Here is a 51,844-nt window from a genome sequence, read left to right as displayed (position 1 = left end):
CAGCCAGGCTGTTGAGCGTCTGCTGCGGATCGCTCACGCTCCAGACCTGGCGGGCGCAGTGGGCGCTCGAGGTGCAAGGACTGAGTTGCCCCTGGTGAACACCAAGGTCGGCGGGAACCGGCCCGATCAGGTGCAGGAGCCCCAGGATCATCGGCAGGGTGAGACGGAGCAGAGAGTCCATGGTTAGGTCCAGCGCACGGGATCCTGCGACTGCAGGTGAAGCACATGATCGGTCTCGGAGCCGAGCAGGTCGCGGCTGATGGTGAGACAGATGCTGTTGAGAGGTAACGAGAAGCTGCTGCCATCGGCATCAAAGGGGCCCTCCACGTAGGCGCCGATCCGCTCGGCCATCAGGAAGCAGAGCATGATCATGAAGCCGTTGAAGCTGCTGAAGCGCCCTGCGTCCTGGTAGTGGAAGCTGAGCATCAACTGGATCCCGAAGACCCAGTTGATGACCCGCACGAACACGTCGTAGGACGCCGGCAGGGGAGTGTTGCGGATGCGCTCCAGGCCTCCGATCGCATCGGTGCAGGCATTGCCCAACTCCATCAGCTGCTGTCGCCCCCAGCCATCGATCAAGCCTTCGTCGTGAAGGCGCTGCAACCAGAGCCCCCGCTGCATCCCGAGTTGACGCAGGTTGGTTGTGCTTGGCAGCCGCAGGCCTTCGAGCAGTCCGTTCTGAAGGCTGCGCAGATCTCGATGCCAATAGTTGCGGAGCTGGAAGTTCAGTTGCCAAACGATCGCCACCTGCAGGCGAACCAGCGATCTGGACCAGCGCCGGCCGGTGGGGGAAGCGGGAAGGTGGGCGGCGAGGGTGTCAGCCCAACTTCGGCTGTGGTTGACCATGGATCCCCAGAGCTTGCGCGCTTCCCACCAGCGACTGATCGCCTGGGTGTTGCGAAAACCGATGAAGATCGACACGGCGATGCCAAGGATGCGCACGATCTCATCGCTTTCCACCCATCCCCTTGGGATGACATCACGCATCACCAGGCCGGTCACGGCCAACAGCACAAGCAGGTCGTAGCGCATGCGGCTCAGCAGCTGCAGGAGGACATGCGAATAGTCCTGACGCCGTGTGCGCGGCGGATTGCCGTAGGTGCCGGATTCGATCATCGGCTTGAGGTCACGGTGTTGCTGCCCATGGGGCGATCATGACGCCACCTGTGTCCTGACGATGCCCCCCAGCTGGAGCGATCAGTGGTGGCCCGTGGCCTACCTGCGCGATCTCGACCCTTTGAGGCCCGCTCGCTTCACCCTGCTCGAGAGGGATCTGGTGATTTGGTGGGATCGGGAGTCTGGGCTTTGGCGTGCCTTTGAAGACGTCTGTCCGCATCGATTCGTGCCCCTGAGTGAGGGACGCATCAATGGGGCTGGGCAGTTGGAGTGCCCTTATCACGGTTGGAGCTTCGATGGCTCTGGCACCTGCCGCAGTATCCCCCAGATGGGGGATGGGGCCGCGCCGGAGGCTCGTCGATCCAGCTGCCAGGCGCTTCCGACGGCGACTGGGCAGGGACTTCTGTTTGTGTGGAGCGGCGATCCGGCCTCGGCCAATCCGCAGACCCTTCCGTTGGTGCCCCTGTTGCGGGAGGAGGGTGCCGGCTGGGCCGATGGCTGGATTGTGCAGGACACCTTCCGGGATCTGCCGATGGATGCGCTCACCCTGCTGGAGAACGTGCTGGATGTGAGTCATGTGCCCTTCACCCACCACCGCACGGTGGGGCGGCGGGAGAATGCCGCTCCCGTTGAGCTGGAGATCACGCGAGAGGGCGATGACGGATTTGAGGGGCTGTGGGAGGAGGGGCCGAGACGGGGGCGTCTTGGTTCCCAGCTCACGCGCTTCCGTGCCCCTCAACTGATGTGGCATGACCTGACGGCCAAGGGATTTGGCCGAATTCTCACGGTGGTGTACGCGGTGCCGATCCGTCGTGGTGAGTGCCGCCTCTTCGCCCGCTTCCCATTTCAGTTTGAGGCTGCGGCTCCGAGGCTGCTGCTGGGCTTGAGGCCCCGCTGGCTGCAGCACATCGGCAATCACAAGGTGTTGGAAGACGATCAGGTGTTCCTGCATTGGCAGGAGCGGGTCTTGGCGGCGGCGGGTGGCAGTGCCGCGGTGGAGCGGGCCTTTTACTTGCCGACAGCAGCTGATCGCTACGTGGCGGCTCTGCATCGCTGGGTCAAGGCCCATGGTGGGGAGCCGTTCGCTGGTCAAGTTCTGCCGCCGCGGCAGGGACTGGAGAGCCTGATGGATCGCTACAACAGTCACACTCGACAGTGCCGCAGCTGTGCGCAGGCTCTCAAGCGCTTGCGGGCCTTGAAGCCCTGGCTTTGGGGTGGGCTCTGGTTGTCGGCGGTGCTGATTGGACTTGGTCAGTTGGGCGCCCTCAGCCTCCTCGGCGTGCTGCTGGCAATCGCGACTGGCCTGGTGATGCGGCAGGTGTCACGTTGGGAGCGGGGACTGCTGGCAGGAGATGGCCTGGCGCCGCGTAATCATGGTTGATCAGGACTGCTGCTGATGCTGTGGCGATTCGTGTGACCTCTCCCTGCCCCGAAAGCGTGATCATTGCTTTGGGGGCGAGGGACTGGCCGATCTGGGGCTGTGAAGTGAGCCGGTTCCCCTGGCACTACGAGCAGCATGAGACCTGCCTGCTGCTGGAAGGAGCCGTCACTGTGACTCCAGAAATGGGTGAGCCCGTGAGCTTTGGCGCAGGAGATTTGGTCGAATTTCCCAAAGGGTTGCAATGCACCTGGGACGTGCACCAACCCGTGCGCAAGCATTACCGCTTCAGCTGAATCGCTCAAATATCTGCATCGCTGCCCCACTGGGGCTCGCAGGTGCGCCAGCCCACGCGAAGCAGTTCGCGCCAAAGCAATTCAGCGGTTTCCCGGCGAAGGTGCACTCTGTTTTTCAGCAAAGGGGGCTGACCTGGAAGAGGTCGCCCTGAATCCACGAACACGCGTGGATCGCGATGCCAGCTTTTTTCATCGGCGTGGAAACGCTTCGTGTCGCTGGTGTGGGGGTCTTGGATCCAACCGTGCCTTGGCATCGCTTGCGGGGCGTGATGACGGAGGCGCGCATCCAGTCCTCGGCCTTAAACGGTGCGTAGGGGGAGCTGGGAGCCATTGGTCCGTCGCTGATACACATGTTCTAGGTGGCTAGTACAAATGTGTCAACGGTGATCGGTGTTTGTTGTGTGTCCTTGGGCAGGCTTTGCTGCGCTGGGTGACTAGAACGTGGGTCTTCTGCTGCGTCGTCCGATGGGCGTCACTGTCTGGCAGGCCCGCGAGGCCGGTGCTCCCCTTGAGCGGGCTGAGCGGCCGATGCTCGAGCCTGCCCGTGATGAGCTGCTGCTGCAGGTGTTGCATTGCGGCCTCTGTCACAGCGACCTGTCGATGCTCGACAACCACTGGGGGATGAGTGCCTATCCGCTGGTGCCGGGGCATGAGGTGGTGGGTCGTGTGGTGCGTGTTGGTGATGGGGTGGATCCCGGTTTGGTCGGACAGCTCAGGGGGCTGGGTTGGATCAGCGGCAGCTGCATGCACTGCCCGCAGTGTCTGGGCGGCACGGGCAATCTGTGCGGGTCGCTGGAGGCCACCATCGTCGGGCGGCAGGGGGGATTCGCCAGCCACGTCACGGCTCGTCAGGACTGGACGATTCCACTGCCCGAGGGGATGGATCCTGCTATCGCTGGCCCTCTGTTCTGCGGAGGGATCACTGTGTTCGCTCCTTTGGTCGACGAGGCGGTGTCGCCCACCTCTCGTGTGGCTGTGATCGGCGTTGGGGGACTCGGGCATATGGCCCTGCAGTTCGCCCGCGCTTGGGGTTGTGAGGTCACGGCCCTCACGACGAACCTCGGCAAGGCGGAGGAGGCGAGGCGCTTCGGCGCCCATCACGTGGAGCTGTTGGAGGCGTTGCCCGATTGCGCCGGTCGCTTCGATCTCGTGATCAATACGGTGAACCAATCCCTCGACTGGTCGGCAGTGATGGCCTCACTTGCCCCCCTCGGTCGCTTGCATCAGCTTGGCGCTGTGCTGGAGCCGATCAGCGTGGCGGCCTTTGATCTGATTGCGTCGCGGCGATCGATCACCGGTAGTCCCACCTCGTCGCCCGCGAGCTTGCTGAAGATGGTGGAGTTCTGCCGGCGTCATGACATTCGCCCTCGGGTGGAACGTCTGCCGATGGATCGCGTCAATGAGGCCATCGAGCGCTTGCGCCTTGGGGATGTGCGTTATCGCTTTGTTCTCGATTCGGTAGCAGATTGAACAGCCGGACGTCTTTACGAGGCGTTAACCATGGGGCTGGGAAATCGGCGCTCGTCTTCCTCACACCAGCGGGCGCTTTTTTTCTGCCATCCTTTAGCCCTAGATCGCTGGAGTGGTTGGAGTTGCGATGGTGACGGCCTCCAGCAATGCGTTGAGCTGGGAGCAACTTCTCGCCCTTGCTCCTGAGCCAGCCGAGCGTGTGCACGGCCCCACCAACGCTCAGGCCGTCCTGCGTCTGTTCGGCGAGCCGGAGTCCGCTGTGCGGGTCACGCTCTACCGCGATCACCATGCCTGGTGTCCCTACTGCCAGAAGGTCTGGCTCTGGCTGGAGTTCCGGCGGATTCCCTACCGGATCCGCAAGGTGACGATGCGCTGTTACGGCCCCAAAGAACCCTGGTTCACCGCCAAGGTGCCTTCAGGAATGCTTCCGGCTCTTGAAATCGACGCTCGTCTGATCACCGAAAGCGATCGAATTCTTGAAGCGCTTGAGCAGACCTTCGGTGCCTTGGGCGCCGGGATGCAAGATCCAGCGGTCCGCCGCTTGCGAGACCTGGAGCGACGTCTCTTCCGCGCCTGGTGTTTGTGGCTCTGCTCTCCGGGGCTCAGTGAACGCCAGGACGCGTTGGCCCGTGATCAGTTTCAGCGCGTGGCGATGCAGATGGAAGCAGCCCTGGCGGATGGAGCAGGTTCCTGGCTGGATCCCGCGGCTCCGGCTGGGGAGATCCCCGGGACGGCCGATCTGGTGTTCATTCCCTACGTGGAACGGATGAACGCCTCACTCGCCTACTTCAAGGGATTTCTGCTTCGCGAGCACCATCCCGGCATCGATCGCTGGCTCACAGCCCTCGAGCAGCTAGAGACCTATCGGGGCACGCAGAGTGATGCTCACACCCATGCCCACGATCTGCCCCCTCAGATGGGGGGCTGCTGGATTCACCCCAATCCTCTTCAGGAGGACCTGGCTCGTCGTATCGATGGCGGTGAGGGAATTGCCGGCTGGGAGACCCGTTGGAGTCAGGACTCCGATGGCTCGAATCCCTCCCCGGAACATCGTGCCCTGGAGCGGGTTCTTCGCCATCGCCACACCCTGGTGCAGCGGAGCTCGCTCGGTTCTGGCTTCGATCAGCCCCTTCGTGCTGCACTCACGCGCATGCTGCACGGGGAACCTGTTCAGCCGGAACCCGGTTCCGCCCTGGCCTTGCGCAACCTGCGCGATCGGATCTCCGTTCCCCGCGACATGCCTCTTCTGAGTGCTCGCTGCCTTCGACAGGCCCTTGAAGCCACCGCGGCTCTGGATGGGCCGGCTCAGCCAGAGCCGCTGCCTCTGCAGCATCGCTTTGATCAGGACCCCCGCCCCTTTCTGGCTTGAGCCCGATGGTCTTGATCTGACCTTTCCTGATCTGAGCTGCCCCGATCTGAGCGACTGCCTGTTCGCTGCGTCACCGGAGCCTGGGCCGACGATCAAGCAAGGTGGTGTGAATTCAAAACGACGCAATGGCTGGCAACGGCTTCGGATCGACCGGTTCCGCTGAAGGTCCTGGCAGACGTCGAAGGGACAGCAAACGCAAACCGGGTCAGTCCAACCATCAGCGTGAGCGCCAGCCCCTAGGGCGCGACCCTGAGTTCGAGGCGATCTGTGCCCGCCAGACCCTTGGGCTGGCTCTGTCCGGTCGCTTAACGGAGCAGGCGGTGAAACGTGCCCACAAAGCGCTCGCTGTGCAACACCATCCCGATAAGGGAGGTGACCCGGAGATGATGACGCGTCTGAACAATGCCCGCGACGTGCTGCTTCAGCCCGAAATGGAGGCCATCGCTGCTTGACGACAACGGTTGCCTTGCTGGGCACAGGCTTGCTTGGTGCAGCGATTGCTCAGCGTCTCTTATCTCAGGGCATCAGCCTGCGTGTTTGGAATCGCAACCCTGACCGCTGCCGATTGCTGGCGGAAGCCGGTGCGCAGGTCGTTGGCGATCCTGCGGAGGCTGCTCAGGGGGTCGCCACTGTGATCACGGTGCTTCGCGATGGTCCAGTCACAGCTGAGGTGGTGACTCGGATTGGAGCGCTTGGGGGAGCCTGCCTGATGCCGATGGGCACCATGGGGATCAGTGAAAGCGTGGCGCTGGCCGCTCAGGCTCGCGTGCAAGGGGGCCTCTATCTCGAAGCGCCCGTGCTCGGTAGCCGCCCGGAGGCCCTGGCGGGCACTCTTTTGGTGATGGCAGGGGGAGACCAGGAGACCTTCGCGCGCCAGAGCTCTCTGCTTGCTCACCTGTCCGCCCAGCCCCGTCTGATGGGAGCTGTGGGCACCGGTGCCGCTGCCAAGCTCGCGCTCAACCAGTTGATTGCAAGCCTCACCCACGGTTATTCCCTAGCCCTGCGACTGGTTCAGGCTTCCGGGCTGGATGTGGAGCGTTTCATGGAGGTATTGCGGCCATCGGCGCTCTACGCCCCCACCGTCGATAAAAAGCTTGAACGGATGCAGTCGCACCACTACGACGACCCCAACTTCAGCACCGCCCTTCTGCGTAAGGATCTTCAGCTCTTCTTGAGGGAGGCGGCCCTCGCCGGGGTGAATGCCCACGGTCTTGATGGTCTGGCGGCTCTGCTTGCAGGCGCCGAGGGAACACCTCTTGATTCCGGCGATTATTCAGCTCTGCATGAGCTGACCCAGGCATCGGACTGATGCTGATGTCTCGTTGGATCGACGGTCTCCATAGGCTGAGCCCCCTTCCCCACCCCTTCGGGGCCTGACTGATGCACCGTCCCGACGCTGATCGCCTGCGCGCTCTGTTCACCAAGCCTTACGGCAAGCCCGCTCCCTCCGAGGCCCAGTGGCGGGAGCTTTACGACGATGCTGTGCATTTTCAGGATCCCACCCAGGAGAAGCACGGGATCGCTGCCTATATCGCAGCTCAGGACGGGCTCATTCAGCGCTGTGACGATGTGTTCCTGGCGCCTGCTGCGATTGCGATCGAGGGGGACACCGCCTTTGTGGAATGGGAGATGGGGCTGAAGATCAAAGGGATTGAGTTCCTCTACCCGGGCACCAGCCGCCTCCAGTTCAATGCTGAGGGCAAGGTCGTGGACCATCGTGATTACTTCGATTTTGTTGGACCGACCTTTGCCCCGGTGCCTGTGATCGGCGGTTTTGTGCGCTGGCTATACCGTCGCTTCGTTGCCTGAGATTTGATTTCTGAAAAAAATCTGAAAACGCCCTGGTTTTGTGTTGGTTCCGACAACTCTGCTCGACAGGTCCCCCCCACTGTGGTGAGAGCTTCTGATCGATCCATGCAGGACTGCCTTTACAGCAACACCACTCCGAAAATGGTGGTGTTGAAGTGTATCGGTGACAACCGATTTTATCTGGAGAAGGTGGTCATGCCCGCGGAAACGTATTGGTTCAACGCTCCTAAGGATTCCAGGGTGGAGATCTGGCAGATGGCGATGAATGGTCAGCTGCTCAGCATGCGATCGGATGTCAGTGAGTACGCCGTGACCGAAGCCGCACAGGAAGCTGCAAGCGAAGCGGTGCAAGCCAGCTACATCGCTGGCCAACCCGCTGCCGCCTGACGTTCTCCTCAGTTGGTGGGCAGCGTGAACCCGCTTTGCATGTGTTTCACGTCAAGCATCACGTAGGTGAGCCAAAGCAGCACGGCGGCGATCCCAGATCCCGCCGCTACCTTGGCGACGTTGCGCATCACCAGTTCCAGCAGACTCATTTCGCGCATCGTTCAGCCATCGGTGGACGCCCATCCTGCTCGATTTAGGCTGGGGTATGGCTGATTCCGCCCAGAGACAACAGATCGAACAGGAGCTGGATCATGCCCGCGAGCTGGGGCGCTGGCCCAGTGACGATGAGCTTGTCGCCCGCGCGCAGGAACAGGATCAGTTGCGTGTGAAGGAGCAAACGGAGCTGCACCACAGGGGAAAGCTTCTAGCGCTCACCGTGGTCTGTCTCCTGATTCCGCCCCTTTGGCCTCTGGCATTTGGCCTCAGTCTCTATCTGCTGTTTCCCCGCAGCACCCGCCGCATCGCCATGGCAGCAGGCTTGGGGCTTTCCCTGCTGCTGATTCTGTTGATCGGCCTCAGTGCAGGGCTTGTGATCTGGTTGTGCCTTCTTCTCTTTTGATGCTGCTGCTGGTGGTGGCATCCCGCGCTGGAGCCACTGTGATTCACAGGCCGCTCTGTGATGGCCCTCTTTTGGTGGGCCACTACTTCTCCGGTTCCAATGTGTTCTGTCTCTCCACCGAGTTGATCCACACCGAGGACCAGGTGGTGGAAACCATCAGCCATGAATTAGTGCATGTAGCTCAGGATTGCGCAGGCGGTGGCATTGCCTCTGACCGCTACGCCCTGCTGCTTTCCAAGGAGAAGCCCAGTGTGGAGGCAGCAGAACGGGAGGCCTATGCGTTGGAATCCGATCCTGAGCAGGTGATGGCGCTGGTGCGCCGTCATTGTTATGGCTCGTCGGCTGAGTAGCGGTTTGCCTCCGACTCGTTTCTGTTCAAGTTGCGGGCCATCGCCAGGGCATTGGATGAACTCTGCAACTGCTGGTTGAGGATCCAGTTGGTGGCAGCTTTTTGGGTTTGCCAGGCCTGGAGTAATTGTTTGGCGAGATCGCGCAGTTGCCCTGGGTCGGTGGTGGCATCGAGGGCGCGGTTGAACTGCTCCACATGAAAGAGCTGCTCGGTGGTGAACTGAATTCCCGACGACATGATCAGCCTCCTGAGGATGGCGTGAATGTATCGAGCGGGCACTGTGGAGCTGTAGCAATGGCCACCCAGACGGGTGAATGTCAGTGTTTCGGGTTGTTAATGAGCTCGCGCTTGTGCTGATTGACGGTCAGATTGAAAAGGTTGCTTGCTGTTCATGCGACTGACTTGGTCCCAGCATCTGCAGGCCGCTCGCACCCTGGAAACTTCTGGTCTCACTGAGCTTGGATCCAGTCTTTCCCTCATGGGAATGGCGTTGTTGATGTTGGTCGAAGACCTTCTTGACCAGGAGATGTGTCAGCAGAACGCTGGTCGTCCATGCCGCTGACTCCCGAGCTGCAGCAGCGTGTGGTCAGCTTCGTGCTCCGAGGTTTGCGAATCGGAGCCAGCACCGTTGCGATTCTCGAGCTTCTCCGCTCCGACTGGCGTGGGGGACTGGCGGCAAGTTTGGCCTGGCTTGTGTTTGTGCAGGTGGAGCGTCGCCGCCGACCGCTTGCGCAGGACGTCGATCAGATTCAGTCACAGATCGAGGGGCCGAATCGCTGAAGCAGCGCTTGTAGAGCCTCAGAGCTGCGGCAGAATCATTTCAGCAGAAGCTCGCTTCTGCTTGGTGAACCGGATGGCGGGCGTGAGACACCCGCCTTTTTTGTGCCTGATCTCGTTCCATCAAAAAGGGCCCCGAAACGGAGCCCTGGATGATTGGCAGTGACTGGTTGAATCAGACGCTGTAACGAACGCCGCGGTAGCGAAGCTCCGAGGGTTTCTGGGGCTTCTGGGCCGTGTGATGGGCGTCGATGTACTCAACGCCCCTGTAGGCCTTGGCCATCAGTCGCTGGGCTTCTTTCAGCGCCTCCGCTTTGCGGATGCGGTTGCGGGTGAGATCGAGGGTGTTCATGGTTGAACTCCACAGTGCCCACGCCCCCGTTGCCTGGCGCGGAACGAACTGCAGCCCGAAGTAGGGCTCAACGTGGTTCAAGCATAGCGACTGTCTGTAGCAATGGCTACTGATTTTTGTTTTGGTTCAGCCCGTTACACAGTGCTTGTTCAGCTGTGTTTGCTTTCAGCGACGGCCAGGGCAGCAGCAGGATCGCCGCTGAGATCGGCCTTGAGGAATGCTGGCGTTTCAGGGAGAGCTAGATGCAGGGCCTCTTCCCGATGCAGATCCACCTCGATCTGATCGCATTGCAGGTCCAGGACGTGGCCGGCGTGTTGCCGGTCATCGGTCAGTAGATGCAGATGGAATCCAGGCACGTTGATCGTGCGGGCATAGCTGGGGGTCCAAAACCCAACCAGGGTGCCGTTCACCCCTTCCTGCTGGAATTCGGCCTGATGGGAGGTGGCGCTGACAAGGTCTGTGCCTGCTTCAGCGCGACAGGCCACCCGGTAACGGATGGAGTTGAAGTGCCCACGCAGACGCAAACCGACGAACAGGTTGTCGTTGTCGCGCAGTGCATCGAGGCGCTGAGTCAGGTCCTCCCATCCCTTGATGTTGCTCAACTGCGCTGTCTTGTCTGCGTGGAAGCGGGTGGTCACCCAGAACGGGGCTTCAGCATCGGCAGGTGCTTCGCGCACACTGCCGTCGCTGCGGGCTTGCCAGCAGACTCCATCAAGCATGATGCCCTCGCCATCGAGGCCGTCGTAGGTCCCGAGGCCGAAGTCGCCATGTTTCAGGATTTCGGCAACGGTGACGCAGCCCTGGTAGACGCCCTGGACGAGAGCGCCCGAGGTGGAGACCTGATAAAGGGTGTGATGTTCCAGGTCGAGGGATTCGCTCAGCAGGCTTCGCACGAGGTGGGATGGAGATTCGCCACGTTGCCTACTCTCTTCGCACAGGGCCTGCCAGAGGCCTGCACCAAGGCGCAGGCTCAGGGTGTGCCCGAGGTCGGGATGGGTTGTCATGGTGTGGGATAGGCGGTCGTGTTCAGTGAATGAAGTCCTGGTAGACGTCCTGCATCAAACGCTGGTTCTTTGAGTAGTCGACCGGGATGTCGATCAGCACGGGCACGTCCTGTTGCAGCCCCTCACGGATCAGGGGAAGCAGTTGGTCGGGGTCATCGATTCGGTGGCCGCGGCAGCCGAAGCACTCAGCGAATTTCACAACGTCGTAGTCGCCGAGCTTCACGCCGGAAACTCGCCCGTAATGGGCTTCTTCCTGGAATTCCACCATGTTGTAGGAGTGGCTGTTCCAGATCAGATGCACGAATCGGCTGCCGATCCTTTTGGCCGTTTCCAGTTCGGTGGCTGTGAACAGGAAACCGCCATCCCCTGATACGGAGAGGATTGGAGCATCGGGATAGAGCAACCGCGCCGCCATCGCCCAGGGCAGGGCAACCCCGAGGGTCTGCTGGCCGTTGCTCACCAGCACCTGACGGGCATGCTGGGCAGGTACATAGCGATTCATCCAGATGTAATGGGAGCCAACATCCAGGGCCAGAATCGTTTCAGGAGTAATCACCTGTTGGATGTCGTGCACCACCCTCAGGGGAGGGACCGGGCATCCGCCCATCTGGGCCCCCTCGGCCACGGTGCTGTGCAGTTCCGCCATGCGCTCAGCGGCTGATCGGCGGAAGTCCTCCTCCACCGTCAGCTTCAACATCCCCTGTAAAGCCTCGAGGCTGGCGCCAATGTCACCGATCAGCTCCACTTCGGGGATGAAGGCCTGGTCCTGATCTGGTGCCACCACATCAGCGGCAATCAAGGGGCGGGGGTTGCCGGTGTTCCAGAGGCTCGGATCAAATTCCACGGCATCAAAGCCGATCGTGATCACGGCATCTGCTTCGTCGAGTAATTTGTCGGCCGGTTGGTTGCGAAACAGACCCACCCGACCGGCGAAGTGCTCGGGGACAACCCAGCGGCCAGGCCCCTGAAACGTGGAGCAATACGGAATCGCGGCGGCCTGCAAAAAGCGCTGGAGGGGCTCGGCTAGCTGGGGTGAAGACGCTTGCATGCCCAGCAAAGCGATCGGCTTGCGGCTGGTGTTGAGGACCTCTGCAGCCCGCTGCAATGCCGCCACTGGGGCGGGTCCAATCGAGTGGGACTGCCCCCAGGCGCCAGGTGGCAGTGCATCCAATGTCGCCAGCCCTACATCCTTGGGCAGACCGAGATACACCGCTCCGGGGCGCCCACTTTCCGCAGCACGCACCGCATTGCCAAACACCTCCGGCAGGTCATGCACGGTGAGCGCGGATTGAGAAAACTTCGTCACTGGACGCATGACATCCACACCGTCCAGTGCCTGGTGGGTGTGTTTGAAGCGGTCATCGAGGGGCACTTCACCGCCGATGGCCAGCACTGGATCACCCTCCGATGTGGCGGTGGCCAGACCCGTCACCAAGTTGGTGACACCGGGGCCAGAGGTCACCAGGCACACACCGATTGTTCCAGTAAGCCGACCGAAGGCCTGGGCCATGAACGCGGCATTCTGTTCATGACGGCAGAGCACCAGCTCGATCGGTGAATCGAGCAGGGCGATGAACATGCTGTCGACCTTGGCTCCTGGGATGCCGAAGACATGGGTAACACCGTGGTTCTCGAGCAATTTGACGAGGGCCTGGGCTCCATTCATTGATGCGTGTTGGTCGCTGATGATCTCTTAGCTACGACGATTCCTTTTGCCTGTGTCGCGTCCCAGCGAGCGTCCCACCAAGATCTGTGCCGTTTGCGGGCGACCCTTTCAGTGGCGGCGCAAGTGGAAGGATGTTTGGGATGAAGTGCGCTACTGCTCAGAGCGGTGCCGCCGCGATCGCAATCGTCAGGGCAAGCCCAGTTCAGAGCTCAATCCTGGCTAGAGGCACCACAGGTCTGCGGATACTCAGGATCACGGCCTCGAGCTGGGATGGCGAAGCGCTCGCGCACCATCTCGAGAGGATCGGCGAAATGATCCCAGGGGTCGATGTCACGGATCAGATCGGTCTTCACATGACTGCCGTGCTCAAGCCCAGCGAAGACTCGATCAGGGTCTAGTTGGCCGAATTCACCAGGGATGAAAGGCGAGGCGCCGATCCCCAGCTCGAATTCCGCCATGGCGAACATCAGCACGTCGAAGGGATCCAGGCGCTCGAAGCCGGCCTGGAATCCCACCACCCCACCTTCTTCTGCTGCCGTGGTGCCGTATCCGCCCAGCACATGACAGCAATCGTGACGGAACACGGGCACCGGCGGTCCGCCCACATCCCCGGGGAAGCTGAACTGGTTGATACGGATGAAGTCGGCATAGGCCTTGCCAAAGCTTCCGGAGGGGTAGTCGTTCAGGCTTTGGAATCGCTTAAGGGTCGAGTCGTCGCGATGGCCGCTCAGCACCTTCAAGGTTGCCGCGAGCATCGGCAGGCCTCCATCGCGCAATGTGGCCCGTGCGGCATCGCGCACGAAGCTTCGGCGTACCAGGTCCAGGCGCACCAAGGCTTGCCGGTCGTGCATCACATGCCGGTAGCTGATCACTGGAGCGGCATCAACCCGGAAGGCTTTGGCTGTGCGTTCCAGCAGCTCGAGAGCCTCGCGGCTTGGTTCTCCGTCGAACATCGCCACCAGGGTCATGCCGCGCAAAATGCGTTCCCGCCATTCCGGATCTGCATCAATGCTGGTGATGCCTGCCGCCATGGCCTCCGGCTCCAGGCTGGGGAGCGCGCTCAACTCCATGTTGCTGGTCATCAGCAGGTGATCGCGGATGCCCTCAATCGCCCTGAGGGCTCGAGTTGAAGGGGTGCCGTGCAGCCGAGCCACGGTCATCAGGCAGGGCAACCCTGCGGTGGCCAAGCGAGTGCGCAAGTCCTTGGGGAGCGCACGCCCAGGCTGGATGCTCACAACAACAAGGGCCGCAGTTCCCCTGTCGATAGCTAAGGCAACCCTGCGGTGCATAAAAATCCCCCGGTTTCAGCCGGGGGTGACCTCAGTCGGTGATGTGCCCCATCACCCGACCCTGAAGTGGACGCTAGAGCGAATGTCGCGTCTTGCCATCCACCTGATCTACCAATAGACCTGGTGTGTGGCCTCGCGCAAGTACCAGATCTGGTGTGATGAGCGCCTTGTGAGCAGCGATCGCGTCGGTGTTTTTGGACTCGCTCAGGCGAGGGCCGCCCTTGCCCCCAGATCTGGCGTGGACGGTTGCGCCACTGGCTGGGCTGGGCGTCCGCCTCGGCGCCAGGTTCGCTGGATGGCGGCGTGCACTTCCCGGGCGCGAGTGCGTTGGGGCATGCGGCGCTGTTCCAGAAAAAGGCCGTCGTTGCACGCGAGGCGGACGAGGATCAGGAGTTGAATGGAGAGGGCACGCATGCTCGCGCCATGACTTGTTGCATGGAATCGAGCTCTGCGTTGAGCGGGCGTAGCGGATGCGCCCATTTCATAAAAAAGCCCCGCCAAAGGCAGGGCTCCAATGCGCTTCCGTTCCGGACGTCTGACCTTGTTTCGACTCCGGTGCGGTTAAGCACTCCTCACGGTCCGACTGTGACGCCCTGGCTGGCACTGTGCCAGTTGGCTGTGGACGGTTTGGGTGTCGGCTGATTTTGTGATGTTATGTGGGTGCAAATTTTTCTATTTCGTTGACAGCGAGCCTTGGAAGGAATGTGTTCTTGCAGAAGTTTGTAAAGATTCATCCTGAATACCCCGCTCGCCCTTGTGCCGCTTGTCTGACTGGCTTCTAATGAGGGAAAGGGGTATGGAGGTTTGCATGAATCATGTCGATTGGTTGGGTTCACTTTCTCTTGTTTTGCTGATGATTGGAATGACGATGGCTGGCTATCGGATGAATCATCCGCTTCACTAGACTAAGGGCGACTTGTTGTTGAGGTGCGGATCAATCTGTCCAGCCTGAGTTGATGTTGTTGGCTGGTGAGTTGTCGATAGGCAAGTGCAACAATGCTGGTTACACCAAGGGCTGTTGCTGAGGCGATCATGAACAGAATCACGATCTGGTAGCGCACTGCATTGGCCGGGGATGCACCCTCCAGGATCTGGCCGGTCATCATTCCTGGCAGGCTCACTAGGCCCATCACCATCATGGAATTGATGGTGGGAATCATTGCGACGCGAATGGCCTCACGCACGATCGGACGGCAGGCCTCCCATCGGGTTGCCCCCAAGGCGAGCCAGCACTCCAGGCTGTTTCGTTGACTGAGCATGCGTTCCATCAGGGTGTCGAGGCCTAGTGAAATCGCGTTGAGGATGTTGCCGAGCACCATGCCCAGCAGTGGAATCCAGTATTGAGCCGTGCTCCAGGGCCTCACTTGGATGATGCCGTTCATTGCCACTCCGGTAACCAGCGCGGCGGCTGCGGTCGTGCTCAGAAAGCTCTGCCAGTAGACGCCGGAGAAACGATGGCGAGTGCGCTGCACGGCAGAGAGGCTGGCGATCAGGGCCATCAGCAGTGACAGCGCCAGGATCAGACCGGGGTTCTGTTGCTGAAACAGCCACTGCAGTACTTGACCGATCAGGAGCAGTTGCACCACCATCCGGAGCGATGCCAGGAGGAGCGGCCGGCCCAGGCCAAGCTTCAACACCGATGACAGGCCGATGTTGATCAGGATCAGGGCGGCGGCTCCTGCGAGCTGCAGGTTGCTGATCGGCAGGGCTCCAGGGCTCATGGCAGCTCCAGTACCCGATTGCAAAAGCGTTGGATTTGTCCTGAATCGTGACTTGTGAGGACGCAGGCTCTGCTTCCCGCTTGAAGCCACTGCTCGAGCAAAGCCTCCAGGGCGAGCGTCGTGGCATGGTCGAGGGATGCGCTGCATTCATCGAGCAGCAGGATCGCAGGATCCAGTTGCAGGGCTCGGATCAGATTCAGCACTTGCAGTTCGCCGCCTGAAAGCTGTTCTGCATCCCAGTCGAGAAACTCGGCAGGTCGGCCGAGCTGCTCTAGCCAGTCCAGCACCCTGTTTCGATCCCATGGGTGTCGTTGTCGATGTTCTTGCCATTGGAGCGGTGATCGCAGGTTTTGCTCGACCGATCCGGGCATCACGGCACAGCGCTGGGGCACCAGCATCACCGTCGAGCGCCACCGCGGCATGCTGATCTCCTCTGCTCTGCGGCCTTGGCAGCGCAGTTCACCCGTTTGAAGGGGATCGAGCTGGGCCAGTGCGCGCAACAACAACGTCTTGCCGGCGCCGGAGGGGGCAACCAAGCCAAGGCGATCGCCGGGCTTGAGGTTGAGGTCGAGGTGGCTCCACAGCGGGCGAGCTTGATGGGAGCACTGCAACCCAATGGCTGACAACAAGGACGTGCCGTGTTCAGACGTGCTCATGTCTGGCTGCCATCGTTGAGCTCACCTGTGGGCCAATTCTGCACCTGATGAAGCTGTTGTGATTGGCAGCCATTGCTACGTCTCTGATGGCGAAGCTCAGCGATGCTCCTGTTGGTGAATGCGTCTCCTGGAGCTCTGCCGTTGGTGGAGCTTTTTTTTGGCTCGATGCTCGATTTCGATTTGTATGGCTATCACTATCGATGTGTCCTCATGGAACTCGATGGTTGATGAAGCGGCTCGTCAGCGCGCTCTTCAGGCGCTGCGACGAAAGCGCAGTCTCAAACACCAGCTGCGTCTCTATGTGATCGTCAACGCCATCCTTGTGCTCGTTTGGCTGGGCAGCGGTCGTGGATCTTTCTGGCCGATTTATCCCATCGCTTTTTGGGGGATCTCGCTGTTGATCCAGGGATGGAGTGCCAGTCATCCAGATCGGGAGTTCAGCGAAGAGGAGATTGCTCGGGAGATGGAGCGCTCCTGACGGATAGGGCGATGGAGCTTCAGCCCACGCCCACCACCTCTCCGGTGCCGGTGCTGGTGAGGGACAGGATCATCAGCAGAAGCACGATGGAGGCTGACACCATCACCACCGGCCAAATCTGGGATTCGCTGTTCATCGTTGCAAGCAAGTAAGGAACGATTCGCCGGTAGCACCTTCTTTAGCGTTGATTCAATGGATGCGCCCAAGATGGAGGCGGCGGAGGCTTCGGTGACACGCTTGCGTTACAAATTTGCGTTAACAACGTGCCGTTTTGCCTCTTGCTTGGCGGTTGGTCTCCTCGGTGTTGCTTTGTTGTCGGCGTGCTCTCCTGATCGCAGGGCGGACCTGAGGCGGCAGCCGGATGGCCTTGCACGTCGCCCCCGGGTGCTCACCACCTTCACCGTGCTGGCCGATCTGGCTCGACAGGTTGCAGGGGATCGACTGGATGTGCAGTCCATTACTCGGATCGGCGCCGAGATCCATGGCTATGAGCCCACTCCCAGCGACATCGAGCGGGCCTCCAGGGCCGATCTGATCGTGGAGAATGGACTCGGCCTCGAGCGCTGGGCCCAGCGCTACATCGCTGCGGCGGGAGATGTGCCCACCGTGACGCTGTCCAAAGGGATGGAGCCGATCCTCATCGAGGCGGATGCCTACGCGGGCAAGCCCAACCCCCATGCCTGGATGTCACCGAAGCGAGCCCAGGTGTATGTGGATCGCCTGGTGGAGGCTTTCAGCAACCTCGATCCCGCTGGACGCTCCACGTTTCAGCAGAACGGAGCGGCCTACAAGCAACGCCTGCAAGCACTGGATCAAGAGCTCGGTCAGGCCCTGGCCGGGATTCCCGCCCATCAACGGGTTTTGGTCACCTGTGAGGGTGCGTTCAGCTACCTCGCCCGCGACTATGGCCTCGAAGAAGCCTACCTATGGCCCGTCAATGCCGAGAGTCAGATCACCCCCCGTCGCATGGTGCAGTTGATCGAGACCGTGCGTGCGCGGCAGGTGCCGGCAGTGTTCTGTGAAACCACCGTGAGCGATAAGGCTCAACGGGAGGTGGCCCGGGCCAGCGGAGCCCGTTTTGGTGGCAGCTTTTATGTGGATTCACTCTCCGAGCCCGATGGCCCTGCCGGCAGCCTGATCGATCTGCAACGCCACAACGTGAGACTGCTAATCGAAGGACTGAATCCTGCCAAGATGGACCCTTGAGAGGTAGGGGGCCTACCGGTGGGTTCCAATCGCATCGACGCCGACCAGCTCTGCGTGGAATACAACGGCAACGTTGCTCTCTTTGACGCATCGCTGCATTTGCCCCCTGGCTGCATTTGCGGCCTCGTGGGCATGAATGGTGCGGGTAAATCCACCCTGTTCAAGGCGCTGACGGGTTTTCTGCGGCCGAGTCGGGGGCGGATCCGGATCAATGGCCTGAGGGTGAGCGAAGCCCAGCGGGAGCAGGCGGTGGCCTACGTGCCCCAGAGCGAGGGGGTCGACTGTGCCTTCCCCGTGTCGGTGTGGGATGTGGTGATGATGGGCCGTTATGGCGCCATGAACCTGCTGCGCATTCCCAGCCAGGCCGATCGGGTGGCGGTGCGTGAGGCCCTGAGCCGGGTTGACTTGCTCGATCTGCGCCACCGGCCGATCGGTGCCCTCTCTGGTGGTCAGCGCAAGCGTGCGTTTTTGGCCCGGGCCATCGCCCAGGGGGCCTCGGTGCTGTTACTTGATGAGCCCTTCAACGGGGTGGATGTCCGCACCGAGAAGCTGATGGCGGAGCTGTTTCTTCAGTTCCGCCGCGAGGGGCGCACCATCCTGATCTCCACCCATGACCTCAGCCATGTCCGCGACTTCTGTGATCTGGTGGTGCTGATCAACAAGACCGTGCTGGCCTATGGCGAGACCTCGGAGGTGTTCACTCCGGAGAACCTGTCCCTTGCCTTCGGCGGGCTCCCCCCGGATCTGCTGACAGGGAATAGTTCGGAGACGCTTCCTGACGACTGATCACCGGCATGCGTGCTGTTTTTTGCAGCGGTCGGATCGGTTTAGGGTTCTTGCGATCTCATCGAACAGTGAGCTTCCGTCATGCGCCTTCCTCAACTTGGCCTGCCCATTGGCGTAGCACTGACCTTGATCCCGGCGGGGCCCGCTCTGGCTCAAAAAGAAATCCCCAAAGCGCCTGGCCATGACCAGTGCCCCCTTGGTTATGTCAACACCCTTGGCAGCACCTGCGTTTCACCGGTTTACTACGAGGTCACGCCGACCAACGGCCAAGCTTGCCCATCCGGTTGGATGAACATCGGAGCCGGTTATTGCAAGAAGAAGACGCTCGGGATCTTCTGATTGATGGATTGGTTGCTGGAACCCCTTCGTCATGACTTCATGGTGCGGGCTCTGCTGGTGAGTGCCCTCGTCGGTGCCGTCTGCGGTCTGCTCTCCTGTTACATGACCCTGAAGGGTTGGGCACTGATGGGTGATGCCGTCTCCCATGCGGTGCTGCCTGGGGTGGTGCTCGCCTACGCGCTCGGACTTCCCTTCTCCCTAGGGGCGTTCGTGTTTGGCGTGGGCTCCGTGGCCGCGATCGGGTTCGTGAAACAGAAGTCACGCATCAAGGAAGACACGGTGATCGGTCTTGTCTTCACCGGTTTCTTTGCGCTTGGGCTGGTGCTCGTGTCCAAGACCCGCAGCAATATCGACCTCACCCACATTCTTTTCGGCAACGTGCTCGGCATCTCTGCCGCTGACATTCAGCAGACCCTGCTCATCTCGTCCGTGGTCTGCGCGGTCCTGCTGCTCTTGCGACGGGATCTGCTGCTGTTCTGTTTCGATCCCACCCATGCCCGCTCAATCGGGATCAACACGGGCTTGCTGCACTACCTGCTGCTCTCGATCCTGTCGTTGGCAGCTGTGGCCGGCTTACAGACCGTTGGCATCATCCTTGTGGTGGCCATGCTCGTGACCCCTGGAGCGACGGCTTATCTACTCACGGATCGCTTCGACCGCATGACCTGGTTGGCGGTGGGCAGCAGTGTGCTCTCGAGTTTGGCGGGTGTGTTTCTGAGCTACTGGAGCGACAGTTCAACGGCTGGATGCATTGTTCTGGTTCAGACCGGCCTGTTTCTTGTCGCCTTCCTGTTTGCCCCAGCCCATGGAATCCTTCGTCAGCGTGCTGGGGTGTCCGGCAATAGTCCATAGGCGCCACCGGCCTTCAGAATGAGCTCCATCAGCTCTGTCTGCGCGTTCCCATGGTCTCTGTCCTGCGTCGTTCATCTCTGACTTTGCTGCTCGGTGGTGGTCTCCTGCTCAGTTCCCTTGCGGTCCGTGCCCATCACGTGCCTGGCGATGACCACACCGGCACCATGATCAGCGCTGGTGAAGCTCCAGCGGCGAAGCCATCCACCACCCCTAAGCAGCCGCTTAAGGCCCTTTACGACACCAAGGCAGAAGCAGAGGCCGCCGCTCCTCTGTTCAACTGCAAGGGGGCTCACGCCATGGGGAGCAAGTGGATGCCCTGCAGTGGACACAATCATGGCGGTGCTGCCCATTCCGCCCATTGAGCCTTGAGCTAGAACAGGGTGTCTCGGTTCCGGTGGGGATCAGCCACCGGAGGTAACGGGGAAAGATGGTGTCAATCCATCGCTGTCCCGCAGCTGTGAACCATCGGAGCTCCGGCCCTGATGGCAGTCAGAACGCCCGCCGGGGTTTCCATCGACGAGGATCGACTTGAACCTTTCCCGCTTCTCCGGTGCCTCCCGCGGTATCGGTCTGATCGGGGGCAGTGCCCTGTTGCTATTGAGCTTGGCTGCCCCTGCTCTCGCCCATCATCCCTTTGGCATGCCTGAGGGGTCCGATCTCAATGCCTGGCAGGGACTGATGAGCGGTATCGGTCACCCCTTGCTGGGTCCCGACCATCTGCTCTTCCTGCTGGCGATCGGCTTCATCGGACTCCGGCGTCCTGTGGCCTGGGTGCTGCCTCTGCTGGCCATGGGTCTCTTGGGGGCTTCGCTTTCTCTGGCCCTGCCTCTCGCCAGCAATCTGCAGCCGATGGCGGAAGCACTGGTGGCACTCAGCCTTGCCCTCGAAGGACTGATCGCCCTTGGCTGCCTGCCCAGCGTTTTGCTCCTGCCCGTGATGGGTTGTCACGGTTATCTGCTCGGGGGCATGGTCGTGGGTGCTGAGGCCACACCGCTGTTCGCCTATTTCTTCGGCCTGTTTCTGGGGCAGGCTGCGTTGCTGCTCGCCGTTTGCCTCGGCTCGAGGCGCTGGATCGCCGCCATCGGAGAGAACGGTCGACGTCTGGCTGCCGGCATCTGGATTGGCATCGGTGCCGCTTTTGCCTGGACGGCCCTCGTGGCCTGACGTGACCGCGTTGTTTTCGTCTGCTTCTCCCATGGTTCTTCTCAATAAGCGCCGCCTGCTCCTGCCGGTCGGACTGACCGCCGCCCTGGTCTCCCTGGTTGCGTCTCCCTCTGCCCAGGCCCACGGCGAAGCCTCCGGTGGTCTGATCGCCGGTGTCGCTCACCCGCTGCTGGGACTCGATCACCTGGTCATGCTGGTGGCGGTCGGCACCGTTGCTGCTGCCCTCTCCACGCGCCTTGTGCTCTGGGCCCTGGTTGGTGCCCTGCTGGGTGCCGTGGTCGGGTTTGGTGGTTTAGCGGTTCCTGCCGCTGAAATCCTCGCCTCCCTGGCGATCGCTGCGGTGGGGCTGGTGCTTTTGGCGCCCGCCCGTCTTGCGGACGTGGCGGGTCCGTTGGTTTCTGGTGGCATCGCGATCCACGCCATGCTCCATGGCTTGGAAGCCCCCCGTGATCAGGGCAGCCTGCTCTGGTGGGCGGGTGCCCTGCTCGCATCAGCCCTGGTGGTGGGTGTCACCACCGTGTTGATGCAACGCGTTTCCGCTCCTCTTCTGCGTCGCGCCGGTGCGATGTTTGTGGTTCTCGGCGGTGGCTTGCTGCTGTTGCCGGTGGTGATCAGCGCCTGATCGCGTTGAAGAGCAAGGTCAGAGCAGGGCTGGATTGAGTCGACTCGGCCGGTAGCTGAGCAGGAAGGCATCGTCTCCTGCTCGCACCGCCGTGATGCAGTCGGTGCCAGTGTTCCAGACCCACGCCTGTTGTAGTGCCTTCCCTTCCGTGTCCACGGTGGTGCTGACCGGGGCTCCATAGCGGGAGCGCAGGCCAGCCAGCACTTCCGTCATGGCATCCGGCTCCAGCTCATAGGCGAGCTGCTTGAGCCCTTGATCACCTAGCTGGAGACGCAGGCGCTTGACGGGAATCGCTCCGATGGTCAAACCATGGGCCTCAAGCGTGCGATCACTCGCCTCTGTGAGCGCAACTCCCAGTCGCTCTTCCAGGTGGGAGCGTTCCATTCCCCAATCGAGGCCCGGCACGCAGGCGTTGGCTGCGGCCGGCTGCAGCCAGAGCATCAGCGTGCAAACCATCCCGATCAGCAGGTGCAGGCAGCGTCGACCCATGGATCGGTTCGCATGGCAGTTCATCTCTGGACCTTAAGGAGAGCCAACCGCTCTGTCTGCAGGGTGTGATGTCGGCTTGGTGACAAATCGATGCCATCGTTCGACTTTTGCTTGGAGCGGCTCGGCAACAGAGCCAACATTGTCGACATCGTCACTGGGCTGCTCATGCGTCTCCTTCTCTCCTTTGTCCTTGCTCTCTGCATCGGTTTGTTTGCTCCCCTGAGCGCCTCAGCGGCGGATTCCGCCCTGGGGGCCAAGGTGTTTTCCGCCAACTGTGCCGCCTGTCATGCCGGCGGCGGCAACATCGTCAACGGCGAGCGCACCTTGAAACAGGCGGATCTCCAGAGCTACCTGGCCCAATACTCCAATGGTCATGAGAGCGCCATCGTTGCCCAGGTGACCTACGGCCGCAACGCGATGCCCGCCTTCATCGATACGCTCACAGAGAATCAGATCTCCGATGTCGCGGCCTATGTGGAGGAGCAGGCGAGCAACGGCTGGAGCTGAGTTCGATGAGGCGGCCTGATGGTCGCTCTGTCCACCGCCTGGGCGATCTTTCAGGGCTTGTTGCTGGAAGCTTTGCCGTTTTTATTGTTAGGCGTCGCTATTTCTGCTCTAGCCCGCTGGTTGTTGCCTCAGACCGGTTGGATCCGCTTGCTGCCCCGCAACCCCCTGCTGGCGCCAGTGGTGGGAGCCCTGATGGGGTTTGCTCTGCCGGCGTGTGAATGCGGCAATGTTCCTGTCGCCAGGCGGTTGATCGCTAGCGGTGCACCCTTGGGCACCGGCTTCGGTTTTTTGTTTGCTGCCCCGGTGCTGAATCCGATCGTGATCGCCAGCACCTGGGCGGCGTTTCCAGACCAACCATGGCTCCTGATCGCCAGGCCCTGTGGTGCCTTCCTGATCGCGATGGCGCTCACCTTCGTGTTGCGGCCGGTGCCCGAGCACGATCTGCTAGCCGAGGCCCTGCTTGAGGAGAGGCGGATGACGCAGCCTCTTGCGCAGGTCGGCCTGCTAGAGCGCCGCAGTGGCTTGGTTGGTGTTCACGTCCGCGAAGCGCCGCTGCCATCGCCGGCACCGACTCAGCTGGATCCTGGCGAGTTGTTAGCTCACAGCAGCCGTGAGTTCCTTGATCTGCTCACCTTGTTGATTGTGGGTTGCGCGATCGCTGCCAGCGTGCAGACCTTCCTGCCCAGAAGCTGGCTGCTGGCGGTTGGGGAAGCGCCGACGCTCTCGATCTTCGCCCTGATGGTGATGGCGGTCGTGATTTCGGTGTGCTCCAGTGTCGATGCTTTTCTGGCCTTGGGATTCGCGGCCCAGGTCACGCCTGGGGCCCTGCTCGCCTTTCTGCTTCTCGGTCCGGTGGTGGATCTCAAGCTCGCTGGATTGTTCACGGTGGTGCTCAAGCCCCGGGCGATTGCAATGACGGCATTGGCGGCTGCGATGGTCGTGCTTTTGATGGGGCAATGGGTCAATCTGCTGCTTTTGTGAGGGGGGTGGCAGCGATGGCTCCTTCACTGCTTTTGGCGCTCTGGGGGTGGCTGTTGCTTTGGAGCGGTTGGTCCGGTCGTCTCTCTCTACTCCTCAGGGAGGCGTTTCACCCTCTGGTCAACCTTGCCGGCGCTCTGTTGCTCGCCCTTGCCGTTCTCTGGTGGCTGCCCATCGGGCGGCGGCGCCGACCTCAGGCCCTGCGCTCGCGAGCGAGTGGAGTTGTGCCCTGGCACTGGTTGTTGAGCGCTGGGGCGGCAGCTGCGGTGCTGGCCTTTCCACCGGCACCCTCCTTCAGTGACCTGGCGGCCACCCGGCCTACGGCGCTGCCCGAGGGCCCGTCCCTGATGTTCCATCTGCCCCCTGAGCAACGCAGCCTCACCGAGTGGGTGCGCTTGCTGCGCAGTCAGCCTGATCCCGCTCTGCATGATGGGTCACCGGTGCGGATCAGTGGATTCGTTCTGGAGCGTGCCGGGGAGCCGCCCCAGCTGGCGCGTTTGCTGGTGCGCTGTTGTCTTGCTGATGCCACACCAGCCGGCTTGGATGTGGCCTGGCCCGGTGGGGTGGCGCCAGCGGTGAATCAGTGGCTGGAAATTGAAGGCACCATGACGGTGAAGAACGTGGAAGGTCGACAGAGACCGGTGGTGGTGCCGGAGAGGATCAAGCCGATCCCGCGACCGGACCGGCCCCTCGAGCCATGAGGCAGGCGCTGTTCCTGCTGCTGATCGCTTCCGGCGGGTTGGCGATCGTCCAGCAGCAGATCCTGCTGCGTCAACCGCCTCATCTCGAGAGCATCGCACCGGCGCCGGTGCATTCCGCTGCCGCTGCGCTCGACCTGCGGTTCAGTCGTCCGATGCGCATGACGTCTGTTGTGCAGCGCAGTCGGATGCAGCCCGATCGCCCCCATCGCTTTCAGGGAGAGCAACGGTTGTTCCGGTTGCTGCTTGATCTGAAGCAGCCGCTGCGTCAACCCTTGCTGCTCGAGTTGGGCGGTGAAGACAACCGCGGTCTTCCCCTGCGCAAAACGACGTGGTGGTGGGATCCACGCCCCCATCTGCTGGTGGTGGCCCGCACGCCCCAGGGGGAACAACTGCGGTTGCGTCGCCATGACGGCACCTGGGTGCCCCTCAGCGGCTTGCATCCGCGCATCCTGCAGGTGGAGCCCATTGGCCAAGGCGCTGGCGTGGCCTATGTCAGTGCTGATGCTCAGGGCTATCAGCGAGGTTGGTTGCAACGGTTGAAGTCCCGCGCATTGGTGCCGGCCCTGAAGCGTCCGTCGTTTCCGGAGCGGGAGCAGGCATTTCCGCTCACAGCCCCTGCCCAGATGTTTGTGCACCTGAGCGCCGACCGTCAGGGAGATCTACTCATTCAGACCGGTGGTCAAGAGCCTGGCAGTGATCAGATCACTCTGTTGGAACGGAAGGGTCGTCGTCGATTGCTCGATGTCAAACCGTCGGGCACGATGCAGCTCCTGCCGAGTGGTGGGGCCGTGGTCCTCCCGACCGACAACGGTCTTGCCCTGGCTTCGTTGGAGGCGTTGCTGTCGGCGGATGGTGGCACGGAGCGGCGGCAGCAGCTCCTGCCAGGCAGCAGGGATCTGCGCGCCTTCTGCAGTGGGGCCAGACGGGCGGTGTTAGTGCGTCACTGGCCCGACTACCGGCGTTCCCTGGAGTTGGTGATTCCGTCTCAGGCTCCCCGCCAGCTCTGGTTGGGGGAGCAAGCGGTGATGGCGGCCAGTTGTGATGCGATGGGCACACGCATCTGGATGGTGCTGCGAGAAGGGGGCGTGATGAGTTCGGATACCTTGCTGCAGCTCGATCAGCAGGGCCAAGTGACGGGCCGGCGTTCCCTGGCTCCGTGGTCGCTGGAGAGCGGAACATCCCTCGGTTTTGATCCGTTGGGGCAACAGCTGTTGCTCACCCTGCGCAAGGGAGTGGAGGGGGTGGCTCAACCGGCCTTGATCAGCCTTGCGGGGCTCCAGCTCACTGTGCTCGATCAACCGGTGGCGCTTGCCCGCTGGCTGCCCTAAGGCAAGCCGCGATGCCTGACCAGTCGCTGGATCATTGCCCAGGAGCCGAGGGTGACCTTGATGGCCACCAGGGCGTTGAGCAGCGGGATCCAGCCGCCGCTGAGCAGGGCTCCGAAACGCCCCTGGGGCAGCTCGAGCCCAGCCAGAAAGTGACAGGGCCGGGCAACCAATGGCACAGCGACATGAACCAGGCTGTCCTTAGAACAACAAGCTGAGCCCTGTTCCGACATGGTGCTGCCAGCCAACGCCCCAGCCCTGGCCGCCTTCCGTGGTGTAGACGGGTTCCCAGTGGGCAAACAGCACCACATTGTCTGCAATGGGATATTCCAACTCGATCTCTCCACCCCAGTCGGTACGCTGTGACAAGCCGGAATAACTTCCAGGCGTGTAAAAGCGCGGACCACCAGAAAAGGTGATATTGAGCAGATCAATGTTAAAACCAAAGCCAAGCCATGGATCGGTGTAATTGCCAATAAAGGTGCCATCAGATTCCCAGCCACTTCTATTTTCGACTGAAACAAATACACCGTCAATGACAGACTCGAGGCCATCGCCTAGAGCAAAGTTCACATCACCATCGCCGAAGGCATAGACCACTTCAGCGCCAAGTTCATTCTTCAGGCCAATGCCAAAATCTTCTCCTTCAGCACCCGTGACGTAATAAGGCTCCCAGGCCACCGACAACGCCAGGCGATCATTGGGCTGATAACGCGCCTGGACAAATCCCTTGATATCAGTTCGACGAAAAGGTGCGCCTGATCCATGGGCATGAGCGTGATTGTCATGGTCGTCATGTTCGTGTTCTGACGCGTGCTCTTCATGGTCGTCATGTTTGTGTTCTGACGCATGTTCTTCGTGAGCATGGCTTTCGGATTCAACATGCACGCGTCCGTAAAAATGTTCAGCTTCTCCCCAAACAAAGGTCGGTCCAAGTTGTGCCTCAATGGCAAAACTGCCTTTGTTTGCTAGTCCCCACTCAAGAACAACGCCGAACATGCCGTCGATCGCATAGTGCTGCGGCTGTCCTTCTAAATTGTTTTCAAAACCACCATGTCCTTCGATTGTAATTGTTGGAATTGATCGGAATTCGCCAGCGGCCAGTGGCTCATCTCCTCCTGCTCCACCGTGGGCCATGACTGGATGACACAAGCCAGTCCCTCCAAGAAGTGCCACGAGGGCGGAGGCTGCTTTTAGGCTGCATTGTTGTAGGGATCTCATGGTCATAAAACTGGTGATTGAGATGTGGAAAACGCTCAGCGAATGGCAGCCCAGCGTGTTTGCAGTTCTGCTGCAGCCTGCTGATTGCAGCGACCGCCCTGGGCGAGCACAAACGTGCAGACGTTGCTTGTTGCCGTCTGGATGAGACTTTTCCCAGGGGCCTGTCCATCGGCAAACAGTGCTTGTTTGGCGATCGGTAGACCGCTGCTTCGGCTGATGCGACGCAGTGTTTTAGAGGGCGGAAGTGCTTCGGCAAAGATGGCTTTGCTGCCTGATTGCCGAATCGCCTCCGTGATCGCCCGCAGGCTGGCGGGTCGAAGAATGCCGCCGGTGGCATACGAGTCGATCACTGGAAGTTCTCTGACCCCATAGCGGCGGCCAAAGGCGGAGAAGGCACGGTGCTCCGTCACCAGCACCCGCTGGGGTTTGGGAACGCTTTCGATCTGACGACCCGTCCATTGCTGAAGTGCCTGGAGCACGCTGGTCATCGCCACGCGTCGGCGGTTGAGGGCCGCGCGCTCCTGGGGGCTAACGATCGGGGTCAAGGCTTGGGCGCCAGTGGCAACCATGGCACTGGCCTGGTTGGGGTCGTGCCACACGTGGGGATCAGCGGTGCTGGCCTTTGGAACGGCCCGTTCGGCAACGGCAACCACAGGAGCGCTGGTTGCGATCCGCTTCAGTGCTGGTGTGAGGTTGTATCCGTTGATCAGGACCAGGCGGGCCTGTTGGAGCGCTCGCCGATCCGTTGGGCGAAGGGCCAGGGTGTGAGGGTCAGCGCCTGGGGGGATTAAGCACTCCACCTTCGCGGACTTGCCGGCCAGGGTGCGGGTGATGTCGCACAGCACCCCGTCAGCCGCCACCACGATTGGGGTGATTGGCGCCGAGGCGAGCAGCAGGCCCGAAAGAACAGAAAGAGCCACAGCAAGTCAGACTGTCGGTCTGCGAAATGATAATCGTTCTCACTGCATGGCGCTTTGGATGGGCTTGGTGCGGGCGACCGGCGAGCGTTGAACCCGCTCAGCCGCCGTAGTTCCAGCCGGTGCTGCTGAGTTCCAGAGCCTCGCCATCGCGGTGAAGCATGGCTGTTTTGACCTCGCCGACGAAGACGGTGTGGTCGCCATGGGCCACTTGACCCACCAGCTCGCACTCCACCGCGCCAAGGGCATCACTGAGGATCGGCAGACCCAGCTCCCCCAGGCTGAACGCTGCGGCTTCGAAGCGACCACCCACCCCTTGCTGAGGCTTGAAAAACACAGCCGCCAGGTCTTTTTGGTTGGCCGCGAGCACGTTGAGGGAGAACCGTCCCGTGCGTTGAATCATGCCGTTGCTGGTGCTGTCGGCTCGCACTGCCATCACAACGAGCGGCGGCTCGAATGAGCCCTGGGTGACCCAGCTGGCCGTGAAGCCATTGATCGTGTCGCCCTCGGCGACGCCGCAGATGAACAGTCCGTGGGGGATCTTGCGCAGCAGGGTTTTCTTGGCGTCGGCGTCGAGGGGCATCGTGGGAGTGACGATTGATCACACCATCCTGGCTCCCTGCGCAGGGTGGGCCTTAAGGCTGCAGTATTGGCTCGATTTTTGATTGATCATGCGCATTCTTGTTGGTGCTGTTTTCGCCCTGTTGATCGGTCTGCTCTCCCCGATTGCGACCTTCGCAGCTGATGCTGCCCACGGTGCTCAGATCTTCTCCGCCAATTGCGCCGCCTGCCACATCGGTGGTGGCAACGTGGTGAACGGTCAGCGCACTCTTCAACAGGCTGATTTGGATGCCTATCTCGCCAACTACGGCAGTGGCCATGAGAGCGCCATTGCCTATCAGGTGACCAACGGCAAGAACGCCATGCCTGCGTTTGGTGGCAAGCTCAGTGAGACTGATATCGCTGATGTGGCGGCCTACGTCGATCAACAGGCTGGCAACGGCTGGAGCTGACCACTCTCGAGAGCCCTGTGGTTGTTCCACTGGGCTCTCATACCATTGAAGTCGGTTGCATTCCGGCGTGTCTGAAGCAGTACTGGTCGCAAAGGACCTTGTTGTCAGCTACGGATCGCAGGTTGTCCTTCAGGACGTGTCCCTCAAGCTTCAGGCGGGAACCCTGACGGCTTTGGTTGGTGCCAATGGCGCCGGTAAGTCCACCCTCTTGCAGGTGCTGCAGGGAGAGCTCGCCGCTCGGTCCGGATCCGTGCACTGCGAAGGCGTTCCGATCGTGGACTGCCGAGAGCGGGTTGTCCTTATGCCTCAGCGCAGCCGCATCGATTGGTCCTTCCCGATCACGGTGCGCGAGTTTGTCGCTCTCGGCGCCCTGCGCTCGCCAGCTCGGGCCTGTTGTGAGCGTGAGGCCGCCCTGCAGCGGGTTGGATTGTCGGCACTGGCCTCACGGCGTCTGGATGCCCTGTCCGGCGGTCAACAGCAACGTGCCCTCCTGGCCCGTGCCCTGGTACAGCCCTCCACGGTGTTGCTGCTCGATGAACCCTGTTCTGCGATCGATCCACCCTCAAGGGATCAGTTGCTGCGATTGATGCGCCAGCTCGTATCCGCCGGTCACACTCTTTTGGTGAGCAGCCATGACTGGGGGGAAGCGCTCGACCTCTATGACCGGGTGATTGTGCTGCAGGGCAGGGTTCTCGCCGATGGTTCCCCTGCCGCGGTGCGTCGCTCCCTCAGCGGGCTTGTGGATCCCGGTAATCACTGCTGCGGCTGAGATGGAGATTTGGTTCCTGCCCCTGTTGATGACACTGTTGATCGGTGTTCTCTGCCCTGCGGCAGGAACCCTGCTGGTCACACAACGGCGGGAGTTGCAGGCCAACCTGATCTCCCATGCCGTGCTTCCAGGGCTTGCTGTGGCGGTGGCTTTTGGGATTGACCCAGCGATCGGGGGGGTGATCAGTGGCCTGCTTGGTTCGCTGCTGGCGGAGCGCCTGCAACGGGGAAGGATTGCCAATCACGATGCGGTGGTGAACACCGTGCTCGCTGGCTTTTTGGGTCTGGGGGTGCTGCTGATTCCGCTTCTGAATCTGCGTCTTGATCTCGACGCGTTGCTGTTCGGAGATCTGCTGACCGTGACCTGGTGGGATCTGGTCAGGGTTCTGGTCGCAGCCTCTGCTCTGGGTGCGCTGGTGATGGGGCGTTACTCCCAGCTGGTGTATCTGGGGGTCGATTCCGAAGGTGCAGCGGCTTCTGGTTTGCCGGTGCGGGTGCTGCGCCTGGCGATGGCGCTGGTCACGGCCTTAGTGATTGTCAGCGCGATGGCAGCTGTGGGGGTGATTCTCGTGATTGGGCTGCTGTGTGCCCCGGTGCTGCCGGGTCTTCGTCGTGCCTCCAGTTTGAGGGCGGCCATTTGTGCGGCCTCCCTGGTGGGTTTGGCTCTCAGTGCCGGGGGCTTTCTGCTTGCCATTCCCCTCAATCTTCCACCCGGTCCTCTGATCGGTGTGGTCTGTCTCCTGCTGCTCTGCGTGCCGGGCATGCGCGGAGAACGCACTTAAAGAGGTGACGAAAGAACGGCGTCACGGCACGATGGGGCACTCATGCATGATTCCCATGCGTCCCATCGCCCTGCTGTTGGCTGGTGCTCTCGGCGCCATCAGCCCTGTTCAGGCCGGTCTGATGGACATTCTTGAGAGCATGGGTGCTCCAGCGCCGCAGCCTCAGCGCTTGGTGCCGAGGGTTCCGCCGATGCCCGCAGCTGTCGGGCGTGGCAAAAACTGGGTCGGCACGGTGGTTCCCAGCAAGCAAATGCCGATCCTGGTCATGGCCGGCCATGCCGACTCCCAGCGGATGCATGGCTCGGGAACTCCCGGGCGGGCGGTGGATCTTGGTGGAGCGGCGCCGATGCAAGCGGGGATCACCGATGAGCTGTATTGGAATCTGCTCACGGCCAAGGCGGTGGTGGCAGAAGGCCAGCGGCAGGGCCTCAACATCCGCTTCTATGATCCCGGCGTGCGCACGATTCGCAACGAGCAGGATCCCCGCACCAATTGGGCTGTCGGCTACGACCATGCATCGCGTGGTGGCTACGTCTTGGAGATTCACTACGACGCTTACGCGCCCCATGGGGTGGGGCCTGGAGTGATTCCAGCTGTGGCCTTTGGCTTTTCCGTGCTGGATGAGGCGCTGGCGAAGGAATTTGGGGCCTATCCCTACCACTATCGCGGCATCCTCGGTGCACCCCGCCGGGGGATCTCGATGCTCGAGATCGGCCAACTTGAAGGCGTGCTGGAAGCAAGCCTGCGGGATCCGTCTCGCCGGCAGCCCACCCTTGAGCAGATCGCCAGCCGTGTGGTGAAGGCTCTCCGTGAAGGTTTGGCAACCCCAGCACTCAGTCCAACCGCTGACGCAACTGCTGCTGATCCCTCGCGTTCATGATCCGGACGCGAACGGACTGATTGCCGAATGATCCTCGGCAAGACAGCGTTAATGGCCCGTGTCCCGTTCCAACACCGTGCGCAAGCGTTGACGTGCCCGTTGGAGTTGACGGCCCATGGCGGTGGCACTGATGGAGCGTTCTTTGGCCAGCTCTTTCGTGCTGTCTCGTTTCACCACGTGGCGCTCCAGGAGGGCTAGTTCCTCCGGCATCGCCGCTTGCAGGCGATCCAGCATCAGGCGGCGATCGATCTGCTCGAGGGGATCGTCACTCGTACCACCAATCTGTTCGGACAGATTCAGGCCACTCTCCGCGTCTTGGGGATGGTGTGGACCATCGAAACTGCGAGTGCGTGCTTGATTCACCACCATCAGGATCATTTCCATGCTCGCCGGATTGGTTTGCCATTCCTGGCAGAACTGCTCCAGGTTCTGTGTTGGTGGTCGGAAGTTCCAGCGCCGCTCCATGTCCTGCACATGGGCTGGAATTCGAATCGTTGACGCTTGCACTTGAATCAGTCGCTGCACCGATTGTCGGCACCACCAGACGGCGTAGGTGCTGAAACTGCAACCCCGCTCGGGATCGAAGCGGAGCGCTGCTGTATTCAGGCCGATGATTGCCTCTTGGATTAGATCGGCGAATTCCAGGCTGGCACCACTTTTGAGTCGTGGCATCAATCGACGGGCGACCGCCACGGCCAGACGCATGTTGCCGATCACCAACCGCTGGCGTGCGCGTTGTCCGGCCTTGCGTTGCTTCGGGGTGGCATCTGCTGCTTCACCCTGCTGGATCAGCCGGGCGAGATGCAGCTGCTCAGCCCGTGTCGGGATCGGTTGGCGACCAGCACTATTGAGAATCATCGTCACGGCACCGTCGCGCATCGGTCGGCTTTTGTCGGATGCGCAGGTCTTAGGGGGATTCCCTCGATCTGTTCGGACTGCAGCGGATCTGGAGCAGTTGTTGTCTCGTCTTCAGAACTGTCGGCTTGGCCTTCCCACACTGATGGCATCGCGATCAACCGCGTCGTATGGCTCGTATCGCTGCATCTCACCGGCACCAGCGACCTGGCGATAACTCCTGGGGGTGCGGTGTGTGGTGAGATCGGATCTGCTGCTGCCGCTGGAGTCGGTCGATCTGCGCTGTGTTGCCGCCGTGGGCGGAAAATGCGCCTCGCTTGGCGAGATGCTCCAAGCCTTGACCAGCGAGGGGATTCGGGTTCCCGGTGGCTTCACCACCACGACCGAGGCCTTTCGCCTCCTTCTGGATGAGGGCCGGTTGCGTGATCCGCTGAGGCGCTTGCTTGCTGGCTTGGACGTCAGCGATCTCAAGGCGCTGCAGGCGGCCGGCACAGCGGCGCGGGCCCTGGTGCTGCAGACCACGCTTCCGGCGGCCCTGGTCGGGGCCATTCGTGACGCCTACCGCAGCATGGGTTCACCGCCGGTGGCGGTGCGCTCCAGCGCTACCGCCGAGGATCTGCCCGAGGCCTCCTTCGCCGGGCTTCAGGACACGATTCTGAATGTGCAGGGGGAGGCAGCACTGCTGGCGGCATGCCGGCGCTGCTACAGCTCACTGTTCAGCGATCGGGCAATTGCCTATCGGCAGATGCATGGCTTCGACTCACTCGGTGTGGCCCTAGCCATTGGCATTCAACGCATGGTCCGATCCGACCTGGGCTGCTCGGGTGTGATGTTCACACTCGACACCGAATCGGGCTTCCCAGATGTGGTGTTGCTCAATGCCGCCTATGGCCTAGGTGAATCGGTGGTGCAGGGGGATGTGAATCCCGATGAGTATTGGCTGTTCAAGCCAACGCTTGAGCTGGGATACCCGGCGATCCTCAGTCGTCGTTGCGGTTCAAAAGCGCGGCGCTGTGTGCTCACTCCGGAAGGCAGCGTGCGATCTGAATCCGTGCGTCCCGAGGATCAGCATCGCTTTGCGCTATCCCAGGGGGAGGTGCTTCAGCTTGGCCACTGGGCCTGCCGGATCGAAGCCCACTACAGCCAGGTGTCTGGCCACGCCACTCCCATGGACCTCGAGTGGGCGAAGGATGGCGAGAGCGGTGAACTCTTCATCCTGCAGGCCCGCCCCGAAACCGTGCACTCCAGGCATTACGGATCAGTACTGCGCCGTTGGGTCTTGGATGGCGACAGTGGTGAGCCGATCTGCCGCGGGCGAGCCATCGGTTCTGGGGTGAGCACCGGAAAGGCCCGGGTGCTTCGCTCCCCGAGGGAGATCCAGAGCTTTCAAGACGGCGAGTTGCTGATCACCACCCGCACAGACCCCGATTGGGAACCGATCCTCAAACGAGCCTCTGGTGTGATTACGGATCGTGGGGGACGCACCTGCCATGCGGCCATCCTGGCCCGTGAGTTGGGGCTCACCGCCATTGTCGGGACGGGTGATGGCACCGCAAGGATTGAATCAGGGGAGGCGATCACCGCCAGCTGTTGTGAGGGCGAGGAGGGGCGCGTGTATCGCGGGGAGGTGCCCTTTCACGTGGAGGAACGGGATCTGGGCAATCTCCCCGTCACTCGAACCAAGATTCTGATGACTGTGAGCGATCCGGAGGAGGCGTTCAAACTGGCTTCGATTCCCTGTGACGGGGTTGGGCTGGCAAGGCTCGAATTCGTGATCGCTAACCACATTCGGGTTCATCCGATGGCTTTGCTGCATCCGGAACGGATTGGCGACCCCCTGGAACGACAGCGAATTGCGGAGATTGTCGGAGATGCCTCAAGTCCGGTGGCGTACTACGTGGATCAGCTGGCGGAGGGGATGGCGCGCATCGCTGCGGCCTTTTACCCCAGGCCAGTGCTGCTGCGCTTCTCGGATTTCAAGAGCAATGAATACGGCCATCTGATTGGCGGCAGTCCTTTCGAGCCCGTCGAGGCGAATCCAATGTTGGGGTGGCGGGGTGCCATGCGCTACAGCTCCGAGGGGTTTCGGGAGGCTTTCGCCCTGGAATGTCAGGCGCTGCTGCGGGTGCGTGCTCAGCTCGGTCTCACCAATGTCATCCCGATGGTGCCGTTCTGCCGCAGCTTGACGGAGGCTGATCAGGTGCTGGCGGAGATGGCCAGCCATGGCTTGGTGCGTGGGCGGGAGGGGTTGCAGATCTATGTGATGTGTGAGTTGCCAAGCAATGCGATGTGTGCGGATGCGTTAGCGCAACGCTTCGATGGCTTTTCGATTGGCTCCAACGATCTCACCCAGCTGACGCTCGGCCTCGATCGTGATTCAGAACAGATGGCCGCTTGTTTTGATGAGCGCGACCCGTCGGTGCTGGCGATGATGCAGCTTCTGATCCGTGCGGCCAAGCGCAATGGCAAGCCGGTGGGTCTCTGCGGGCAGGCGCCGAGTGATCACCCTTCGATCGCCGAGTTCCTCGTCGGGGAGGGCATTGATTCCCTCAGTCTGAATCCCGACGCCGTGCTGCGGATGCGACTCAAGGTGGCGACGATTGAAGCGGCCCTGGGGTTGGCGTGAAGCAGGCAGCATCACACTGCCCCAGCAATGGGTTGCAGCGGACGCGTTGATCCTGAAAGTGTTCAACCATCAAGCTGGGATTGCGCTCTAATGGCTTAGTGCTCAAGGTGGCGCAACCTCGAGTGGGCTGATGTCTCAGATATGGATGGTCCGCTGGCGTCCTGGGCATGGGCTGGCTGACTGGGCCATGACACTGGCCCTGAGCCTCTCAACGGCTTTGATCATCTTCATCAACCATTGGTCCAGGGGAACCCATGAACACACCTGGCTTGACTGGTGTTTTTTGCCCGTCGTGCTTGGGGCCATGCTGCTCGGCCCCTTGCAAGTGTTGCTTGTGGGGTTGAGTTTCTACGTTTATTCGGGGCTAGCGATTCTTCTGGATGCTGGGGTGCTTGTTCTGTATCCCGGCTTTGATCTGCTGATGCGCCCGCTTGCGCTGACTGGATTGGTATGGATTGCGGAGCTGCGCAAACAAACCATGCGGCAGCAAAACCAGCTCCAGGCTCAACGGAATCAACTTCAGAGCAAGTTAAATCAGAGTTTGCAGATGAGCCTGCTCAGCCATGAGCTGCGCCAGCCGCTCGCTCAGTTGCAGTTGCAAGTTCGTCTGCTGCTCCACAAGCTGGAATCCGAGGCACTCGAAAGTGATCCGGATGCCCTTCGCTCTGGGTTGCAGATCATGTTTCAGGCTGGGGTTGAGATCGAGACGGCGGTGCAGGCGATGGTGCGCTTGTCGCATCGACGCTCGATCAGCCCTGCTCCTTGGGATCTGGTTGCTTGCGTTCGCGATTGCTTGGCTGCGATGAAGACGATCCGAGACTCGGAGTCCATTGGTTTGAGTGTAGATCTGCCGTCTTCGCCTCTGCTGGTGAACTTGGACCGATCTCAAATGGTCATGGTTTTGCGTAATCTTCTAACCAATGCTCGCGAAGCACTGTTGAAGAGTGATCCTGGTCATCGTTATTTGGAAGTGCGCTTGTGCTCGAGACAGGGAAGGGTGCACCTGAGCGTTGCCGATAGCGGTCCTGGACTGAAGACCCGAAACCTTCAGGATCTGGTTTTGATGAGTTCGAAGCCCGATGGGATGGGACTCGGTTTATTAACCGTGCAGGCTTTTACGCGAGCCAATGGTGGCCGAGTCGCTCTCGGTTGTTCTTCAACCATCGGGGGAGCTGAAATTCTGCTCGATTTACCTTGTTTTAGCCTGCATTCAGGCACCAGCTTCGATAGAGAGTTGCCAGGCGAATCAATTGAGGACCGCTAACCCCTAGCTTCAAGGCAACCTGCTTTCGATAGGTCTTGATCGTATCTTCTTTAAGTTGTAAATCCTTGGCTATTTCTTTGTTGAGCATGCCGCGACCGAGCGCCAGAACAAGTTTTCTTTCGCGCGGGGCCAGTGTTTCAATTAAACGCATTTGCTTGATCGTTGGTTGATCGATGGGTTGCTGATGAAGGCGGCGCCATTGTTCGACCGCATCCAATAACGACGTCCAGGCGCAGGCTTTGTCAACCACGGCAACGGTGAACGGTTGGAGTTCGACCGGGGGGCGAAACTTGTTGCCGAGAGCTGTTACGAACAAAAGCTGCGCCTTCGGTTGGTGTTGGTGCAGCAGGTCGACAGCATCCCGATAATTTTCTCCTTTCAGCTTCACATCCACCACCAGAAGGTTGGGTTTGTGCTTAGCAATCAGCGAGCTGCATTCCTGCACGCTGCTGCAGGCACCGAGAACCGGCACCCCTGCCACTTCCCTGAGTAGAGCGGCAAGAGCTTGCCCCACCATGCGGTGGTCATCAAGGACAAGTGCCTTCATGGACAGATCCTTCGATCTCTTCGGTCTAGTCACTGGGGGCATTGAAAGCAATGGCCCATGGATGGGCCGACCCTGCTGCTACGATGCAAAAAATGAATTTGTTAGATCGGGGATTTTTGATCCCCTAAGTGTTTATACCGATCCAACTAATGGGATGCCCAGTTTTGGGAGATTGTGATCGGGTTATTCGGAGTTACAAGCTCAGGCCATCAACTGCATGAGGCCCTGTATGGCCACTTCCCTTGACGATCGACGGATGACCGATCGTGCTGCCTTTCGCTCGAGTCAACGGCTCACGGTGACGTTGCCCTTTTCAATCCTCAATGCCCTCATCGAGCGCAGTCAACTTGAAGGTCGATCCCTGAGCAATCTTGCCGCGTATTTGCTGGAATCGTCCCTTGATCAGTCCCGATCGGCTTAGGTCTCGGCCCGCCGGTATCGTTCACTCAGCAAAGCCTCAGTGAAGCTTGTCCCCGCATGGGGCTCTCCCGTTTCGGCGGTCGAAACTCTGCTCCTAGTTTTGATTTGGGGCGATTGGGAGGTGCGACATGGCTTGTGCATCAGTTGTACGAACAGGGCGGGAAACTCGCCGTTTGCGAGAGCTGCGACGGCTCGATCGTGCGGGCTTGGAGCATGATCCAGCCTTGGCGTTGTTGGTCAAACTCGCCAGTAGCTGTATGGCGACTCCGATTGCGATGGTGTCGATGGTGGAGGCCGATCAGCAGAAACCTCTGCTGGGTCACGGCTGTGATTTGGAGGCCATTCCTCGCGAGTTGTCCTTTTGTTCCATGGCGATTGAGGCTGATGCGGATCTTTTCGTGGTGCCCGATGCCGCGATTGATCCCCGCTTTCGGGATAACCCGCTGGTGAGTCATCCCCTGGGGGTGCGTTTCTATGCCGCAGCAGTGCTTCAGGGGCCTTCCGGAGGACGTCTCGGCACTCTCTGTGTCTTAGATCATCGTGCACCCCATCAGCCCAGTGATCGTCAGCTGCAACAGTTGCGCTGGCTTGCTGACCTGGTCACCCTGGCTTTGGAGCGGCATGAACAGCACCTGCTCTGCCCGGTGACAGGTCTTCCCACCCTGGGTCAGCTGCTTCGCGTGGGACGCAAAGAGTGGCAGAGCGCGCTCAACGCAGAGCGTCCTCTTGCCCTGTTACTCCTCGACCTCAACAACTTCCGCGCCATCAATCGATGTTGTGGCCACGAACAGGGAGATCGGTTTTTGCAGGAGGTTGCCGGTGCCATCGCCAGCCATTGCCGACCCGAGGATTTTGTCGCCCACGTCCAAGCCGATCGCTTTGCGCTTTTGTTGCCACTGGCCAATGCGGATGAAGGTCTCGAGCTGGCTCGAACGTTTCAACAGATGTTGGCGACCCTGGACCTCGGAGTTGCGCCCCCCGGCTATCGCATGCTGCCGGTTGCTGGCCTCGCCCTGAATCATGTTGATGATGAGGGGTTTGATGCTCTGGTGCATCGCTCGGAACAAGCGCTGGAACTGGCGCGGCTTCAAGGCAATGGAGCGATCGTTGAATTGCGTGATGGCATTCCTTCAATGGCCGCGGCTCACTCCGCAGGCCATTGGTAAGAAGGCTGTTCCAGGGTCTGGCAAAGCCGATCCAAGGAGGCACGGATGAAGATGCGATCGGCCATGTCTTTCAGCCAGGCTTCCGCTTCCGGGTCTCGGTCATCAAACCAGGCGATCAGCTTGCTGAGCTCATCGTCGTGATGCTGTTGGGCCATGGGTGAATTGGCTGAGCCTCGTGATAATCGGCGTAATTTGTTTTCAGAAATTCATGTGAAGCGATACTGCCTCATCGTTGCTTCATGACAGGACATTCGCTGTGCACCCCTTGGCGTCTTCTTTTTGTGTGCAGAGATGCCTGTAGTCAGGTGGCAAGTAGTTTGAGCTGCTGTTGCACCTGATCTTTTATGCTTGCTTGATAGGAGATGAAATGTTCATTGAGCATCAAGAGCCAGAGATATTCCCCCAGCACCAGAGAATGCTGTGTGCTGATTTGAATCAAGCGTTTCCAGAACAGCCAGCGCGTCTTGCGTCGGAGCCCTTGGCGCCAGCAGAGAATGGTCAGCCCACGCAGTAGCACCGAGCCTTGATTCCAATTCCGGCCTTGACGCTGATCGCTGCTGATGCGTCGTCGGCCTGCATCAAGGGCGCAACAGTAGCGATACACCCGCTCGAGATAGGCGTGAGGGTCATAGAGAGCGGAGAAGGCCTCAAGAAACTCCCCAGCAATCTCCGGCATCGGCCGCTGCGTGCGGAAGTTGAGCAGGTGGGTCTGCACCCCCTGATCAAATCCATCGCTGCTCTCCAGCAGCCGTCCTTCCTTTTGCAGTCGATCCCACAGGGCGGTGTTCGGGAGCGCAATGAGGATTCCCACCATGGCGAGGGGGATCCCGGTGCGTTCAATGAACTGCACGATGCGATCTCCGGCTCCGCTTGTTTCGCCATCAAAGCCCAGGATGAATCCGGCCATCACCTCCAGGCCATGGGCGGTGATGTCAACGACAGCCTGGTCTAGGGGGTGGCGTGTGTTCTGATCTTTGTGTGTGAGTTTGAGACTGTTTTGATCGGGAGTTTCAATCCCGAGAAATACACGCTCGAAGCCTGCCATCGCCATGGCGATCATTAGCTCCTCATCTTGTGCGAGATCCAGGGAGGCTTCGGTGGTGAAGCTGAAGGGCCAGTTGTGGATGCGTTGCCAGTGCTGCAGCACTGGCAGCAGCCGCTTTACATTGCGTTTGTTGCCGATGAAATTGTCATCAACAAGGAAGATTTCGCCGCGCCATCCCAAGCGGTATAAACAGTCGAATTCAGCCAAGAGCTGCGATGGTTCCTTGGTGCGAGGCTTGCGACCGTAGAGAACAATGATGTCGCAGAATTCGCATTGATACGGGCAGCCCCTCGAGAACTGCACAGCCATCAGGCTGTAGTGCTGCTGGTCGAGTAGATCGAAACGTGGGATCGGTGATGTCTGCACATCCGGTCGTTCACCGCCCGCTTTAAATAGTCCTTGTTTCTGACCTCGTTCGAGGGCCTTCAAGAACAGCGGGATCGTGATTTCCCCTTCATCGAGGATCAGATAATCCGCCTCTCTTAACTCCGCTGCATCCGGCGTCGACGTGGCAAAGGGGCCACCCACGGCCACCGGTAGCTGGTGTTCCTTGGCGCTGCGAACGAGCTGCGCCAGGTGATGGCGTTGCACGAGCATGGCGGAGGCGATCACCAGATCCGCCCAGGCCCAGTCCTGGAGGCTCACTGGTCGGATGTTGGTGTCCACCAGTCGCAACTCCCAGCGCTCTGGCAGTAGTGCCGCCACGGTGATCAGACCTAGAGGTGGCAGAAGCACCTTCCTCCCCAGTAACTCCAGCGCTCCATGCAGGCTCCAGAAAGTGATCGGGAACTGCGGATAGAGCAACAACACGCGCATGAATCCCTTGGTTTCTCAGGGAAGGCTGGTCTCTGCATGGGCCGATGGATGGGGGCGCTACTGCTTCGCGTCGCAACCGCGTCGTCGTCGCGTCTGCCTGCGATTCAGCCCCTTTGATGACGACGACGCACTGAACGATTGGAGTAGGAGCAATCCGAGCAGAAACCAGCCCACGTTGGCTGCAGCGGGGTCATGGTTGGATGTCGAGAAGACTGGCTGTCATGACGATTGTTTGACCGTGATGATCCAATCAACGCCTCCTGCGGCTGGGCTTCAGCCTTCCTGAAAAGAAGGGGTGTCCTTTAGGTGCTGCGGCCGTAGAGACCGGTCAGGCTGGCTTCCGCGAGCACATGGGGCTGCATGGCTGTCCGCAGGGCCGACACCGTGCTGCCTGCTGGCAAGGGCAGATGGGAATCGAGGGCAGCGATCTGAAAGACATAACGGTGCAGCTCCCCATTGGGCGGGAACGGACCTTGATAACCAATGCGCTGATAGCGGTTGATTCCCCAGCAGCTGCCATGGCGTGCTCCATTGGACAGTTGCAGCGATTGGGGCTGAGCGGCCGTCAGCGAGCGTTGATCGGCAGGAATGTTGAAGAGAACCCAGTGCACCCAAGGCCCAGCAGGGACATCCGGGTCATCAACGATCAAGGAGAAACTACTCGTCCCCGTGGGAGCGCCTGCCCAGCGCAGGGGGGGAGAGAGATTGAGACTGTCGGCAGCGTGGATGGCGGGGATGAGATCGCCATTGTGAAAGGCCGGTGAATCGAGATGAAACTTACCGTTGCTGCTTGCCATGCGCTGTCGGGTCAATGCACAAGCACTCTGCAAACGGGGTGGCTCGCTTCTAAGCCTTGCAGCAGATCCGCAGACGCCTCACTCCATTGCTGCCTCTCGTGTGGTGCAGGCCAGTTCGCTCACAGGATTGACCGATACGGTTCGGCGGTCGTCATCACCATTCCATGATTGAGCTGATCGAGGATCTGCCCTCAGCAACCGTGGGCTTTCGTTGCAGCGGACAGGTGAGTGAAAGCGAGATGCAAGCGGTCGTTGTGCCCACGATCGAATCGAATCTGTTGGAGAACGATCGGGTGCGAGCGTTGATCGTGTTTGATTCAGATTTCCAGCGCTTCAGTGCGGCTGCGGCCTTTGATGACGCGACTCTCGGCTTGCGGCATTGGGATGGCTTTGAGCGTCTCGCTGTTGTTACGGATCTTCCCTTGCTGCGTCATGCCATGCACGCCATGGGCCTCATCCTCCCCTGTCCGGTGCGTGTATTCCCCCTCCATGCTCTTGAGGAGGCACGTCGCTGGTTGAGTGAATCGCTTGGAACGATTCATCTCGAGCGTGCCGGTGATGTGATTACGGTTACTTTGATTGGCTCACTCGACCGGGGCTCATACCTTCGGATCGAGGATGATCTCTCTCGCCTCTTCAGTGCTGGTGAACGACCGCGTGTGCTGGTGGATCTGCGGCAGTTTGATGGTTGGCTGGCCTTGAGTGGTCTGCGCGATCACCTACGGCTGATTCATTCTTACCGGCAGCAACCAAGCCGACTTGCCGTGGTCACTGCTGAGGCTTGGCAGCAACTGGTGCAGCGTCTCGTCGCTGGGTTCGCCGAACCCAAGGTGCATCTTTTCACGGGGGGACGAATGCTTGAGGCTCAGGAATGGATCTGTCGTGACTGATTCCATGCTGTGCTGCTACTGCAGATCGGTGACGGCGTTCTCCAGACCTCGTGTGTACCCATAACTTGAAAAGGTCTACTGCATCCTCTTTGAGGTGACGTCATGAGCTTGATCAAGTGGGAACCGCTTAATGACATCGAAGCGATCATGGACAAAGCCCTTGCCATGCCGTCGTTTCCCTATACGGCCACCATGCCATGGAATGAATGGGGGCCACGCGTGGACATTTATGAGGCCAATGGAAACTATCAATTCAAGGTTGATCTTCCCGGACTGCGTCGTGATGATGTGTCGGTCATGGTCTCCGGAGACCGCCTCACACTTCAGGGTGAGAGGAAGAAAGAGAAGGAGGAGAAACACCCCCGCTTTCATCGGGTAGAGCGTCAGTACGGCAGCTTTAGTCGTAGCTTTACGCTGCCGGATGATGCCGACCTCCAAGCAGTCAAGGCCCATTGTGTGAATGGTGAACTCACGATCACGATTCCAAGAAAGGCGGGGGCCATCGAGACCGACGCGGTCAGGATTCCCATTGAATAGTCGCCATGAATTGAGGGGGGATTCAGCGTTGCTGGTGGTCTGCTGCGAAAGCGATGCAAGGGCTGAATGAATGCTTTCAAACATGGTTTTCTTATGAAGCTCTTCAGTCCTCTGCATGACACTTCCAGTTCTTCTTCAGCAGGTGTCTTCGCTTGCAGATGTTCGCTTTGATGGTGCAAGATCCCATGACATCCATGTGCATGATCAGGCTTTTTTATCGGATCTGATTCAGCGTGGTGGGCTTGCACTTGGGGAACGCTATGTATCCGGTGATTGGGATTGTGATGATCTGCCCGAGCTGATTTCCAGGTTGTTGCGTGCTCGACGGCAATTGGAAGCTAGTCCGTTGATGGGGGTACGTGAGGCCTGGATCCGTTTTCAGGAATGGTTATTGAACCCCCAGGCGATTCATCGCGCCTTTCGCGTTGGCCAGATTCACTACGATATCGATCCCCGTGTTTACACGGCAATGCTCGATCGTCGCAGGATTTATAGTTGTGCAATCTGGCAAGAGGGTGACAATCTCGATCAGGCCCAGGAGCGCAAGCTTGATCTGATCTGCCGCAAGTTGCAGCTTCAACCGGGACAGCGCTTGTTAGATGTGGGCTGTGGATGGGGTGGATTATTGGCGTTTGCCTGCGAGCATTACGGCGTCATCGGAACTGGAATCACCATTTCATCGCGGCAGTATTGCCATGTCCGTGATCATTATTCCGATCTTCCGATTGAGGTGATTCTCGCTGATTACCGAGCTCTTCCGTCGCTCGGCCTTGATCGCTTCGACCGGATTGTATCGGTTGGAATGTTTGAGCATGTGGGGCCATCTAACCACAGTAATTTTCATCGAGTTCTTAAGCAGATGCTCGACCCAGAAGGCTTGCTTATGCTTCAGACCATCGGACACTTTGTTTTTTCTAATCAAGCGGACCCCTGGATTGACCGTTATATTTTCCCTGGGGGACGACTCCCTTCCCCTTCGCAGCTTGCCAGGGGTCTTGAAGGTATGTTTGATCTTCAAAGTTGGGAGAACTATGGTCCGCATTATGAGCAAACACTGTTGGCTTGGTGGATGAATTTTGAGGAACAATGGCCGCACCTTAGAGGATGGCTGAGTGAGGATTTCTTCAGGATGTGGCGATACTATCTGCTGGCATGTGCTGGTTTTTTTCGCTCCCGTCATGGTCAGCTCTGGCAGCTTGTTCTGCGTCCAACGGTCTAAGTTGTCACGTGCGGCCACAAAAAAGCCCCGACAGATGGAGTCGGGGCTTTTGCCTGTTTAGAAATAACGGGGTTTGTTGCCGGGTGGATGTTTGCCGGCGAGGGTTTGTTGGTGGCCATTGCCCTGGCCATAGCTCATGTTGGCCTGGCCATTGCGTAACGGATCGCGTAGCGCTTCTTCGAGTAGAAATGCGCAGAGGTTTGAAACGGATCGTCCCTCTTCTTCTGAACGGGTGAGCAGGGCATCATGAACGTTGTGGCTGAGCGTGATCGAGATCCTCTTTGGTTGTCTTTGCAGCACGCGAATACGGTTGTTCATGGAACGTTGAAGCTGTTTGCTCGACAACTGAATCTTATTTGCAATTGTGGTTTTAAGTCGCTGCGACGATGCAGCGTTTCGGCTGCTGATCTGATCTTCAGTTTGGTGTGACGTTGATCTGCTGATGTTTAGCTGCGTTTCTGTTGATGGGTGAGTTGCTTGTGGTTGTTTTACCTATGACTGTGTGGGGCGCGCGCCTCTTCTTTGTTCCTTTTTGGATCGTTCTCAATGACTTTTGAACTGATTTCTGATCTCCACGCTGAGACCCTCCAGGGTGGTGAACGTGGTGGCAATGGTCGCGATCGTCGCTGGGGTGGTGCTTCTCGGTCCACCCGTCAGGCTGCATTTGCTGTCAACTATGGCAAGAACTACAGTTCTGACCGCGCTGTTGCACGTAACCGTTCTTCGGCTATGTCCGGTGGTAACTCCCAGGGCAACATTGGCCTGATTCTTCTCGGTCAGGACGCCTGATTTCTGGTTCAACTGGGCGGCCTCGTGCCGCCCTTTTATTCTTTTAAACATGGAAACTCTCACTGATTGCCAGGCCGAAGTGATTGGTGGTGGCGGCTCGTTGATTACCATCTCGCCGCGCATCACAACCAATATTTCGCCTCGTACGACGACTACCATCTCGCCCAGGATCGCTACCACCGTTGCTCCTGCTATTGATCTAGACAACACTGTTGCTCTCAATAATCAGGCGAATTTTGCCAACTCGATCGCATTTGCTGCATTGGGTTCATCGGCGACTTCGTTTAACGGACTCATGCGTAATCGTGCCTCGATTCGTAGTTTTTCCTGAACCTTGCTCAGCTGTGGATTTTTCCGCAGCTGGGTTTTCTATTTTGCTGATGATCTGAATCGTGCGGAGCCCAAAACTCTTGCTTCGGTGGTTTGTCAATCACTGGAACAACTATCCCTGTGTTCGTCAATTCGATGAGGAGGACTGCGGTGCCGCCTGCCTGGCGACGGTGGCCAAAGCCCATGGGATCACGCTTTCTCAGGGATTGATTCGCGATGCCGTTGGTACGACCAGTAACGGCACAACGTTGCTTGGGCTACGACGGGGTGCGGAGCAGCTTGGTTTCACGGCCCGTGCCGCTAGGGCCCCTGAACGATTTCTTGATGCACTACAGGAGGTGCCTCTCCCTTTGATTTGTCATTGGGATGGTCAGCACTGGGTTGTCCTCCATCGCCTTGTGGATGACGAAGTCTTGATCGCCGACCCTGCTGTTGGCCTGCGCCGTCTAAGTCGCGAGCGTTTCCTTCAGCATTGGAATGATGGCGTGGTGTTGCTTCTGGAGCCCGATCCTGCACGCCGACCGGACACTTCTGAGGCTCCGAGCCATGCCCTTGCCGTCCTGCTGCGCTACGTCGTTCCCTTTCGGCGCTTGTTGTTTCAGGCCCTTCTGCTCAATGTCGTGGTGGGCTTGATGTCTCTGGGGTTGCCACTGCTGATGCAATTGCTCACCGATGACGTCTTGGTTCGGGGTGATCAGCGCATGCTCGTGAGTCTTTGCCTTGGCTTGATGCTGCTCTTCGGTTTTCGTTCCTTGATCGGGCAACTCCAGGGGCACTTGGTGGGCTATTTCGGCCAGAAGCTGCAGCTCCAGATGGTGATGCATTACGGCCGTCAGTTGTTGCTGCTTCCGCTCCGCTATTTCGAAACGCACCGTAGCGGTGAGGCGGTGAGCCGAATCGGAGATATCGAGCACGTGAACAGTCTGATCGGTTCCGTTGTGCTGGGGCTACCCAGTCAGTTCTGTATCGCATTGATTTCGCTCCTGTTCATGTGGGCCTATTCCCCGCAACTGACCCTGGCGGCTTTGGTCGGCTATTCAGTGGTGATTGCCTGCAGTCTGGTTTTTCTTCCTGCTTTGAAGGCCGCTTCCCAGGAACTGCTTGTTCGCTCTGCTGATAACCAAGGCTTTTTGGTGGAACTGTTTCGTGGTGCGAGTGTGCTGAAAACCAGTGATGCCTTCGCTCAGGCCTGGCAGGAATACCAGAGCAATTTTGGACGCATGTCTCACCTCGCCTGGCGTGAATTGCGTTTACAACTGACTGAATCCACGCTGACCGGTGCTTTAGGCAGCGTGATCACTGTGGCGTTGCTCTGGTATGGCAGTTCCTTCGTGATTGCGCGGGAGCTCTCGATTGGTCAGTTGCTGGCGTTCAATGGCTTCGGTGCCAATGTGCTCGGGCTTCTGGCTTCCCTCAGTGGCATCACTCAGGAGTTATTACTCGCCGATGTGGTGATCCGGCGCATGAGTGATGTGCTTGAGCGTAAAGCTGAGGCTTTTGGCAGTGGCTCCGGTTGTGATGTTGCCATTCCGGCTGATGCATCCATTCGTTGTGAAGCCATCACCTACAACCACCCTGGTCGTCGCCCGCTCTTGCAGGATCTTTCCCTGATGATTCCCGGTGGCTTGACCTCGGCCCTCGTGGGCGAATCCGGGTGTGGCAAGAGCACCCTTAGCAAGATTCTTGCTGGGATCTATCCCCCAGATCATGGAACCCTTCATTACGGGCCTTTCAACAGTCAGGATCTTTCGCTGGATTGTCTTCGTGCCCAGGTTGTATTGGTTCCCCAGGAGTCGATCATCTTCAATCGTTCAATTTTCGACAATTTCACCTTTGCCCATCCTGGGGTCAGTTTTGAGCGAGTGGTGGAGGCCTGTCAGCTGTCCCTTGCTGATGATTTCATTCGCCAGTTGCCCGATGGTTATCGCACTGTGCTTGGCGAGTTCGGTGCCAATCTCTCCGGCGGTCAGCGTCAGCGCTTGGCGATTGCCCGGGCTCTGATTAGCAATCCGCCTGTGTTGATCCTCGATGAAGCCACCTCCGCCCTCGACCCTGTGCTCGAGAGCCGTTTGATGGAGACGTTGCTGGAGCAGCGCAAGGGGCGCACCACCGTGCTCATTAGTCATCGCCCTTCGGTGATCATTCGGGCCGACTGGATCATCTATCTGGAGCAGGGAAAGGTGCTGGCGCAGAACACACCTCGACTGCTGCGTGATCACGCCCCTGTGTCTCCCTTCCTGCAGGTGGCTTGATGACAACCCCGCTCCATCACGTGCCCCATCAGCTGCCCCCTGCTGCAGCCGATGAGTTTTTGCCACCTCCAGGTGCTTGGGCTCACCAGTTGGGTGTGCGAACAGCCGCCGCTGGAGCGGCGCTGCTGTTGCTGGCTTGCGTCTGGCCCTTTGATGAGTCGGTCAGAGCTCCTGGCAGTGTGCGGCCGCGGGGCGAAAACTCTCCCGTGCAGGCCCTTGGTGGTGGTCGCCTTCAGCGGGTGCTCGTGTCCCCCAATCAACAGGTGCGGGCCGGTCAACTGCTCGCCCAGTTGGATCTCGAGGCGATTAACTCTCAACAGCGCCAACTGCAGCGTGAGCGCGCGCAGCTACAGGAGCAGCTTCACCAGGCTGCTCAACAGTTCACCGATCTGCAGGCCCAATCCCGATCCATCCATCGGTTGATGACAACTCAGATCGCGACGGCCCGCGGTGGGGTCGCCCAGGCGCTTGCTGGTTCCCGTTTCCAGGATCGGGAGCTTCAGCGACTCCGCGGCTTGGCCGCGGAGGGGGCCATCCCCCAGCTGCTTCTTGAGGAGAAGGAGGCCGGCGTCGCAGTCGCTAAAAGCCAACTCGATCAAGCACGCCTTGGGGTCGGTGAGCAGCGGGCCCGACTGCAGGCCGAGCAGGCGCGTTTGCGCCAGTCCCTCAGTGCCACGATCAGTGCCCGTGCTGAGTTGGAGCGTCAACTGGCGGCTGTGGATGGTCGGCTCCGAGAGACCGCCCTGGCTCGACAGCAGTCCCGCCTTCTAGCGCCAGTGGATGGCACGGTTGTGGAGACCAAGCTGCGTTACCCGGGCCAGGTGCTCCAACCCGGGGAGGTGGTGGCCACCCTGGCTCCAAAGGGCCAGCCCCTGGCCATCAAGGTTCAGCTTCCCTCTCGTGATGTGGCGCCGCTCAAGTCTGGCCAGCGGGCTTATTTGCGCGTGGGCAGTTGCCCACACACGGATTTTGGGGTGCTGGACGGGCGCATCCAGGCCATCGCCGCTGATGCCGTTGACGGTCGCTATGCCGTCACGATCAGCCCTGTCGCGGATCATTTGGTGCGCGGGCAGCGTCGCTGTGTTCTGCGCCCCGGCATGGAGCTTGATGCCGATCTCGTGATTCGGAGGGGCACGGTGATGGGGCTGTTGTTGCGCAAGCTGCGGCTGCTGGCCTCCACCTGATCCGCAGCATTCCCGGGCCGCCTCTCCTGCTGTCTTCCTGCCAGACCTAGGTCAGATCCAGACCCCTCAATGGTTTGTCGTCATGGATCATCAAGCTCCCGTTTGGGTCGATCGCCATCAGGCCGGTCTGGCGCTTGCCGAATGCCTGCAGGACTGTGCTGGAGCCCGTGCTGATACCTGTTTGGTAGCCCTTCCCCGTGGTGGTGTCGCCGTGGCGGCTGCAATGGCGCAGCGCTTAGATCTGCCACTGCTCACCTGGTCGGTGCGCAAAATTGTCGAGCCCTCCAGGCCAGAACTTGCCCTTGGTGCTGTGGCTGGAGAGGGCGTGGTGCTCTGGCGCCATGAGCCCGGTGATCCAGCCTGGTCCATGCTTCCCCAGGCCCAGGATTGGCTACTCAACGCCCAGGAGGAGCTGGAGCGTCGCCATTGTTTGTTCGATGGCCCCGACCTCGGTCGCCTGTTCAATCACCATCTGATCGTGGTTGATGACGGGATTGCCACCGGCATGACGGTGCTGGCGGCGCTTCAGTCCTTGCGCCTGGCCCGGCCATCCCTGCTCACCCTGGCCGTTCCGGTGATGGATCGCTCCTTAGAGGAGACCATGCGTCTGCATGTCGACCGTCTGGAGGTCTTGCGTCTGGTGGATCACCTGTCTGCAGTCGGCCTCTGGTATGAGCGCTTTGAACAGCTCAGCGATCGTGACGTTCTCAACCTTCTACGAAGTCAAGGTGCGCCAGGCGACCGGACTGCTCCCTTAGGCAGTGCTTCGCCTGGTTGAGCACCAGGCGCTGACCGGACGGGAGCTTGCGGCCCGCTCGGTTGATGTAGAGGCAGAGCATGGCCATGGCACTGCCATACACACTGCGCTTCCGCGCGCGACTTTGTTGGGCCGAGCGCAGTAGCGAGGCGGCGATCCGCTCCGGCTGCTTCCAGGTAAAGAGGCCTGGTTCGAGATCTAGCACTGGTGGGCGGCGGTTCACCTCCGCGGCCCAGTCGTGTCTTGTGTCGTGTTGCACGCTTGTTTCAGAGCAGCGGGGCGGATTGCATGCGGTGTCGCCTCACCCCTTCTTCCAGGTCGCAGGGCTTGTAGTCACCGCACATCTGGTTGCGACTGGTGTAGGGCCAGATCGCCATCGGAATCTGCAGGTCATCGATGCTGTTGTCGTGATTGAGAAAGGCCTGAAGGTCGGGAGGTGAGCCCGTCAGCGCAATCGTCTCCAGGTGGAAGTGTCTGGGGGCGTGACGGGTGCATGGGGCGATGGCGCCGAGGCTGGTTCGCTCCAGCCCGTGGGCCTGGTCCCAGAAGCTGCAGGTCTGGCAGTGCGGGTGGGTCATGGCGGGATGCATTCACTCGCTCAGCCAAGCCAAAGCTTCTGCAGATTCCAGCCAGTTCTACGGATCTGCCCAGCCTTTGCCGCGCTGCCATGCAGGCCACTGCGCCCTGCTCAACGGTGCCAGTGAAGCTGCAGCATGCTGCCGGGAGGGACGTTGTCGCCGCTAAGGCAACCGCCGTAGGCATCCTGAAGCCGCTGAGCCAGACCCCGGGTGATGTGGTGGCCGCTGAAGGCAATCACGGTGGCTCCGCTGAGGTCATTGCTCTCGATCCACATCAGGCGCTCGAGAGGGTGTTCCGAGCGATAGCGCTGCTCGTTGTGCAGCAGCAGCTGCATCACCTCGTCATGGTGTTCGGCGAGGAACGGGCCGCTGAGCTTGAGTTCCCCGGCCGGTAGGCGTTCGGCAATGCGTCGGCAGGCTGGACAGGTCAGGGCGGCTGCACGCTCCAAGGCCTGATGCCAGCTCCAGCGTCCCTGGTGGACGGTGGCCCCGCAGTGGGGGCAGCAGCTGTGTTCTTTGGGTTTGCGGGTCTCCACAAAGGGGTCCAGCCGCCCTCGTTGCCCCATGCCTGACTGGCGGATGCGATGGCCTGGGCTGCTGGTGTGCACATCAGGGCCGCTGGAAGGCTCTCTCATGGCTGGCTTGGTTCACTCGCCTGATCCTGTGTTGCTGGCCTGGTTGGAATCCCCGCCTGCTGGTGATCTGAGGCATCACCGCTCCGGTGTCGCGAAAGTGCATGGACGTCTCGCTCCCGCAATCAGAACCTGTTGCAGTCCCTGCTGGTGGCTCTGATGGCCGATGCATTCACGGATTACCTGCGCCAGATCGCCGGCTCCCCCTTGCTGACGACTGCGGAGGAGATTCATCTGGGCACATTGATCCAGTCCTGGCGCCGTGACGCTGCCCCTGATGCTCGACGCATTCGCAGTGGGCAGCGGGCTCTCTCCCGGGTGGTCACAGCCAACCTGCGGCTTGTGGTGGCGGTGGTGAAGCGTTCCCATTCCCGACTTCAACAGTTGGGCATCGATCCGATGGATGCCGTTCAGGCGGGCAATCTTGGGCTGATCCGCGCTGCTCAGAAATTTGACCCCGCCCGTGGCTATCGCTTTTCCACCTATGCCTTCTGGTGGGTGAAGGAGGCGTTGAATCGCTTTCTCCATGAGCAGCACAGCTCCATTCATATTCCCGCCAACGTGCTTCAGCTCGCCTTCAAGGTGAATACGTTGCTCTCCGGCCCCGATCGCTCTGGCTCAATCGAGGCGATCGCAGCGGAATTAGAGGAAAAGCCGGAACGGCTCCGCTTCGTGTTGCGTGCACTCCAACTCTCGCGCCTCGCTTCGCTGGATCAACGGCTCGATGCCACTGAGCCCAGTAGTTCGCTGCTTGAGACGGTCTGGGATGGCCGGCTTCAGGAGCCGGATGATGACTATGGGTGGCTGTACCAGGTGATTGGGCGTTTGAGTGCCCGGGAGCAGCAGATCCTGGCGCTGCGTTATGGGGATGGCGACATGGTCAGCCTTAGTCAGGTTGCTGATGGGATGGGCCTGAGTCGCTATCAGGTGCAGCGCCTGGAGCGGCTCGCCCTGCGCAAGCTCAGGACCCACTTGCAGCCGATGCTTGATCCTCAGACTCCCACGGATCGGGAGGAAGGCCCCAGATCTCACGGCAGCCATCGGCCAGGATCGGAAAGGCTCGGGCAATCCGTTGCTTCGCGAGCTGCAGTTCCTGCACTGCAGGCCTCAGGCTGAGGCAATGGCGCAGCACCCCCGCTTCGGTGGCGACCGTCACCTGGCGGGTTTGGTGGCGGATCGCCTCCACGCAGCTGGAGACCTGGGGACCAAAGGGAATCGAGACACCGAAGGCCCCCTGGGGCATCCAGTCCTTGTCGCGCACGTTGTCGTCAAAGACGGCGTAGTACTGATTGTCGTAGGGGTAGATGCCCAGCTGCAGATACACGCTCGATGATTCGCAGCTGATCCCTCCTTTGCCCACGGTCATCACCCCCAGCTTGCCGATGGCTGGGTTGATGTTTTGCTGAATGAGATCACCACCCGTGCTGAAGCTGCTCGATTGGTTGGTTTGATTGTTGTTCGGGGTGGCGATCGCCTGGTTGTTGTTGCTTTGCTCGGCGTCCATGGCGCTCTGTTGGGCGAGGACCCGGCCAGGCTGGATTCCCAGCCCTCCCAGCAGCCCTGCGATTAAGGCACCTGCCGCGATGAGACCCTTTGGTTGGCTCCATCCGCTGTTGTCTCGACTCCACTGCATCAGTCGAATGCGAAGAGGTCACCGCGGCCCGTGCGCTCCGAGCTGAACACGCTGCTACCGGTGAAGCGCTCCAGCGAATGCAAGTGCTGCCGGCCCGATTCCTCCATGGTGTAAGCGCCGTTTTGGCCGCCCCGTTCCATTCGAATGTCGAGGCTGCCGTTGAGGTTGAGTTGCAGGCCATCGTTCAGGCTCTCCAGCGATGAGCTTGATCCGATATCGGAGGACTGCAGGCTGATCGTGTCACCAGAGAGGCTTTGGCGCCCAGCCGCTGTGCTGTCGAT

The 51,844-nt window shown here is 60.2% G+C and carries 68 protein-coding genes, 1 pseudogene and 1 riboswitch (2 of these 70 cut by a window edge); of the genes and pseudogenes, 42 read left to right on the top strand and 27 right to left on the bottom strand.

Annotated elements, in window-relative coordinates; genetic code table 11:
- Both CWE17_RS06595 and CWE17_RS06590 read right to left on the bottom strand, forming a co-directional pair.
- Nucleotides 1-181 carry the 5' end (the start) of a DUF1499 domain-containing protein gene (locus tag CWE17_RS06595; protein ID WP_131455548.1) on the bottom strand. It extends 224 nt beyond the left edge of the window, so only the first 181 of its 405 coding nucleotides appear in the window; it begins with the start codon at nt 179-181; the stop codon falls past the left edge of the window.
- A gap of 2 nt (nt 182-183) precedes the next feature.
- Complete coding sequence (locus tag CWE17_RS06590) at nt 184-1,116, bottom strand: bestrophin family ion channel (RefSeq protein WP_131455547.1); 933 nt, start codon at nt 1,114-1,116, stop codon at nt 184-186.
- Nucleotides 1,117-1,177: 61 nt separating this feature from the next.
- On the opposite strand from CWE17_RS06590, the gene CWE17_RS06585 reads away from it, so the two are divergent.
- Both CWE17_RS06585 and CWE17_RS06580 read left to right on the top strand, forming a co-directional pair.
- Complete coding sequence (locus tag CWE17_RS06585) at nt 1,178-2,497, top strand: Rieske 2Fe-2S domain-containing protein (RefSeq protein WP_131455546.1); 1,320 nt, start codon at nt 1,178-1,180, stop codon at nt 2,495-2,497.
- A gap of 20 nt (nt 2,498-2,517) precedes the next feature.
- The gene (locus CWE17_RS06580) at nt 2,518-2,790 is read left to right on the top strand and encodes a cupin domain-containing protein (protein WP_131455545.1); all 273 of its coding nucleotides are present in this window, start codon (nt 2,518-2,520) and stop codon (nt 2,788-2,790) included.
- Nucleotides 2,791-2,795: 5 nt separating this feature from the next.
- Here CWE17_RS06580 and CWE17_RS06575 read toward each other — a convergent pair whose 3' ends face one another.
- Nucleotides 2,796-3,026: a DUF1651 domain-containing protein gene (locus CWE17_RS06575; protein WP_240789292.1), complete on the bottom strand. Its 231-nt coding sequence runs from the start codon at nt 3,024-3,026 to the stop codon at nt 2,796-2,798.
- On the opposite strand from CWE17_RS06575, the gene CWE17_RS12370 reads away from it, so the two are divergent.
- The 7 genes from CWE17_RS12370 to CWE17_RS06545 all read left to right on the top strand — a co-directional run bounded on the left by CWE17_RS12370 (nt 2,967) and on the right by CWE17_RS06545 (nt 7,825).
- The gene (locus CWE17_RS12370) at nt 2,967-3,104 is read left to right on the top strand and encodes a hypothetical protein (RefSeq protein WP_240789293.1); all 138 of its coding nucleotides are present in this window, start codon (nt 2,967-2,969) and stop codon (nt 3,102-3,104) included. The two genes, CWE17_RS06575 and CWE17_RS12370, sit on opposite strands and share 60 nt — an antisense overlap.
- A 151-nt stretch (nt 3,105-3,255) precedes the next feature.
- Complete coding sequence (locus CWE17_RS06570) at nt 3,256-4,260, top strand: NAD(P)-dependent alcohol dehydrogenase (RefSeq protein WP_131455615.1); 1,005 nt, start codon at nt 3,256-3,258, stop codon at nt 4,258-4,260.
- A gap of 127 nt (nt 4,261-4,387) precedes the next feature.
- Entirely contained in the window at nt 4,388-5,629 is a 1,242-nt protein-coding gene (locus tag CWE17_RS06565; protein WP_131455543.1) for a glutathione S-transferase family protein, read from the top strand.
- A gap of 125 nt (nt 5,630-5,754) precedes the next feature.
- Nucleotides 5,755-6,081: a molecular chaperone DnaJ gene (locus CWE17_RS06560; protein WP_131455542.1), complete on the top strand. Its 327-nt coding sequence runs from the start codon at nt 5,755-5,757 to the stop codon at nt 6,079-6,081.
- On the top strand, nt 6,078-6,938 hold the full coding sequence (locus CWE17_RS06555; protein ID WP_131455541.1) for an NAD(P)-dependent oxidoreductase: 861 nt from the start codon (nt 6,078-6,080) through the stop codon (nt 6,936-6,938). Before CWE17_RS06560 ends, CWE17_RS06555 begins: the two co-directional genes overlap by 4 nt.
- A gap of 71 nt (nt 6,939-7,009) precedes the next feature.
- Nucleotides 7,010-7,438: a nuclear transport factor 2 family protein gene (locus tag CWE17_RS06550; protein ID WP_131455540.1), complete on the top strand. Its 429-nt coding sequence runs from the start codon at nt 7,010-7,012 to the stop codon at nt 7,436-7,438.
- A gap of 105 nt (nt 7,439-7,543) precedes the next feature.
- Nucleotides 7,544-7,825, top strand: a complete 282-nt coding sequence (locus CWE17_RS06545) for a DUF1830 domain-containing protein (RefSeq protein WP_131455539.1) — start codon at nt 7,544-7,546, stop codon at nt 7,823-7,825.
- An 8-nt stretch (nt 7,826-7,833) separates the two neighbouring features.
- Here the strand turns inward: CWE17_RS06545 and CWE17_RS12225 are convergent, their stop codons facing one another.
- Nucleotides 7,834-7,983, bottom strand: a complete 150-nt coding sequence (locus CWE17_RS12225; RefSeq protein WP_164498743.1) for a hypothetical protein — start codon at nt 7,981-7,983, stop codon at nt 7,834-7,836.
- Between the two features lie 47 nt (nt 7,984-8,030).
- On the opposite strand from CWE17_RS12225, the gene CWE17_RS06540 reads away from it, so the two are divergent.
- On the top strand, nt 8,031-8,384 hold the full coding sequence (locus tag CWE17_RS06540) for a hypothetical protein (protein ID WP_131455538.1): 354 nt from the start codon (nt 8,031-8,033) through the stop codon (nt 8,382-8,384).
- Nucleotides 8,366-8,734: a hypothetical protein gene (locus CWE17_RS06535; protein WP_131455537.1), complete on the top strand. Its 369-nt coding sequence runs from the start codon at nt 8,366-8,368 to the stop codon at nt 8,732-8,734. Before CWE17_RS06540 ends, CWE17_RS06535 begins: the two co-directional genes overlap by 19 nt.
- Here the strand turns inward: CWE17_RS06535 and CWE17_RS06530 are convergent.
- A complete protein-coding gene (locus CWE17_RS06530) occupies nt 8,713-8,970 on the bottom strand; it encodes a hypothetical protein (RefSeq protein WP_131455536.1) in 258 nt (85 codons plus the stop codon). The two genes, CWE17_RS06535 and CWE17_RS06530, sit on opposite strands and share 22 nt — an antisense overlap.
- Nucleotides 8,971-9,285: 315 nt before the next feature.
- Between CWE17_RS06530 and CWE17_RS06525 the strand changes: the two genes are divergently transcribed.
- Nucleotides 9,286-9,513 (top strand): hypothetical protein, encoded by a 228-nt coding sequence (locus CWE17_RS06525; RefSeq protein WP_131455535.1) that lies wholly within the window; start codon nt 9,286-9,288, stop codon nt 9,511-9,513.
- Nucleotides 9,514-9,685: 172 nt separating this feature from the next.
- On the opposite strand, the gene CWE17_RS06520 is transcribed toward CWE17_RS06525, so the two are convergent.
- The 3 genes from CWE17_RS06520 to alsS form a co-directional block, all read right to left on the bottom strand.
- Nucleotides 9,686-9,862 carry a DUF4278 domain-containing protein gene (locus tag CWE17_RS06520; protein ID WP_131455534.1) on the bottom strand — a complete coding sequence of 59 codons (177 nt, stop codon included), beginning with the start codon at nt 9,860-9,862 and terminating at the stop codon, nt 9,686-9,688.
- A 149-nt stretch (nt 9,863-10,011) separates the two neighbouring features.
- Nucleotides 10,012-10,866 carry an acetolactate decarboxylase gene (budA, locus tag CWE17_RS06515; RefSeq protein WP_131455533.1) on the bottom strand — a complete coding sequence of 285 codons (855 nt, stop codon included), beginning with the start codon at nt 10,864-10,866 and terminating at the stop codon, nt 10,012-10,014.
- Nucleotides 10,867-10,888: 22 nt separating this feature from the next.
- The gene (alsS, locus tag CWE17_RS06510; RefSeq protein ID WP_131455532.1) at nt 10,889-12,532 is read right to left on the bottom strand and encodes an acetolactate synthase AlsS; all 1,644 of its coding nucleotides are present in this window, start codon (nt 12,530-12,532) and stop codon (nt 10,889-10,891) included.
- A 52-nt stretch (nt 12,533-12,584) separates the two neighbouring features.
- On the opposite strand from alsS, the gene CWE17_RS12425 reads away from it, so the two are divergent.
- Nucleotides 12,585-12,755, top strand: coding sequence for a DUF2256 domain-containing protein (locus tag CWE17_RS12425; protein WP_131455531.1), 171 nt, complete (start codon nt 12,585-12,587; stop codon nt 12,753-12,755).
- Here the strand turns inward: CWE17_RS12425 and CWE17_RS06500 are convergent.
- From CWE17_RS06500 to CWE17_RS06485, 4 genes are all read right to left on the bottom strand, one after another.
- Complete coding sequence (locus tag CWE17_RS06500; protein ID WP_240789281.1) at nt 12,742-13,731, bottom strand: TerB family tellurite resistance protein; 990 nt, start codon at nt 13,729-13,731, stop codon at nt 12,742-12,744. The genes CWE17_RS12425 and CWE17_RS06500 overlap by 14 nt on opposite strands.
- Nucleotides 13,732-14,025: 294 nt before the next feature.
- Nucleotides 14,026-14,235: a hypothetical protein gene (locus CWE17_RS06495; protein ID WP_131455529.1), complete on the bottom strand. Its 210-nt coding sequence runs from the start codon at nt 14,233-14,235 to the stop codon at nt 14,026-14,028.
- Nucleotides 14,236-14,726: 491 nt separating this feature from the next.
- Nucleotides 14,727-15,542 carry an iron export ABC transporter permease subunit FetB gene (gene fetB / locus CWE17_RS06490; protein ID WP_131455528.1) on the bottom strand — a complete coding sequence of 272 codons (816 nt, stop codon included), beginning with the start codon at nt 15,540-15,542 and terminating at the stop codon, nt 14,727-14,729.
- Nucleotides 15,539-16,198: an ATP-binding cassette domain-containing protein gene (locus CWE17_RS06485; RefSeq protein WP_131455527.1), complete on the bottom strand. Its 660-nt coding sequence runs from the start codon at nt 16,196-16,198 to the stop codon at nt 15,539-15,541. Before CWE17_RS06485 ends, fetB begins: the two co-directional genes overlap by 4 nt.
- 184 nt (nt 16,199-16,382) lie before the next feature.
- Here CWE17_RS06485 and CWE17_RS06480 point away from each other — a divergent pair, with 184 nt between their 5' ends.
- From CWE17_RS06480 to CWE17_RS06445, 8 genes are all read left to right on the top strand, one after another.
- Nucleotides 16,383-16,676, top strand: a complete 294-nt coding sequence (locus tag CWE17_RS06480) for a 2TM domain-containing protein (RefSeq protein WP_240789280.1) — start codon at nt 16,383-16,385, stop codon at nt 16,674-16,676.
- A gap of 207 nt (nt 16,677-16,883) precedes the next feature.
- A complete protein-coding gene (locus CWE17_RS06475; RefSeq protein WP_131455614.1) occupies nt 16,884-17,882 on the top strand; it encodes a metal ABC transporter substrate-binding protein in 999 nt (332 codons plus the stop codon).
- 18 nt (nt 17,883-17,900) lie between these two features.
- On the top strand, nt 17,901-18,668 hold the full coding sequence (locus tag CWE17_RS06470) for a metal ABC transporter ATP-binding protein (protein ID WP_131455525.1): 768 nt from the start codon (nt 17,901-17,903) through the stop codon (nt 18,666-18,668).
- 81 nt (nt 18,669-18,749) lie between these two features.
- On the top strand, nt 18,750-19,007 hold the full coding sequence (locus CWE17_RS06465) for a hypothetical protein (protein WP_131455524.1): 258 nt from the start codon (nt 18,750-18,752) through the stop codon (nt 19,005-19,007).
- Nucleotides 19,008-19,010: 3 nt separating this feature from the next.
- Nucleotides 19,011-19,859, top strand: coding sequence for a metal ABC transporter permease (locus tag CWE17_RS06460; protein ID WP_131455523.1), 849 nt, complete (start codon nt 19,011-19,013; stop codon nt 19,857-19,859).
- 50 nt (nt 19,860-19,909) lie between these two features.
- Nucleotides 19,910-20,221 carry a DUF3721 domain-containing protein gene (locus CWE17_RS06455; RefSeq protein WP_131455522.1) on the top strand — a complete coding sequence of 104 codons (312 nt, stop codon included), beginning with the start codon at nt 19,910-19,912 and terminating at the stop codon, nt 20,219-20,221.
- 7 nt (nt 20,222-20,228) lie between these two features.
- Nucleotides 20,229-20,380: riboswitch (cobalamin riboswitch) on the top strand.
- Nucleotides 20,381-20,387: 7 nt separating this feature from the next.
- Nucleotides 20,388-21,023 (top strand): HupE/UreJ family protein, encoded by a 636-nt coding sequence (locus tag CWE17_RS06450; protein WP_370318281.1) that lies wholly within the window; start codon nt 20,388-20,390, stop codon nt 21,021-21,023.
- 31 nt (nt 21,024-21,054) lie between these two features.
- Nucleotides 21,055-21,645 (top strand): HupE/UreJ family protein, encoded by a 591-nt coding sequence (locus CWE17_RS06445; protein ID WP_131455520.1) that lies wholly within the window; start codon nt 21,055-21,057, stop codon nt 21,643-21,645.
- Between the two features lie 18 nt (nt 21,646-21,663).
- Here CWE17_RS06445 and CWE17_RS06440 read toward each other — a convergent pair whose 3' ends face one another.
- A complete protein-coding gene (locus CWE17_RS06440) occupies nt 21,664-22,134 on the bottom strand; it encodes a hypothetical protein (protein WP_131455519.1) in 471 nt (156 codons plus the stop codon).
- A gap of 165 nt (nt 22,135-22,299) precedes the next feature.
- Between CWE17_RS06440 and CWE17_RS06435 the strand changes: the two genes are divergently transcribed.
- The 4 genes from CWE17_RS06435 to CWE17_RS06420 are packed head-to-tail and all read left to right on the top strand — an operon-like array spanning nt 22,300 to nt 25,648.
- A complete protein-coding gene (locus CWE17_RS06435; RefSeq protein WP_131455613.1) occupies nt 22,300-22,641 on the top strand; it encodes a c-type cytochrome in 342 nt (113 codons plus the stop codon).
- A gap of 18 nt (nt 22,642-22,659) precedes the next feature.
- Nucleotides 22,660-23,622 (top strand): permease, encoded by a 963-nt coding sequence (locus tag CWE17_RS06430; RefSeq protein ID WP_131455518.1) that lies wholly within the window; start codon nt 22,660-22,662, stop codon nt 23,620-23,622.
- A gap of 14 nt (nt 23,623-23,636) precedes the next feature.
- Nucleotides 23,637-24,320 (top strand): TIGR03943 family protein, encoded by a 684-nt coding sequence (locus tag CWE17_RS06425; protein ID WP_240789279.1) that lies wholly within the window; start codon nt 23,637-23,639, stop codon nt 24,318-24,320.
- A complete protein-coding gene (locus CWE17_RS06420; protein ID WP_131455516.1) occupies nt 24,317-25,648 on the top strand; it encodes a hypothetical protein in 1,332 nt (443 codons plus the stop codon). The genes CWE17_RS06425 and CWE17_RS06420 overlap by 4 nt, the downstream gene beginning before the upstream one ends.
- On the opposite strand, the pseudogene CWE17_RS06415 reads toward CWE17_RS06420, so the two are convergent.
- The 4 genes and pseudogenes from CWE17_RS06415 to CWE17_RS06400 all read right to left on the bottom strand — a co-directional run.
- A pseudogene (locus CWE17_RS06415) lies at nt 25,645-25,794 on the bottom strand (cation:proton antiporter); the annotation flags it as partial. The gene CWE17_RS06420 and the pseudogene CWE17_RS06415 sit on opposite strands and share 4 nt — an antisense overlap.
- Before the next feature lie 52 nt (nt 25,795-25,846).
- A complete protein-coding gene (locus CWE17_RS06410) occupies nt 25,847-26,782 on the bottom strand; it encodes a hypothetical protein (RefSeq protein ID WP_131455515.1) in 936 nt (311 codons plus the stop codon).
- Nucleotides 26,783-26,901: 119 nt separating this feature from the next.
- The gene (locus CWE17_RS06405) at nt 26,902-27,786 is read right to left on the bottom strand and encodes a metal ABC transporter substrate-binding protein (RefSeq protein ID WP_131455514.1); all 885 of its coding nucleotides are present in this window, start codon (nt 27,784-27,786) and stop codon (nt 26,902-26,904) included.
- Between the two features lie 97 nt (nt 27,787-27,883).
- The gene (locus tag CWE17_RS06400) at nt 27,884-28,366 is read right to left on the bottom strand and encodes a flavin reductase family protein (RefSeq protein ID WP_131455513.1); all 483 of its coding nucleotides are present in this window, start codon (nt 28,364-28,366) and stop codon (nt 27,884-27,886) included.
- An 88-nt stretch (nt 28,367-28,454) separates the two neighbouring features.
- Between CWE17_RS06400 and CWE17_RS06395 the strand changes: the two genes are divergently transcribed.
- The 4 genes from CWE17_RS06395 (at nt 28,455) to CWE17_RS06380 (ending at nt 31,226) form a co-directional block, all read left to right on the top strand.
- Nucleotides 28,455-28,796, top strand: coding sequence for a c-type cytochrome (locus tag CWE17_RS06395; RefSeq protein ID WP_131455512.1), 342 nt, complete (start codon nt 28,455-28,457; stop codon nt 28,794-28,796).
- A 67-nt stretch (nt 28,797-28,863) separates the two neighbouring features.
- Nucleotides 28,864-29,565 carry a metal ABC transporter ATP-binding protein gene (locus tag CWE17_RS06390; protein WP_131455511.1) on the top strand — a complete coding sequence of 234 codons (702 nt, stop codon included), beginning with the start codon at nt 28,864-28,866 and terminating at the stop codon, nt 29,563-29,565.
- A 1-nt stretch (nt 29,566) separates the two neighbouring features.
- Nucleotides 29,567-30,346, top strand: coding sequence for a metal ABC transporter permease (locus CWE17_RS06385; RefSeq protein WP_236629567.1), 780 nt, complete (start codon nt 29,567-29,569; stop codon nt 30,344-30,346).
- A gap of 55 nt (nt 30,347-30,401) precedes the next feature.
- Nucleotides 30,402-31,226: a dehydrogenase gene (locus CWE17_RS06380; protein WP_131455510.1), complete on the top strand. Its 825-nt coding sequence runs from the start codon at nt 30,402-30,404 to the stop codon at nt 31,224-31,226.
- Between the two features lie 48 nt (nt 31,227-31,274).
- On the opposite strand, the gene CWE17_RS06375 is transcribed toward CWE17_RS06380, so the two are convergent.
- On the bottom strand, nt 31,275-32,105 hold the full coding sequence (locus CWE17_RS06375) for a sigma-70 family RNA polymerase sigma factor (RefSeq protein ID WP_131455509.1): 831 nt from the start codon (nt 32,103-32,105) through the stop codon (nt 31,275-31,277).
- A gap of 211 nt (nt 32,106-32,316) precedes the next feature.
- Between CWE17_RS06375 and ppsA the strand changes: the two genes are divergently transcribed.
- Entirely contained in the window at nt 32,317-34,707 is a 2,391-nt protein-coding gene (gene ppsA, locus CWE17_RS06370) for a phosphoenolpyruvate synthase (RefSeq protein ID WP_131455508.1), read from the top strand.
- Between the two features lie 145 nt (nt 34,708-34,852).
- Nucleotides 34,853-35,971 (top strand): sensor histidine kinase, encoded by a 1,119-nt coding sequence (locus tag CWE17_RS06365; protein ID WP_161971415.1) that lies wholly within the window; start codon nt 34,853-34,855, stop codon nt 35,969-35,971.
- Here the strand turns inward: CWE17_RS06365 and CWE17_RS06360 are convergent.
- Nucleotides 35,907-36,518 carry a response regulator transcription factor gene (locus CWE17_RS06360; RefSeq protein ID WP_131455506.1) on the bottom strand — a complete coding sequence of 204 codons (612 nt, stop codon included), beginning with the start codon at nt 36,516-36,518 and terminating at the stop codon, nt 35,907-35,909. The two genes, CWE17_RS06365 and CWE17_RS06360, sit on opposite strands and share 65 nt — an antisense overlap.
- A 229-nt stretch (nt 36,519-36,747) precedes the next feature.
- Here CWE17_RS06360 and CWE17_RS06355 point away from each other — a divergent pair, with 229 nt between their 5' ends.
- Both CWE17_RS06355 and CWE17_RS06350 read left to right on the top strand, forming a co-directional pair.
- Nucleotides 36,748-36,939: a hypothetical protein gene (locus CWE17_RS06355; protein ID WP_240789278.1), complete on the top strand. Its 192-nt coding sequence runs from the start codon at nt 36,748-36,750 to the stop codon at nt 36,937-36,939.
- 127 nt (nt 36,940-37,066) lie between these two features.
- The gene (locus CWE17_RS06350) at nt 37,067-38,104 is read left to right on the top strand and encodes a sensor domain-containing diguanylate cyclase (protein WP_131455505.1); all 1,038 of its coding nucleotides are present in this window, start codon (nt 37,067-37,069) and stop codon (nt 38,102-38,104) included.
- Here the strand turns inward: CWE17_RS06350 and CWE17_RS12070 are convergent.
- The 3 genes from CWE17_RS12070 to CWE17_RS06340 form a co-directional block, all read right to left on the bottom strand.
- Nucleotides 38,083-38,259, bottom strand: coding sequence for a hypothetical protein (locus tag CWE17_RS12070; RefSeq protein ID WP_161971414.1), 177 nt, complete (start codon nt 38,257-38,259; stop codon nt 38,083-38,085). The genes CWE17_RS06350 and CWE17_RS12070 overlap by 22 nt on opposite strands.
- A gap of 146 nt (nt 38,260-38,405) precedes the next feature.
- Nucleotides 38,406-39,965, bottom strand: coding sequence for a B12-binding domain-containing radical SAM protein (locus CWE17_RS06345; RefSeq protein WP_131455504.1), 1,560 nt, complete (start codon nt 39,963-39,965; stop codon nt 38,406-38,408).
- 302 nt (nt 39,966-40,267) lie between these two features.
- A complete protein-coding gene (locus CWE17_RS06340) occupies nt 40,268-40,762 on the bottom strand; it encodes a YbhB/YbcL family Raf kinase inhibitor-like protein (RefSeq protein ID WP_131455503.1) in 495 nt (164 codons plus the stop codon).
- Between the two features lie 164 nt (nt 40,763-40,926).
- On the opposite strand from CWE17_RS06340, the gene CWE17_RS06335 reads away from it, so the two are divergent.
- From CWE17_RS06335 to cfa, 3 genes are all read left to right on the top strand, one after another.
- A complete protein-coding gene (locus tag CWE17_RS06335; RefSeq protein WP_131455502.1) occupies nt 40,927-41,652 on the top strand; it encodes an STAS/SEC14 domain-containing protein in 726 nt (241 codons plus the stop codon).
- Between the two features lie 102 nt (nt 41,653-41,754).
- Complete coding sequence (locus CWE17_RS06330) at nt 41,755-42,189, top strand: Hsp20/alpha crystallin family protein (RefSeq protein ID WP_131455501.1); 435 nt, start codon at nt 41,755-41,757, stop codon at nt 42,187-42,189.
- 115 nt (nt 42,190-42,304) lie between these two features.
- The gene (gene cfa, locus CWE17_RS06325) at nt 42,305-43,408 is read left to right on the top strand and encodes a cyclopropane fatty acyl phospholipid synthase (protein WP_131455500.1); all 1,104 of its coding nucleotides are present in this window, start codon (nt 42,305-42,307) and stop codon (nt 43,406-43,408) included.
- 57 nt (nt 43,409-43,465) lie between these two features.
- Here cfa and CWE17_RS06320 read toward each other — a convergent pair whose 3' ends face one another.
- A complete protein-coding gene (locus tag CWE17_RS06320) occupies nt 43,466-43,726 on the bottom strand; it encodes a hypothetical protein (RefSeq protein ID WP_131455499.1) in 261 nt (86 codons plus the stop codon).
- Nucleotides 43,727-43,954: 228 nt separating this feature from the next.
- On the opposite strand from CWE17_RS06320, the gene CWE17_RS06315 reads away from it, so the two are divergent.
- The 5 genes from CWE17_RS06315 (at nt 43,955) to CWE17_RS06295 (ending at nt 48,741) form a co-directional block, all read left to right on the top strand.
- Nucleotides 43,955-44,197, top strand: coding sequence for a hypothetical protein (locus CWE17_RS06315; RefSeq protein ID WP_131455498.1), 243 nt, complete (start codon nt 43,955-43,957; stop codon nt 44,195-44,197).
- A 49-nt stretch (nt 44,198-44,246) separates the two neighbouring features.
- Nucleotides 44,247-44,528 (top strand): hypothetical protein, encoded by a 282-nt coding sequence (locus CWE17_RS06310; RefSeq protein ID WP_131455497.1) that lies wholly within the window; start codon nt 44,247-44,249, stop codon nt 44,526-44,528.
- Between the two features lie 79 nt (nt 44,529-44,607).
- Nucleotides 44,608-46,779, top strand: a complete 2,172-nt coding sequence (locus CWE17_RS06305) for a peptidase domain-containing ABC transporter (protein ID WP_131455610.1) — start codon at nt 44,608-44,610, stop codon at nt 46,777-46,779.
- Nucleotides 46,779-47,963 (top strand): HlyD family secretion protein, encoded by a 1,185-nt coding sequence (locus CWE17_RS06300; protein ID WP_131455496.1) that lies wholly within the window; start codon nt 46,779-46,781, stop codon nt 47,961-47,963. The genes CWE17_RS06305 and CWE17_RS06300 overlap by 1 nt, the downstream gene beginning before the upstream one ends.
- Before the next feature lie 82 nt (nt 47,964-48,045).
- Complete coding sequence (locus CWE17_RS06295) at nt 48,046-48,741, top strand: phosphoribosyltransferase (RefSeq protein ID WP_131455495.1); 696 nt, start codon at nt 48,046-48,048, stop codon at nt 48,739-48,741.
- Here CWE17_RS06295 and CWE17_RS12495 read toward each other — a convergent pair.
- The 3 genes from CWE17_RS12495 to CWE17_RS06280 form a co-directional block, all read right to left on the bottom strand.
- Nucleotides 48,671-48,925 carry a DUF3175 domain-containing protein gene (locus tag CWE17_RS12495; protein ID WP_370318283.1) on the bottom strand — a complete coding sequence of 85 codons (255 nt, stop codon included), beginning with the start codon at nt 48,923-48,925 and terminating at the stop codon, nt 48,671-48,673. The two genes, CWE17_RS06295 and CWE17_RS12495, sit on opposite strands and share 71 nt — an antisense overlap.
- 61 nt (nt 48,926-48,986) lie before the next feature.
- Nucleotides 48,987-49,298, bottom strand: coding sequence for a hypothetical protein (locus CWE17_RS06285; protein WP_131455494.1), 312 nt, complete (start codon nt 49,296-49,298; stop codon nt 48,987-48,989).
- 110 nt (nt 49,299-49,408) lie between these two features.
- Nucleotides 49,409-49,933, bottom strand: coding sequence for a BCAM0308 family protein (locus tag CWE17_RS06280; protein ID WP_131455493.1), 525 nt, complete (start codon nt 49,931-49,933; stop codon nt 49,409-49,411).
- Nucleotides 49,934-50,065: 132 nt separating this feature from the next.
- Here CWE17_RS06280 and CWE17_RS06275 point away from each other — a divergent pair, with 132 nt between their 5' ends.
- A complete protein-coding gene (locus CWE17_RS06275) occupies nt 50,066-51,046 on the top strand; it encodes an RNA polymerase sigma factor RpoD/SigA (RefSeq protein WP_131455492.1) in 981 nt (326 codons plus the stop codon).
- 516 nt (nt 51,047-51,562) lie between these two features.
- Here CWE17_RS06275 and CWE17_RS06270 read toward each other — a convergent pair.
- Nucleotides 51,563-51,844, bottom strand: the 3' end of a protein-coding gene (locus CWE17_RS06270) for a hypothetical protein (RefSeq protein ID WP_131455491.1). 471 nt of this gene lie beyond the right edge of the window; the window shows 282 of its 753 coding nt (coding positions 472-753); its start codon lies beyond the right edge, outside the window; its stop codon occupies nt 51,563-51,565.

The organism is Synechococcus sp. BS56D (genome assembly GCF_004332405.1).
In the GTDB taxonomy this organism is placed as follows: domain Bacteria; phylum Cyanobacteriota; class Cyanobacteriia; order PCC-6307; family Cyanobiaceae; genus Synechococcus_C.
This window is presented reverse-complemented; position numbering and strand designations above follow the sequence as displayed.

Coding starts and splice junctions, on each gene's coding strand:
- CWE17_RS06525 (WP_131455535.1), top strand. CDS start 9,286: ATGCCGCTGACTCCCGAGCTGCAGCAGCGTGTGGTCAGCTTCGTGCTC.
- CWE17_RS06310 (WP_131455497.1), top strand. CDS start 44,247: ATGGAAACTCTCACTGATTGCCAGGCCGAAGTGATTGGTGGTGGCGGC.
- CWE17_RS06345 (WP_131455504.1), bottom strand. CDS start 39,965: ATGCGCGTGTTGTTGCTCTATCCGCAGTTCCCGATCACTTTCTGGAGC.
- CWE17_RS06280 (WP_131455493.1), bottom strand. CDS start 49,933: ATGAGAGAGCCTTCCAGCGGCCCTGATGTGCACACCAGCAGCCCAGGC.
- CWE17_RS12225 (WP_164498743.1), bottom strand. CDS start 7,983: ATGCGCGAAATGAGTCTGCTGGAACTGGTGATGCGCAACGTCGCCAAG.
- CWE17_RS06475 (WP_131455614.1), top strand. CDS start 16,884: ATGGAGGCGGCGGAGGCTTCGGTGACACGCTTGCGTTACAAATTTGCG.
- CWE17_RS06400 (WP_131455513.1), bottom strand. CDS start 28,366: ATGCCCCTCGACGCCGACGCCAAGAAAACCCTGCTGCGCAAGATCCCC.
- CWE17_RS06565 (WP_131455543.1), top strand. CDS start 4,388: ATGGTGACGGCCTCCAGCAATGCGTTGAGCTGGGAGCAACTTCTCGCC.
- CWE17_RS06410 (WP_131455515.1), bottom strand. CDS start 26,782: ATGGCCCACGGTGGAGCAGGAGGAGATGAGCCACTGGCCGCTGGCGAA.
- CWE17_RS06550 (WP_131455540.1), top strand. CDS start 7,010: ATGCACCGTCCCGACGCTGATCGCCTGCGCGCTCTGTTCACCAAGCCT.
- CWE17_RS06375 (WP_131455509.1), bottom strand. CDS start 32,105: ATGCGCGACGGTGCCGTGACGATGATTCTCAATAGTGCTGGTCGCCAA.
- CWE17_RS06480 (WP_240789280.1), top strand. CDS start 16,383: ATGGCTATCACTATCGATGTGTCCTCATGGAACTCGATGGTTGATGAA.
- CWE17_RS06295 (WP_131455495.1), top strand. CDS start 48,046: ATGGATCATCAAGCTCCCGTTTGGGTCGATCGCCATCAGGCCGGTCTG.
- CWE17_RS06335 (WP_131455502.1), top strand. CDS start 40,927: ATGATTGAGCTGATCGAGGATCTGCCCTCAGCAACCGTGGGCTTTCGT.
- CWE17_RS06545 (WP_131455539.1), top strand. CDS start 7,544: ATGCAGGACTGCCTTTACAGCAACACCACTCCGAAAATGGTGGTGTTG.
- alsS (WP_131455532.1), bottom strand. CDS start 12,532: ATGAATGGAGCCCAGGCCCTCGTCAAATTGCTCGAGAACCACGGTGTT.
- CWE17_RS06435 (WP_131455613.1), top strand. CDS start 22,300: ATGCGTCTCCTTCTCTCCTTTGTCCTTGCTCTCTGCATCGGTTTGTTT.
- CWE17_RS06445 (WP_131455520.1), top strand. CDS start 21,055: ATGGTTCTTCTCAATAAGCGCCGCCTGCTCCTGCCGGTCGGACTGACC.
- CWE17_RS06380 (WP_131455510.1), top strand. CDS start 30,402: ATGCGTCCCATCGCCCTGCTGTTGGCTGGTGCTCTCGGCGCCATCAGC.
- CWE17_RS06395 (WP_131455512.1), top strand. CDS start 28,455: ATGCGCATTCTTGTTGGTGCTGTTTTCGCCCTGTTGATCGGTCTGCTC.
- CWE17_RS06420 (WP_131455516.1), top strand. CDS start 24,317: ATGAGGCAGGCGCTGTTCCTGCTGCTGATCGCTTCCGGCGGGTTGGCG.
- CWE17_RS06540 (WP_131455538.1), top strand. CDS start 8,031: ATGGCTGATTCCGCCCAGAGACAACAGATCGAACAGGAGCTGGATCAT.
- CWE17_RS06340 (WP_131455503.1), bottom strand. CDS start 40,762: ATGGCAAGCAGCAACGGTAAGTTTCATCTCGATTCACCGGCCTTTCAC.
- cfa (WP_131455500.1), top strand. CDS start 42,305: ATGACACTTCCAGTTCTTCTTCAGCAGGTGTCTTCGCTTGCAGATGTT.
- CWE17_RS06590 (WP_131455547.1), bottom strand. CDS start 1,116: ATGATCGAATCCGGCACCTACGGCAATCCGCCGCGCACACGGCGTCAG.
- CWE17_RS06585 (WP_131455546.1), top strand. CDS start 1,178: ATGCCCCCCAGCTGGAGCGATCAGTGGTGGCCCGTGGCCTACCTGCGC.
- CWE17_RS06285 (WP_131455494.1), bottom strand. CDS start 49,298: ATGACCCACCCGCACTGCCAGACCTGCAGCTTCTGGGACCAGGCCCAC.
- CWE17_RS06495 (WP_131455529.1), bottom strand. CDS start 14,235: ATGCGTGCCCTCTCCATTCAACTCCTGATCCTCGTCCGCCTCGCGTGC.
- budA (WP_131455533.1), bottom strand. CDS start 10,866: ATGACAACCCATCCCGACCTCGGGCACACCCTGAGCCTGCGCCTTGGT.
- CWE17_RS06330 (WP_131455501.1), top strand. CDS start 41,755: ATGAGCTTGATCAAGTGGGAACCGCTTAATGACATCGAAGCGATCATG.
- CWE17_RS06315 (WP_131455498.1), top strand. CDS start 43,955: ATGACTTTTGAACTGATTTCTGATCTCCACGCTGAGACCCTCCAGGGT.
- CWE17_RS12070 (WP_161971414.1), bottom strand. CDS start 38,259: ATGGCCCAACAGCATCACGACGATGAGCTCAGCAAGCTGATCGCCTGG.
- fetB (WP_131455528.1), bottom strand. CDS start 15,542: ATGAGCCCTGGAGCCCTGCCGATCAGCAACCTGCAGCTCGCAGGAGCC.
- CWE17_RS06365 (WP_161971415.1), top strand. CDS start 34,853: ATGGTCCGCTGGCGTCCTGGGCATGGGCTGGCTGACTGGGCCATGACA.
- CWE17_RS06455 (WP_131455522.1), top strand. CDS start 19,910: ATGGTCTCTGTCCTGCGTCGTTCATCTCTGACTTTGCTGCTCGGTGGT.
- CWE17_RS06485 (WP_131455527.1), bottom strand. CDS start 16,198: ATGAGCACGTCTGAACACGGCACGTCCTTGTTGTCAGCCATTGGGTTG.
- CWE17_RS06430 (WP_131455518.1), top strand. CDS start 22,660: ATGGTCGCTCTGTCCACCGCCTGGGCGATCTTTCAGGGCTTGTTGCTG.
- CWE17_RS12370 (WP_240789293.1), top strand. CDS start 2,967: ATGCCAGCTTTTTTCATCGGCGTGGAAACGCTTCGTGTCGCTGGTGTG.
- CWE17_RS06570 (WP_131455615.1), top strand. CDS start 3,256: ATGGGCGTCACTGTCTGGCAGGCCCGCGAGGCCGGTGCTCCCCTTGAG.
- CWE17_RS06385 (WP_236629567.1), top strand. CDS start 29,567: ATGGAGATTTGGTTCCTGCCCCTGTTGATGACACTGTTGATCGGTGTT.
- CWE17_RS06520 (WP_131455534.1), bottom strand. CDS start 9,862: ATGAACACCCTCGATCTCACCCGCAACCGCATCCGCAAAGCGGAGGCG.
- CWE17_RS06350 (WP_131455505.1), top strand. CDS start 37,067: ATGGCTTGTGCATCAGTTGTACGAACAGGGCGGGAAACTCGCCGTTTG.
- CWE17_RS06360 (WP_131455506.1), bottom strand. CDS start 36,518: ATGAAGGCACTTGTCCTTGATGACCACCGCATGGTGGGGCAAGCTCTT.
- CWE17_RS06300 (WP_131455496.1), top strand. CDS start 46,779: ATGACAACCCCGCTCCATCACGTGCCCCATCAGCTGCCCCCTGCTGCA.
- CWE17_RS06460 (WP_131455523.1), top strand. CDS start 19,011: ATGGATTGGTTGCTGGAACCCCTTCGTCATGACTTCATGGTGCGGGCT.
- CWE17_RS06440 (WP_131455519.1), bottom strand. CDS start 22,134: ATGGGTCGACGCTGCCTGCACCTGCTGATCGGGATGGTTTGCACGCTG.
- CWE17_RS06530 (WP_131455536.1), bottom strand. CDS start 8,970: ATGTCGTCGGGAATTCAGTTCACCACCGAGCAGCTCTTTCATGTGGAG.
- CWE17_RS06320 (WP_131455499.1), bottom strand. CDS start 43,726: ATGAACAACCGTATTCGCGTGCTGCAAAGACAACCAAAGAGGATCTCG.
- CWE17_RS06425 (WP_240789279.1), top strand. CDS start 23,637: ATGGCTCCTTCACTGCTTTTGGCGCTCTGGGGGTGGCTGTTGCTTTGG.
- CWE17_RS06465 (WP_131455524.1), top strand. CDS start 18,750: ATGCGCCTTCCTCAACTTGGCCTGCCCATTGGCGTAGCACTGACCTTG.
- CWE17_RS06355 (WP_240789278.1), top strand. CDS start 36,748: ATGGCCACTTCCCTTGACGATCGACGGATGACCGATCGTGCTGCCTTT.
- CWE17_RS06560 (WP_131455542.1), top strand. CDS start 5,755: ATGGCTGGCAACGGCTTCGGATCGACCGGTTCCGCTGAAGGTCCTGGC.